The sequence below is a fragment of the Lysinibacillus sp. DFXJR4 genome (assembly GCF_057196045.1).
Map to the genome: position 1 here is coordinate 1 of NZ_JBXUNW010000011.1, position 57,671 is coordinate 57,671.

The 57,671-nt window shown below is 35.0% G+C and carries 49 protein-coding genes and 1 other RNA gene (1 of these 50 running past the window's edge); 21 read left to right on the forward strand and 29 right to left on the reverse strand.

Features of this window, described 5'->3' with window-relative positions; all coding sequences use genetic code 11:
- Window positions 1-730 precede the first annotated feature (730 nt).
- Genes AC2CGN_RS18135 through AC2CGN_RS18145 form a run of 3 tightly spaced genes read left to right on the forward strand, consistent with a single transcriptional unit; the run spans window position 731 to window position 3,340 of the window.
- Window positions 731-913 (forward strand): DNA modification system-associated small protein, encoded by a 183-nt coding sequence (locus AC2CGN_RS18135; protein WP_484515380.1) that lies wholly within the window; start codon window positions 731-733, stop codon window positions 911-913.
- A gap of 11 nt (window positions 914-924) precedes the next feature.
- Entirely contained in the window at window positions 925-2,964 is a 2,040-nt protein-coding gene (gene dndD / locus AC2CGN_RS18140; protein WP_484515382.1) for a DNA sulfur modification protein DndD, read from the forward strand.
- Between the two features lies 1 nt (window position 2,965).
- Window positions 2,966-3,340 (forward strand): hypothetical protein, encoded by a 375-nt coding sequence (locus AC2CGN_RS18145; protein WP_484515384.1) that lies wholly within the window; start codon window positions 2,966-2,968, stop codon window positions 3,338-3,340.
- Between the two features lie 48 nt (window positions 3,341-3,388).
- On the opposite strand, the gene dptH is transcribed toward AC2CGN_RS18145, so the two are convergent.
- Genes dptH through dptF form a run of 3 tightly spaced genes read right to left on the reverse strand, consistent with a single transcriptional unit; the run spans window position 3,389 to window position 12,326 of the window.
- Window positions 3,389-8,662 (reverse strand): DNA phosphorothioation-dependent restriction protein DptH, encoded by a 5,274-nt coding sequence (gene dptH / locus AC2CGN_RS18150; protein ID WP_484515386.1) that lies wholly within the window; start codon window positions 8,660-8,662, stop codon window positions 3,389-3,391.
- A complete protein-coding gene (gene dptG / locus AC2CGN_RS18155) occupies window positions 8,643-10,046 on the reverse strand; it encodes a DNA phosphorothioation-dependent restriction protein DptG (protein ID WP_484515388.1) in 1,404 nt (467 codons plus the stop codon). Before dptG ends, dptH begins: the two co-directional genes overlap by 20 nt.
- 3 nt (window positions 10,047-10,049) lie before the next feature.
- Window positions 10,050-12,326, reverse strand: coding sequence for a DNA phosphorothioation-dependent restriction protein DptF (gene dptF / locus AC2CGN_RS18160; protein ID WP_484515389.1), 2,277 nt, complete (start codon window positions 12,324-12,326; stop codon window positions 10,050-10,052).
- A gap of 155 nt (window positions 12,327-12,481) precedes the next feature.
- Between dptF and dndB the strand changes: the two genes are divergently transcribed.
- The 5 genes from dndB to AC2CGN_RS18185 are packed head-to-tail and all read left to right on the forward strand — an operon-like array spanning window position 12,482 to window position 18,654.
- On the forward strand, window positions 12,482-13,528 hold the full coding sequence (dndB, locus tag AC2CGN_RS18165) for a DNA sulfur modification protein DndB (RefSeq protein ID WP_484515391.1): 1,047 nt from the start codon (window positions 12,482-12,484) through the stop codon (window positions 13,526-13,528).
- A gap of 30 nt (window positions 13,529-13,558) precedes the next feature.
- The gene (gene dndC, locus AC2CGN_RS18170; protein WP_484515393.1) at window positions 13,559-15,160 is read left to right on the forward strand and encodes a DNA phosphorothioation system sulfurtransferase DndC; all 1,602 of its coding nucleotides are present in this window, start codon (window positions 13,559-13,561) and stop codon (window positions 15,158-15,160) included.
- A gap of 13 nt (window positions 15,161-15,173) precedes the next feature.
- The gene (dndD, locus tag AC2CGN_RS18175; protein WP_484515395.1) at window positions 15,174-17,141 is read left to right on the forward strand and encodes a DNA sulfur modification protein DndD; all 1,968 of its coding nucleotides are present in this window, start codon (window positions 15,174-15,176) and stop codon (window positions 17,139-17,141) included.
- 14 nt (window positions 17,142-17,155) lie between these two features.
- The gene (locus tag AC2CGN_RS18180; protein WP_484515397.1) at window positions 17,156-17,530 is read left to right on the forward strand and encodes a DndE family protein; all 375 of its coding nucleotides are present in this window, start codon (window positions 17,156-17,158) and stop codon (window positions 17,528-17,530) included.
- A complete protein-coding gene (locus tag AC2CGN_RS18185; RefSeq protein ID WP_484515399.1) occupies window positions 17,527-18,654 on the forward strand; it encodes a cysteine desulfurase family protein in 1,128 nt (375 codons plus the stop codon). The genes AC2CGN_RS18180 and AC2CGN_RS18185 overlap by 4 nt, the downstream gene beginning before the upstream one ends.
- 547 nt (window positions 18,655-19,201) lie before the next feature.
- On the opposite strand, the gene AC2CGN_RS18190 is transcribed toward AC2CGN_RS18185, so the two are convergent.
- The 4 genes from AC2CGN_RS18190 to AC2CGN_RS18205 all read right to left on the reverse strand — a co-directional run bounded on the left by AC2CGN_RS18190 (window position 19,202) and on the right by AC2CGN_RS18205 (window position 20,498).
- A complete protein-coding gene (locus AC2CGN_RS18190; protein ID WP_484515401.1) occupies window positions 19,202-19,666 on the reverse strand; it encodes a hypothetical protein in 465 nt (154 codons plus the stop codon).
- A complete protein-coding gene (locus AC2CGN_RS18195; RefSeq protein WP_484515402.1) occupies window positions 19,659-19,793 on the reverse strand; it encodes a hypothetical protein in 135 nt (44 codons plus the stop codon). The genes AC2CGN_RS18190 and AC2CGN_RS18195 overlap by 8 nt, the downstream gene beginning before the upstream one ends.
- A 110-nt stretch (window positions 19,794-19,903) precedes the next feature.
- Window positions 19,904-20,203 carry a hypothetical protein gene (locus tag AC2CGN_RS18200; protein WP_484515404.1) on the reverse strand — a complete coding sequence of 100 codons (300 nt, stop codon included), beginning with the start codon at window positions 20,201-20,203 and terminating at the stop codon, window positions 19,904-19,906.
- Window positions 20,187-20,498, reverse strand: coding sequence for a hypothetical protein (locus AC2CGN_RS18205; protein ID WP_484515406.1), 312 nt, complete (start codon window positions 20,496-20,498; stop codon window positions 20,187-20,189). The genes AC2CGN_RS18200 and AC2CGN_RS18205 overlap by 17 nt, the downstream gene beginning before the upstream one ends.
- A 128-nt stretch (window positions 20,499-20,626) precedes the next feature.
- Between AC2CGN_RS18205 and AC2CGN_RS18210 the strand changes: the two genes are divergently transcribed.
- Complete coding sequence (locus AC2CGN_RS18210; protein ID WP_484515408.1) at window positions 20,627-20,971, forward strand: helix-turn-helix domain-containing protein; 345 nt, start codon at window positions 20,627-20,629, stop codon at window positions 20,969-20,971.
- 96 nt (window positions 20,972-21,067) lie between these two features.
- Here AC2CGN_RS18210 and AC2CGN_RS18215 read toward each other — a convergent pair whose 3' ends face one another.
- Both AC2CGN_RS18215 and AC2CGN_RS18220 read right to left on the reverse strand, forming a co-directional pair.
- Window positions 21,068-21,406 (reverse strand): nucleotide pyrophosphohydrolase, encoded by a 339-nt coding sequence (locus AC2CGN_RS18215; RefSeq protein ID WP_484515410.1) that lies wholly within the window; start codon window positions 21,404-21,406, stop codon window positions 21,068-21,070.
- Between the two features lies 1 nt (window position 21,407).
- The gene (locus AC2CGN_RS18220) at window positions 21,408-23,045 is read right to left on the reverse strand and encodes a DNA/RNA helicase domain-containing protein (protein WP_484515412.1); all 1,638 of its coding nucleotides are present in this window, start codon (window positions 23,043-23,045) and stop codon (window positions 21,408-21,410) included.
- 385 nt (window positions 23,046-23,430) lie between these two features.
- On the opposite strand from AC2CGN_RS18220, the gene AC2CGN_RS18225 reads away from it, so the two are divergent.
- From AC2CGN_RS18225 to AC2CGN_RS18235, 3 genes are all read left to right on the forward strand, one after another.
- Entirely contained in the window at window positions 23,431-23,571 is a 141-nt protein-coding gene (locus tag AC2CGN_RS18225) for a hypothetical protein (RefSeq protein WP_484515414.1), read from the forward strand.
- Window positions 23,572-23,839: 268 nt separating this feature from the next.
- The gene (locus tag AC2CGN_RS18230) at window positions 23,840-24,418 is read left to right on the forward strand and encodes a hypothetical protein (protein WP_484515416.1); all 579 of its coding nucleotides are present in this window, start codon (window positions 23,840-23,842) and stop codon (window positions 24,416-24,418) included.
- The gene (locus AC2CGN_RS18235) at window positions 24,415-24,567 is read left to right on the forward strand and encodes a hypothetical protein (protein ID WP_484515418.1); all 153 of its coding nucleotides are present in this window, start codon (window positions 24,415-24,417) and stop codon (window positions 24,565-24,567) included. Before AC2CGN_RS18230 ends, AC2CGN_RS18235 begins: the two co-directional genes overlap by 4 nt.
- A gap of 558 nt (window positions 24,568-25,125) precedes the next feature.
- Here the strand turns inward: AC2CGN_RS18235 and AC2CGN_RS18240 are convergent.
- From AC2CGN_RS18240 to secG, 7 genes are all read right to left on the reverse strand, one after another.
- Window positions 25,126-25,851 (reverse strand): Fic/DOC family protein, encoded by a 726-nt coding sequence (locus AC2CGN_RS18240; protein WP_484515420.1) that lies wholly within the window; start codon window positions 25,849-25,851, stop codon window positions 25,126-25,128.
- 8 nt (window positions 25,852-25,859) lie between these two features.
- Window positions 25,860-26,054, reverse strand: a complete 195-nt coding sequence (locus AC2CGN_RS18245) for an antitoxin VbhA family protein (RefSeq protein ID WP_484515422.1) — start codon at window positions 26,052-26,054, stop codon at window positions 25,860-25,862.
- Window positions 26,055-26,421: 367 nt separating this feature from the next.
- Window positions 26,422-26,777: a transfer-messenger RNA gene (gene ssrA, locus AC2CGN_RS18250) on the reverse strand.
- Between the two features lie 338 nt (window positions 26,778-27,115).
- Window positions 27,116-27,583, reverse strand: coding sequence for an SsrA-binding protein SmpB (gene smpB / locus AC2CGN_RS18255; protein ID WP_053995075.1), 468 nt, complete (start codon window positions 27,581-27,583; stop codon window positions 27,116-27,118).
- A 66-nt stretch (window positions 27,584-27,649) separates the two neighbouring features.
- The gene (rnr, locus tag AC2CGN_RS18260; protein ID WP_484515424.1) at window positions 27,650-30,151 is read right to left on the reverse strand and encodes a ribonuclease R; all 2,502 of its coding nucleotides are present in this window, start codon (window positions 30,149-30,151) and stop codon (window positions 27,650-27,652) included.
- 33 nt (window positions 30,152-30,184) lie between these two features.
- Complete coding sequence (locus AC2CGN_RS18265; protein ID WP_484515426.1) at window positions 30,185-30,931, reverse strand: alpha/beta hydrolase; 747 nt, start codon at window positions 30,929-30,931, stop codon at window positions 30,185-30,187.
- A 191-nt stretch (window positions 30,932-31,122) separates the two neighbouring features.
- The gene (gene secG / locus AC2CGN_RS18270) at window positions 31,123-31,350 is read right to left on the reverse strand and encodes a preprotein translocase subunit SecG (protein WP_054770456.1); all 228 of its coding nucleotides are present in this window, start codon (window positions 31,348-31,350) and stop codon (window positions 31,123-31,125) included.
- A 675-nt stretch (window positions 31,351-32,025) separates the two neighbouring features.
- Between secG and AC2CGN_RS18275 the strand changes: the two genes are divergently transcribed.
- The 6 genes from AC2CGN_RS18275 (at window position 32,026) to dltD (ending at window position 38,228) form a co-directional block, all read left to right on the forward strand.
- Entirely contained in the window at window positions 32,026-33,672 is a 1,647-nt protein-coding gene (locus AC2CGN_RS18275) for an alkaline phosphatase (protein WP_484515429.1), read from the forward strand.
- A gap of 316 nt (window positions 33,673-33,988) precedes the next feature.
- Window positions 33,989-34,126, forward strand: coding sequence for a teichoic acid D-Ala incorporation-associated protein DltX (locus AC2CGN_RS18280; protein ID WP_054770455.1), 138 nt, complete (start codon window positions 33,989-33,991; stop codon window positions 34,124-34,126).
- 17 nt (window positions 34,127-34,143) lie between these two features.
- The gene (gene dltA / locus AC2CGN_RS18285) at window positions 34,144-35,616 is read left to right on the forward strand and encodes a D-alanine--poly(phosphoribitol) ligase subunit DltA (protein ID WP_484515431.1); all 1,473 of its coding nucleotides are present in this window, start codon (window positions 34,144-34,146) and stop codon (window positions 35,614-35,616) included.
- Window positions 35,613-36,776 carry a D-alanyl-lipoteichoic acid biosynthesis protein DltB gene (gene dltB, locus AC2CGN_RS18290; RefSeq protein WP_429986046.1) on the forward strand — a complete coding sequence of 388 codons (1,164 nt, stop codon included), beginning with the start codon at window positions 35,613-35,615 and terminating at the stop codon, window positions 36,774-36,776. Before dltA ends, dltB begins: the two co-directional genes overlap by 4 nt.
- A gap of 46 nt (window positions 36,777-36,822) precedes the next feature.
- The gene (dltC, locus tag AC2CGN_RS18295) at window positions 36,823-37,056 is read left to right on the forward strand and encodes a D-alanine--poly(phosphoribitol) ligase subunit 2 (protein WP_054770454.1); all 234 of its coding nucleotides are present in this window, start codon (window positions 36,823-36,825) and stop codon (window positions 37,054-37,056) included.
- On the forward strand, window positions 37,053-38,228 hold the full coding sequence (gene dltD / locus AC2CGN_RS18300) for a D-alanyl-lipoteichoic acid biosynthesis protein DltD (RefSeq protein ID WP_286925426.1): 1,176 nt from the start codon (window positions 37,053-37,055) through the stop codon (window positions 38,226-38,228). Before dltC ends, dltD begins: the two co-directional genes overlap by 4 nt.
- Window positions 38,229-38,623: 395 nt before the next feature.
- Here dltD and AC2CGN_RS18305 read toward each other — a convergent pair whose 3' ends face one another.
- The 12 genes from AC2CGN_RS18305 to AC2CGN_RS18360 form a co-directional block, all read right to left on the reverse strand.
- Window positions 38,624-40,003: an MFS transporter gene (locus AC2CGN_RS18305; RefSeq protein WP_484515434.1), complete on the reverse strand. Its 1,380-nt coding sequence runs from the start codon at window positions 40,001-40,003 to the stop codon at window positions 38,624-38,626.
- Window positions 40,004-40,248: 245 nt separating this feature from the next.
- Window positions 40,249-40,674 (reverse strand): MarR family winged helix-turn-helix transcriptional regulator, encoded by a 426-nt coding sequence (locus AC2CGN_RS18310; protein ID WP_429986048.1) that lies wholly within the window; start codon window positions 40,672-40,674, stop codon window positions 40,249-40,251.
- A gap of 795 nt (window positions 40,675-41,469) precedes the next feature.
- Entirely contained in the window at window positions 41,470-42,222 is a 753-nt protein-coding gene (locus AC2CGN_RS18315) for an SDR family NAD(P)-dependent oxidoreductase (RefSeq protein ID WP_484515436.1), read from the reverse strand.
- 170 nt (window positions 42,223-42,392) lie between these two features.
- Complete coding sequence (gene eno, locus AC2CGN_RS18320) at window positions 42,393-43,685, reverse strand: phosphopyruvate hydratase (protein ID WP_286925428.1); 1,293 nt, start codon at window positions 43,683-43,685, stop codon at window positions 42,393-42,395.
- A 2-nt stretch (window positions 43,686-43,687) separates the two neighbouring features.
- The gene (gpmI, locus tag AC2CGN_RS18325; RefSeq protein ID WP_484515438.1) at window positions 43,688-45,229 is read right to left on the reverse strand and encodes a 2,3-bisphosphoglycerate-independent phosphoglycerate mutase; all 1,542 of its coding nucleotides are present in this window, start codon (window positions 45,227-45,229) and stop codon (window positions 43,688-43,690) included.
- Window positions 45,222-45,983: a triose-phosphate isomerase gene (tpiA, locus tag AC2CGN_RS18330; protein ID WP_286925430.1), complete on the reverse strand. Its 762-nt coding sequence runs from the start codon at window positions 45,981-45,983 to the stop codon at window positions 45,222-45,224. Before tpiA ends, gpmI begins: the two co-directional genes overlap by 8 nt.
- Before the next feature lie 18 nt (window positions 45,984-46,001).
- On the reverse strand, window positions 46,002-47,186 hold the full coding sequence (locus tag AC2CGN_RS18335; protein ID WP_429982944.1) for a phosphoglycerate kinase: 1,185 nt from the start codon (window positions 47,184-47,186) through the stop codon (window positions 46,002-46,004).
- Window positions 47,187-47,842: 656 nt separating this feature from the next.
- On the reverse strand, window positions 47,843-48,859 hold the full coding sequence (gene gap / locus AC2CGN_RS18340; protein WP_429988031.1) for a type I glyceraldehyde-3-phosphate dehydrogenase: 1,017 nt from the start codon (window positions 48,857-48,859) through the stop codon (window positions 47,843-47,845).
- A gap of 113 nt (window positions 48,860-48,972) precedes the next feature.
- Complete coding sequence (locus AC2CGN_RS18345; RefSeq protein WP_484515441.1) at window positions 48,973-50,004, reverse strand: sugar-binding transcriptional regulator; 1,032 nt, start codon at window positions 50,002-50,004, stop codon at window positions 48,973-48,975.
- Window positions 50,005-50,205: 201 nt separating this feature from the next.
- Window positions 50,206-50,328, reverse strand: coding sequence for a hypothetical protein (locus AC2CGN_RS18350; protein WP_286925433.1), 123 nt, complete (start codon window positions 50,326-50,328; stop codon window positions 50,206-50,208).
- 375 nt (window positions 50,329-50,703) lie between these two features.
- On the reverse strand, window positions 50,704-50,940 hold the full coding sequence (locus AC2CGN_RS18355) for a glutaredoxin family protein (RefSeq protein ID WP_429982947.1): 237 nt from the start codon (window positions 50,938-50,940) through the stop codon (window positions 50,704-50,706).
- Between the two features lie 61 nt (window positions 50,941-51,001).
- A complete protein-coding gene (locus AC2CGN_RS18360) occupies window positions 51,002-51,868 on the reverse strand; it encodes a DMT family transporter (RefSeq protein WP_429984015.1) in 867 nt (288 codons plus the stop codon).
- 161 nt (window positions 51,869-52,029) lie between these two features.
- Between AC2CGN_RS18360 and AC2CGN_RS18365 the strand changes: the two genes are divergently transcribed.
- A complete protein-coding gene (locus AC2CGN_RS18365; protein ID WP_484515444.1) occupies window positions 52,030-53,406 on the forward strand; it encodes an aminotransferase-like domain-containing protein in 1,377 nt (458 codons plus the stop codon).
- 53 nt (window positions 53,407-53,459) lie between these two features.
- Here the strand turns inward: AC2CGN_RS18365 and AC2CGN_RS18370 are convergent, their stop codons facing one another.
- Window positions 53,460-55,736 carry a S9 family peptidase gene (locus AC2CGN_RS18370; protein ID WP_286925436.1) on the reverse strand — a complete coding sequence of 759 codons (2,277 nt, stop codon included), beginning with the start codon at window positions 55,734-55,736 and terminating at the stop codon, window positions 53,460-53,462.
- Between the two features lie 537 nt (window positions 55,737-56,273).
- Here AC2CGN_RS18370 and AC2CGN_RS18375 point away from each other — a divergent pair.
- A complete protein-coding gene (locus AC2CGN_RS18375; RefSeq protein WP_429988038.1) occupies window positions 56,274-57,146 on the forward strand; it encodes a DMT family transporter in 873 nt (290 codons plus the stop codon).
- A gap of 36 nt (window positions 57,147-57,182) precedes the next feature.
- Window positions 57,183-57,671, forward strand: partial view of a histidine--tRNA ligase gene (locus AC2CGN_RS18380; RefSeq protein WP_484515446.1) — the beginning only. 840 nt of this gene lie beyond the right edge of the window; the window shows 489 of its 1,329 coding nt (coding positions 1-489); it begins with the start codon at window positions 57,183-57,185; the stop codon falls past the right edge of the window.

Below are 57,671 nucleotides of genomic sequence, written 5' to 3' on the forward strand. Positions count from 1 at the left end.
GCGAGCAAGCGATAGCGCGCTTAGATTTAAAGCAAAATCTCAATTTTCCCTGTCCATTTTCTTGACATAGTATCATAGTTTAACTAATTTGCGCCGTTAGCACAAGAAGTGACTGCTCTTATTGAATAATCGCCTCCGTTAGTTCAGTAACTGTTGGATTGAAAGGAAAATCAATAGTATTGCCATTACTATCATCACACAAAAAAAATGGAATTTTCGTCTTTACTTAAATTTCGTACCTCATTCACAAGCAAACTTATAGAGATTAATATGATTGCGGTTTTCGTTAAGTTATCGTAAACAAATCCAAGTATTGCTAGTAGTAAAGTGACGCTAACAATAACAACTTGAATCTTCTCTAACTTGTTAAAAGTTTTTTTCTTCGTTTCTCCTTTTCACCTTCATTTGTAACAAAATTTACCACAAGGGACAGTTACTTCTTACACTAACCTGCCCCGTTCGTATAATTAACAAATTTTATAATTATGCATCAACTATATTATTAATAAGTCATTCTAGAAAGAATGTTAAAAAAGTCTGCTTTATTATTTTTTAGCACACTTTATCCGTTAATTTCACGTTTGATAAAATTGAATTATAAAAAGTTTTGTTTCCATATAGGTAAATATATATATATACTGTAATATTAAATATGATAAACAGTTTCATACCTTACTTACCGATAGGAGCATCTATTTATTTTCTAGATATTAACGAAGGAGATTTTTATATGGAAACGTTCGAAAAAAATTTAATTGAATCTTTGGCTGAAGAACATAACATTTCTTCAAAAACAATTACAGATATTTTAAAATCCTCAAATCGTTTTTCTTATGAAAAAACAATGTCTGGAAAAAGAATGGACGAGTATTATGGATTAATAAAATTTGCTGTAAATCATTTATCTAAATAGGAGTTTTTAAAATGATTTTCAAAAAACTAATTTTCAAAAATTATAAAACTTATTATGGTACTCAAGAGATTGACTTAACAATCCATAATTCGCACGATGAAAATAAAAATATTATTTTAATTGGCGGCTTAAATGGAGCTGGTAAAACCACTTTTTTAAAAGCAATCCTATACATTTTATATGGGAAGCGCGGTATTTCAACCAGCACAAATCCAAGTGAAATCGAAAAAGAATATGTAAAAATATTTTCTAATGTAATTAACAATACCTTTTTTGATGAAGGAGGAAATGAATGCTCTATCTCACTTACCTTAGAAACAGATTCTGGTGCTGAATGGATTCTTTCTGTGAAATGGTATGTAAATGCTTATAAAAAAATTGGGCATGAAGTTCGAGAATTAACAATTAAAGAGCGACCTGACTCATATCCCAAAAAAGTAAATATCGAAAACATTGATACATTCAATCAATTTATTGATCGTATCATACCATTCTATGCTGCGCCATTCTTTATTTTTGATGGAGAAGAAATTCGAGTTTTAATTGAAAAGCAAAACACCGAAGAGATGAAAAATGCAATTCAAAAAATTACTGGTATGAAATCCAACACACAGTTAATCGATGATCTAAATTCATTGAAAAATCGTCTTTTAAAAGAAATTCATAAGTCGAGTAACTCCGCCAAAATTGATGAAATGCAAAAACAATTTACAGAAGTTTGTAACCAACTTGAAGATATTACAGCTAAAGTTAATAACAGCAAAGACAAATTATTAAAATTAAAATATGATCAACACCATTTAACAAAAGTTCGCCAAGAAAAATTATTAAATAACTCAAAATCTCGCGAAACAATTTCTAAAAAAATTGGCCAAATTGAAGCACAAATTAAAGAAAAGCAAGAACAACTAACTAAACATTTCCAAGATAATATGATTTCAATAATATTATCTAAAAAGATTATCGCTTTAAAAAAACGCATTACAGATGAAAAAAAATATCGTGAACACAAGACATTGCGGTCAACTTTACTTCAACCATATGAAGACTTTATAAATCAGCTAATCCAAACACAAACTACACCTTCATTAACAAATGAGCAAATTAAACAATTAAAAGAAGCAGGTGAAAAGATTTGGTTTGCAAAACAGGCACAACAGGCAGAACCATTACAATATTTAGAGGAACTACATGATTTAAATAATAGTGATATAAACTATTTAATGAATTTAACCCCAAAATCTGTAACACCTTTAATTAGCCATATTAATGAGATTGATAAATTAAACACTGAACATGAACAGATTATGATACAGTTGCAAAATGCGCCAGAAGCAACAGATACAAGGGAAGAAGAAAAACAAATTGAAAGACTAACTCAATCAATTGGCCAAGAGCAGCTTCTTCAAAATTCGCGTTTAAAAAAGCAACAACGTTTAAGCGATGAAAAACGTACTTTAGAATCGCAATTATCTAAAAATAAGGTGACAGGTGGAAATGCTGATCAATTTTTTGCAGAAATGCAATATTTAGATCGTACAATCAAAGCCCTGATTAGATATGAAGAAGAATATACATTGCATAAAGCAAACGTTATAAAAATAGAATTCGAAACAATGCTGAAAAAGCTATTCCGAAAACAAGATGAATTTGGAAAAATCGAGTTTGATATTGAAACTTTTAGTGTCCGCTTATACAACGACAAAATGCAAGAGATTAGTATTCAGGATCGCTCTGCTGGTGAAATGCAAATGATTTCTTCGTCACTTATTTGGGCATTAACACGAGCATCAAACTTAAAATTACCGGTAGTCATCGATACACCTCTTGGGCGCCTTGATAGCCAACATAGAACGCATTTAATAGAATATTATTATAGACATTTGAGCGATCAAGTCGTCATTTTATCGACCGATACAGAAATCACACGTGAATACATCGATTTAATGACCGAATGCTCTGCTCGACAATATGTACTAGATTATGATGAGAAGAAAAAGTATACTATCATTCGCGACGGATATTTTAATTTCATTAAGGATGTGAAATAATTTGGGCAATAGTAAATTTAATATTTCTAAAGAAGCTAAAGAACTAATCGACTCACTAAAATTAATTTTAGATATTAACGAAACCCCTACAATTATTAAACTGGCCTTAGCTAAAGGTATTGCCTTCAGCAATGCAAGTGAAGGAAATGAAAAATTCAACAGTAAAGATCAATGGTTAGTTCCTGAAAATATTATTCGCGATAAAGAGTATCTACTCTTTAAACACCTCATCATTAACGAACATACTAAAGTAATATCAGATATAGAAATTAACAGTTACTTTGCTTTTTATATTGAAAAAGGCATACGTATTATTCAAATGCAAATCGATAATAAAACATCATTTGAAGATATCCGTGTTGCAATTCTTATTTAAGAAAATGGCTGCACCAAAAGAGAAAAAATCTTTTGGTGCAGCCGCTTTTTAAATACGTTCCTCTAAAGATGTAATATTCACAACTACTGTACGTGGTTTCGAAAGTCCACTATTATTTTCTAATTGAGGTCCTTGTATGATACATTGCCCTTTTCTTAAGTTCAACAATTTGCTTTCCCAATATTTACGATCGCCTTCTTCATTTACTAATGTATTAGCAATATAACTAACATCTTCATCTGACTGAGCAAAGTAAATTTTTTGCGTTGCATTTTGTAAGCGCGCTAATTCTCCTGGCTCCATTTGGGCCTTTAAAAATTGTGTTGCAAACCAAGCTGACCAACCAAATTTACGTCCTTCTGTTAATACACGTGCAGATGGAGACTCCTCTTTATGGTCCAAATTTTGCGCTTCATCCATAATAACAGGCATTGGACTATATTTAGTCCCTTGACGAATAGAGAAATTCCATAAATCCCATAAAATAAATTCTGTAATAATTAATTGAACATCTCGAGGGAAGCCTGTCAACTGAATAACAAACACATCTCCATCCGATTCAATATGTTTCTTCCAGTCAATTGACTCTTCATTTGTAAAAGGTTCACGGTCAATTAAAGGTCTTAACTGTGATAAGGTTTTTAGCGCTGTATTTGATCCTTCTTCTTCTAGTAACTCTTTCAAATGACGCAAGGTCATATTTTGATCATAGCGAGATAATCCAACTAGAATCCGATCATATAGCATGTTTTGTTGTTGAATACCTAATGTGGGATACACCGCAGCAAATACACTCTTCACTCGTTCAGCAATATCTGTATCCGTTTCTGGAAGCTCAATTCCACCAATGTTACGTATATTGCGAGTAAAAGGATTAATTGGGAGCTTTTGCGTATAAACGATGCGTTGTTTTAATTTATCGCTTAAAGCTGTAACAAATGACGTCTCTAGCTGGTTCGGTAAAAAACCTTCTGTATAATCAATAATGACACTTGAGATGCCTTGCTTTGATTTCTCTAGCAATAAACATTGCATAAAGTACGTTTTGCCCTGACCCGATTTACCTGAAATTAGTAAGTGACGATTTGCTAACTCATTATGACCATATTCCCAATAAATATCTTTATTCGAATTTTCAGGTTTACCTAATAAAATTCGAACTTCTTCGAGTTTTGTTTGAACCATCTCCCTAGGCTCCTCCTTTACTACTACTGTTAAAACATTCGTTTTTTCTGATACCATTTCTGTATTTTCTACAAGTTGGACTGGTTGTGTTTCAATCGTTGAGGCTACTTCAAGCTTTTCAATATTGGTTATTTCTGATTGTATCTGCTTGACGATTTCTAATTGTGGTTGCTCATGTTCAAACCTTAAGACAGGTTTCTGCATTTTCTGCACCAAATCTACCATCGTGCCTTCACTATACAACTTTTTCAAAAATCTTGTTTTAAGAAAATCCGTCTCTTCAACGTGTAACCATTGATTTATTTCATCCATTTGCTTGACAATACCATTAAACCCATCTTCCATTGAGAATTCAATCATTTGAATTTCGTCTTCTACGTAAGATGAACGAGCAGATATACCATCTTTAAATGAAACAACAGCTCCTTTACCAATCATCGTAGTAAGGTGATCTGTAATTTTAAAATCAAGCTTGACTAGTTTCTCGACAATAACATCTGATAATTGATAATCCTTACTTGGCCAAATATCACCTTGCACCATTTTATTAGCGTTTGACAGTAGAAGCTGTACAAAGAAATTTTTATAAAACTTCTCTTTAAATGTACCTACATAATCATTAACTATTACATTCATTAACAAGTCTTTCGTTTTATTTACTTGTTCTTTTGCTTTATTAATAACGTCATTTCCATTTATGCCGATTTTAACTTCAATCGGATAGAAATGCATAATTAATTCTTCTTGATAATTCTCTAAACCAATTAATAATAAATCATCGCTTGTTGGACCTTTAGAACCTAAGTTTTTCGCAGAGAAGATTCCTCCTGCTTTCGATAAATTAAATACACCTGCAACACGTAAAATTTCTTCTAGTGAAATAGGTACCCACTTAATATTTGGATGATCTAGAATTGCCAGTGCATATTTAATAGCTGAAATGATACTTAGTTTCTCACGATCTGCATATCCCTTTGAACCAATAATTCTAAGCAACCATTCTCCATTAAATGTATTAAAAGCTTGAATTGTATTTAAAATATTATTTTTAGAACCTTCGATATCCTTTTTCGTTAAAAACTCTTTAATGACTTCATAATACTGTTCAGATTTATTTGTTACAGTAATTGCGTCAAATTTATTTGACGATGTATACTGATCGCTATAATGAATCACTACTAAATTGTTATTAAATTCTTTGAAAAAAGCTAAATCTACAGTCGGATCAATGAATGTTACCCAATGTGAGTTCTCGAAAATTTCTAATAAAGTCGTCTCATCCTCAGTATCTACACGCGATAATACTGTATTTGCTTTAATGTAAGAATCATTACCCTTATTACGAGAGTTCCCTACTAACTCATTCACGTAATAGGCTGTCTCTACTAAATAATCGTTTTCTCCAATTGAATAACCTTTTACACCGAAACCAGACTTATAAGTTTCTGCATCGCGCATAGCAGGCACACTTGCATAAAGACCGTTTAAGGCGATATCTGAACGCATTTCTTTCATAGATTGTATTGCTGAACTTTCTTGTGCATACATTTTATAAAATGTAATATGTGCATAATGTAAATTCCAGCCATGATCACTACTTGTACTTCTATAAAACAATAAATTCTCACGAATAATTCGCACTGCGGCTTCTCTATCAATATCCTTTGAAACATTAAATTTTAAATTTGTATAGGCTTCAACTTGTTCAATTGTTTTAAGTTGTGCAAACTTTTCAAATGCACTTGTAATAAGTGAATCCGTATAAAGTGTTACTTCAATTGGCTTCACATAAGTTAAACCTTTAGACGCCATTTCTTTAAGCATGAAGCTTAAAATACCTTTTAACACTTCTTTATCATCAGGCAGATTCATTACATTTATTAAGATAGGCGCTTTAGAAGTAGGTGTAAATAAATATCCAAAGTGCTCTTTAAACTGCTTCATTTTATCTGAAATAACATTTGCTAGATATTGAACAGAATCTGCTGCTGTAACTTTATTTACAGACTTTAAAACTAACCATTCTGGAGCATCCTCTTGATGTTGAGGGCGAAATAATTCGTTTCGTTCAACAAATGGTAATAATGCTTCTGGTGAAAGTCGACTCAAAATAAGATTATTAATTTCCTCTGAACCTAATTCTTCATAGATTTTTAGTTTATAAGCCGCCATTAAAGGATGGAATGGAGTGATATAAAGCGTATCCTTCGCTTCAATAACGCCTAATTGAAATAAATTTACGCCTTTTTTACCAGCAGGTTTCCCTTCTGCGAAACTATCAATCTCTTTAATGTAAGCTTGAATATATTCTTTTGCACGCTGCGCGTATTCGTCTGAAACATGCGTTAAACTTGGAATCTTCGTCGCTGTTTTAAAACATGCAATAAAACGGCTATAAGCTTCTCTCAACTCTTCACTTAACTCAACAGTAATCGGCTGTAAAATACCCGACTCCAACTTACCAAAACGGAATGCTTTGTCGATCCATTTATATTCCCATTCAAAGTAATTTAAATAGCTAGATTGAATATAATACTCTCGATGATTATGCATTAAACGATTTAACTCTTTCACCCAAACCATATCAGATTTCGTTTCTCGTATAATCTTCCAAATCCGTTGTCCTGTTATAGGTATAGAATCTACTGAATCACTATTCACTAAAATAGGCACCACTGTGTCATTTGCGCTCAAACTAAACGTAATATCAGCTTCATTTTCAAATAATATCGGGTTAATCGAAACATTGTACGTTCCCAATTCTTCAACATCAAAATTCACATCATTATCTTCAAGCACTAAATCATTTATAGGATAACCTGTTCCGAAATTTAATTTATTACTTCCTAAAGGAATTGAAATTTTCCCTTTTTTGGCCTCGATGTTGTAATGAGCTTCTACACCTTTTAGCAAATGACTTGCTATTGGTAAAATACAAATAATGAACTCTGCGCCTAAAGCTACGCGATCATCATGTTTATATGAAAATTGAGCGAATACTGGCTTTTTATTTTCCGTAGGAATTTTTATATGGATATTCGAAGTTTTCACATCTACTTCTACTTCCTTCACACTTTTGGCTTGCTTAACAAATTTTGCATTTAACGATTTAATTTGGCCTTCCAAATTGAATTTAGCTACTAATAAAACTTCTTTATTATGCTCTGGATTAAAGACGATAATATGTCGCTTTCTTCGCCCAGAAGAAGTAGCTGCGTGTTCACGATTCCATACCTCAAGCTTGTCCTCTGCTTGCACATCAATAAGTGATACTTTTGCCAATTTATTTTCAGTTAAAAATTTCTGACGATTTTTTGAAACCTCCGTAAAAGGTGTATCTTCCCAACCTTCACCCTGCATTTCTCTAGCTCCGTCTACAGTGAAACATTTTTGCAATTCTTCTTCTGTATTGCCGTATTCATTTGCTCCTCGTACCAAGTCGTATAGTTCTCTATTTTCAGCTATCCTATTCTTCAAACTTTTACCTGAAAAGGTTTCTAGATCCGGATCATTGAACATCCCTAAGCTTCGATAATCTGCCGCTTCAATTTCACCTTTATATAAAGTCGTTAAAATTTCTTCTAGTTCGAAAATAGATAATCGAATTAATTTATGGTCGTTAATCATTTTTTCTAGGTAATCATTTAATATAAGCTTTTCTGCTTTTTTTAGAGAACTTTTTGAAATTTTACCGCTTAAGCTTTCTGATAATGAAACAACATGTAATGGCATTCCTTCACTTTGTACATCTAAGCTTCCTCCAGGAATCGTATCTAATTGTTCAGATACAATACTGATTAAAGCTGTGTTTTTCCAATCATCTTTTTGTTCACTGACAAGATTTCGAATCAACGCTAAATAATCTGTTAAAACATATTCATTTGTATGAGCTACAACTAACTTTACATCTTCAAATTGCAACGCAAATGTTTCATATAAATTCCCGAACTCATGCTCATATTGAAAACTTTGTACAATGTTCGGTTCGACCGTTTTCAAAGCTTCTGTCATGGCTTTTACTTCATCTGCCTGGTCAAAGCGTAAGAAAAAGCGATTCCCTGGCTGAATATTATTATTAGGATTTTTCCAATACTGAATGAGTTCTTCAGCTATATAGTTATAAAATTGGTTTGACATATTGAACATCACCACTATCACTTTTTTTGTCTAAAATATTATGATTCTCAAATAATGCAAGAATCTCTTCGATTGAATATCGATCGAATGTAATTCCTCGCTTTTCGAATTCTTCTAGTAGCGTTTTAAAAGACATACGCTTATCCTTAACGATGACACTTGTCATTAAAATTAAAAAGTCATGAGACATATTTAATATATTGCCTAAGTTACCACGCGACTTTAAAAAAGTCCCTTGTCCTAAATAATCAATTGATTGGCCGAATCTCAACTTTGCATTAACATGCATTCTTTCACTTACTAAATTAAAGAGTAATTGTAATAAATCTTTTATATCGTTAGGCATTCCTAATGCTTGTTCATTTTTTTCCGACCATTCTACATATGTCACTATTAATATTTTTAGGTCTTCTTTAAAACGTTCAATATAAGACTCACCATGGGCTTCTATTTTTGCTAGCAGTGCATTGTAACTCATAACATCATATCCTGACTCATCTTTATTGAAAATGTTATGACTTAAAAGTTGCAACACATATTCATGCACGAATAAATTAGATGCCATTTCTTTTACTCTTTTATAACTGCTTGAACATATACGTTTTTTTGTTACTGATTCCCATTCAAGTGCAAAATATAATGGTTTAATTTGTGTCGAGCTTCCTCTCATAAAACGCTCAAATTGTAATAAACATTGAATACTGTACATAAATGTATAGTAATTTAAGAAAATCTCAAAATTACTTATGAAGTAATCTCTATGCTGCATTAAAAACTTTAAATCTTCTTTAAATAATAGTGTGAACTCAGGTAATATATCTACGTATGTTTGTTTCTTATTTGATTCTTCCTTTTCCACAATTAAATGTTCAATTTCTCCAATAATTAACTTCATCAACACGTGATCAGTTTGTTTATTTTTGAAGATTTCTTCAAGTTGATCATCATTTCCAATGATATTATTCTTTAAAAATTCCGCAATGTTTCGTAATATACTTTGATTCTTTTCACTCTCGTCAATAAAATTATAAAGATACGTATGAACGATATTAATACGATCCCCTTTAAATAAATACGTATCGATTAAACGAATAAAGTCTACCTTCGCTGCATCATTTGGAAAATCCACTTTATCGGTATTGGCTATAAATTCACTGAGTTTATATGAACCTTCAATATGATGGAATTGTAATTCATCCAATTTTCGGGTATTTAATTTATAGTTTGTAACTGCTCTAGCTAAATCACTTACAACAACATTAAAGTTCCCTTTAATTTGCGCTGTGTTTTTTGTTAAAAAAGGAAATACCTTTTTTGGTTTTGCTAGAATATGTTTTGGCGCTGCTGGGAATTGAATCTCATTTACTAAGAGTACATGTTCCATTTATTAATCCACCTTCTCGAATACAAAAGCTTGATTTTGAAACTCATCGATTGTTAATCGATATTTTTTATTTTCCGCAATTAAATCAAAGATCAACTCTTCATTTTTATTTCCAAACTCCATTAGTTTGTCTAAAAACTCAATAAATGTTGTTGCATCTTCTTCATTTTTTTTATTCGGACGATAACCATTTGCTACCTTATGTAACAGTTGGAATAAAGAATAATCTATATCTAAAACTGCAAAATCAGATTTATTTTGATTTACATACTTAACAGTTATAAATGTTTTAAATGTTGGAAGCTTAACTTCATTCGGGCTTTTTATTTCCTCCAAATATGGATTCAGCCTTAAATGTTGGACAAGCGCAAAGTCATTTTCTAATCGAGTTAAATAGATATGGTCTGTAAGTGGCGTACCTCTCCAATTAAAAATCGCCGCTTTTAAAAGACGGTAAAACTCTCTAATTTTCGGTACTTGATGTTTATTGAAACTATATAAATAATCCAAATACTTTTCATATACTTCGTTCGTACACTCTTTTACAAAACTTTCATCCGTTAAATAAATTGTTGATACGAGATGCATAATAAGTTGCTCAAAGACTTCATTTATAGCATCTACTTCATTAGCAAGTGGTTTAACCCATGATTTTGCTATTTCATTTAGCAGTCGACTTTCAATCAATCCATTCCAATCAGATAAAGTGTTCAGTGTCACTAATAGTTCATCGGCAGCTCTTGTTCGAAAATGCAACGGATTTAATAAATATAAATAGTCGAGTAACTGCGAACGGCCTTTACTGTTGAATAGTAAATTTGGTAATGTTTTCGCTAACTTATCATAATGATTGTAATTAGTACGTTCTTTGTAATCATAAGGAATTAAAATATCTGCTATAAAATTTAAAAAGTGTCTAGATGATACACTATGTTTATAACGAATCATTACTTCAATCACTTGTTGTACAACTTGCTTTTGAGCATACTCATCAAATAAAAACTTATAATTTTCATGAACAATTGTTGACTTACCTTCTTCCAAATCTTTTTTATAAGCTAGATAAAAAGGATTGTCGTCACTTACTACACAGATCTTTTGGATTAAGCTTAAAAAATAATTCGACTCAACACCAGACGGCGTTAGTTCGAACATTTGATAATCAGCAAAGGAAATTAAATCAAATGGTCCTTCTTCTGCATGTGTTAAAATTTTCGATGTAAATAAATCACTTTGTTCAATAAATTGTTTTAACTTATTATAGCTGAAATGCTTATGCTCCCGATTGACAAAGTTATTTAAAACACCTAAGTTTATTGCTATAACTACTTTTTCCTTTTTCTCCTCAAAGTGTTGATCTGAGAAGTTTTTCAAAATCTCTTCTAATGTTTCAAGTGCCGTTTTAGAAGGAGAGAAACTCTCTGTTGCATCATTAAAAATCAAATAGTCTTCCATTAAATCTTTTCGATTACGATTTAAATAAGCCAGCAAATGTGATTTCCCATCCCCAACACTGCCACAAAGTAAAATTAAATTACTTTTTTGTTCTTTTGCTCGTTTTTCAAGTACTTCTTCTATTTTCGATTGAATAGGGCGCTTTACATGCAAATATTCTTTAAATGCACTAAATGTATTTGCATTTTCCACTGCTTCAGCAGAGGAAATCCTCAAACGACTTAATTCTCTGATCAAATAACTATCGGCAGGTTCTTCAAATAAATAAGCCAGTTGGTTTTGAGCTTCTTCTCGAGCATAATCTTTTTCTTCAGACGTTATTTGCTCTATTGGCTTATTTTTGGTTAATGCCATATTCTTTAAAATCGCCAATACTTTTGTTTCTATTAATTCCTCAGATGTTTTTGGTACTTGTGGTAACTCATAAAGAGGAAGCATTCTTTCATCATGCGTATAAACTTCAAAGTACCATTTAGCGAGATTATACATTTCCTTATGTGCACTGTATGCTGCACTCATGTCATTATGATCCGGATTATGAACCGCACTGTTACCCGAACGACGAATGACATCTAACGATTGATAAATAGATTTTTCAATATAACCGTGCTCATATAGATAGTGAATCTTTTCTGCTAAGTTTTGATTCGTATACTTCGGTAACCTTTCCATTTCCCATACTGAATTAACTATTACTTCAATAAATAATCGGGCTTTCGACAGTGCACTATTCAAATCAGTAAAAAATAATTGCTCCATTTGCTTCGCACATTTTGCAGCATTCGGAAGCACTGTTTCTATAAAGCTCAGAAAATATTTTTCCATAAAATTCGCTCCTAAATAAATATTACTCTTTCCTTTATTTTTACATATAAATAATAATTTATCAGCCTTCTTTAACATTTATTCAAATAATATTGAAGAATTAATTCTCGATGATATAATAAATCATTATTACGTACGTAAAAGGAGTTTAAGTAATGGACTTATCTTTCACTTATAATTTTCCGGCACTTCGTGGCCGCCAAGCCAATAAATCATATTACGTTGTAATGTGCCCTCTACGATTAATTCCTAAAATATTTCTATTTGATGAGGAAGAGATCCCAGTAGAATATCGCTCGCAGCGTATCCTAAATCGTTCAAGAATTCCTTTGTTAACGAGCTATATTGTAGAGAACACCGAAGATTACGTATTTTCATCTATTACAGCTTCTATTGATGGTGAAATCTCATTTGAACCTTTGGGTACAAATAACTCAACACAGGATCTTGGTTTGTTAAAAATCGCCATGGATGCTCGTTTTTTAATTAACGATGGACAACATCGTAGAGCAGCAATTGAAGAAGCCTTAAAGATTGCACCTGAGCTTGGGAATGAAACAATCTCAGTAGTTTTTTTCCATGACACAGGTTTAAATCGTTCCCAGCAAATTTTTAGCGACTTAAATTTACATGCAATCAATACAACTTCATCCATCGGTATTTTATATGACCACCGTGATCCACTTTCCACAATAACAAAATCTTTAGTAAATGAAATTCCTTTTCTTAAGCGTTATACTGATAAGGAAAAAGTTACGCTCTCCAAAAACTCACCTAAAGTCTTATGCTTAAACTTCGTGCACAACACGAATAAGCGTTTACTAAAGAAGACAAAAGGCGATGATATTACTGAAATAGAGCAACTATTATTATTTGAATTTTGGGAGTCTCTCTGTGAAAACATTGCTGAGTGGCAAGCTATTATTAATAAAGAACTCTCACCAAAAAACCTTAGAATCAACTATATTGTAGGACACAGTGTCTTCCTTGAGTCTGTCGGTGAAGTAGGTCGACAATTAATGGACGAATATCCGGATACTTGGAAAGAAAAGTTGAAATTATTACGCTCCATCGATTGGAGTCGAGCAAATACAGAAGATTGGCTCGGTCGCACATTTAATGCAAATGGTCGTATCCAGAAAACTAGTCATTCTATTAAAGCAACAGCTAAACGTATAAAGGAACTTATAGAGCAGTTATAAAACACTGTTTATTTTGAAGGAGTGAAAAAAATGAGCGGTGGCGGCATTATTAGTAGTTTGTTTTCGAACAAAAAATCGATTGTCGAACAAGCAAAAGAACAAATTAAATTAGCTTATAAAGAAGATGACCGACCGTGGGTTGTCGGTTACAGTGGAGGAAAAGATTCTACAGTAGTTGTACAGCTAGTATTTGAAGCATTGTCAGAAATGGAACAAATCGAATTAACCAAAAAAGTTTACGTAATCTCTTCAGATACTTTAATTGAAACACCACTAATTATTAATTCGATAAATAAAACATTATCATTAATTCAAGAAGCTGCATTTGAAAAAGGCCTACCTATTGAGACTCATAAAGTGAAACCTGAACCTAAAAATTCATTTTGGGTCAATTTAATTGGTCGCGGATATCCCTCTCCAAACCAAACGTTTCGTTGGTGTACAGACCGCTTAAAGATCGAACCTGCTAACTATTTTGTCATGAATAAAGTATCATCTTTCGGTGAAGTTATTATGGTATTAGGTGTACGTGAGGATGAAAGTATATCTCGTGGAAATAGTATTCGTGAACACTCTATTGAAGGTCAACGCTTTATGCGTCATTCTACGTTATCTAATGCATTTGTATATGCACCCATTCGAAGCTTTACTGTAGATGACGTTTGGGATTATTTATTAAATAGTCATTCCCCTTGGGGCGATGACAACTATGAGTTACACCGTTTATATCAAGATTCTAATAGCGGCGAATGTCCTTTAGTTATTGATAAAAGTATTAAAGAAAGTGCTGGTTCATGCGGAAATAGCCGATTTGGTTGTTGGGTATGTACCGTCGTCACTGAAGATAAAGCATTAACTGGCTTTATTCAAAGTGGACATGATTGGATGAAACCTCTACTTGATTTTCGAAATTGGTTAACGACAATTCGTGATGATCGTGATAAACGTATGAAATATCGTATGAATGGTCAAATTTATTTCCGAGATATACGGGTAGCTGAAGATAACGGTGAACTTTACGTAATGATTCCTAAAAAATCTGGACGTAAAGCCATGAAAGTTCCCTTTAAAGATTACGATATTGTAGAAAAATATGAAATTCAAGATTACATCCAAAAACACAATATTGACTTAAGTGCTGCTGAGGATCAAAAACTTTTAATCCGCTATGAAGAAGAATCATTAAATGGCATCATTGTTGAGAAATACGCTCAACTTGGTCTTGGTCCATATACAATGGAAACACGACGTGAAATTTTAACAAGATTATTAGCGTTACAATGTACAATTCAACATCCCGAAGACCCGCATTACGAAGTAATTTCCGAAGATGAGTTAAAAGAAATTCGTCGTACTTGGCTTAAACAAGGCGATTGGGAAGATTGGGTGCCTATGCTTTATAAAAAGGTCTATGGGCAACAGCAGAATATTATTTGGGAGCAAGATGACCGTCCTCTTTTAGATGCTGAACAAACTTCTCAATTGGAACTTTTATGTAAAGAATTTAATGTAGACATTAAGGTCATGCGTAAATTAATAAATGTTGAAAAAAATTACGCTGGATACAAATTCCGCCGTGGTTTAAATGACGAAATCGGTAAAATCTTAAAACAAGATTATTTACATCTATAGAAGAGGTAGAACTATGTATTTGAAAAATATCGCACTTGTCAATATCGGTGCCTATAAAGGCTACAATAGCTTTAATTTTGAAACTACACTAACCAAAAATGTATTACTAATCGGTGGTGAAAATGGCGCTGGTAAAACGACCCTTTTGAATGCGATTAAATTAGGTTTATTCGGATCTTATGGTTTTGGATATAAAACCGAAAATGCCGATTATTTCAATCATGTTAAGAGCATTTTAAATAACAATGCGAAGAGAGTTCAAAATAACGATTTTAGTATTACAATTCAATTTTCTATTGTTGATAACCTAAAGAAATTTGAATACGAACTAAAACGTGAATGGACTTTAATAAATGAGCAAGTTAAAGAACACGTTTTTTTAACAGAAAACAATACATTTTTAGATGCTCAGAATATCGAACTATTCAATGCGAAATTAAAGGATATTATGCCCCCACAACTTTTAGACTTTTGCTTATTTGATGGTGAAGAAATTGCCCAAATTGTAACACAAAATACACTATCTAGTTATATTAAACAATTATCTAAAGTCGTATTCAACTTAGATTTATTCGAAACGTTAGAATCAGATTTAGATAACTATTCAAAACAACAGATACATGGTAAGAAAATGGATGCTATTGAACAAGAACTTTACGAAGCAAATCAGAAAGAAAAACAGCTTCGTACAGATATTTCTACAACACTTCGTGCAATCGAATATAAATCTACTGAATTGAATAGTATTAAAGATGAATATTTAGAAATGAAATCGACTTTTGAAAAATTTGGTGGCCTAGTACAGCAAGAACGCGAAGATTTATTAAAACAAATCGCTCAAATCGAAACAGAACGTAAACATCGCGCTGAAACAATCAAACAATTTGCTTCCACCTTCTTACCATTCTTCATAATGAAAGAAGTAGTAAATCAAACTCGCGAACAAATTAAAAATGAAGAATCGATGCAATTGTCTCAACAGCTAGAAAAGAAGTTATCTTCGGACATTATTCTTGAGCTATTTAATAAAGTAGAGCTTCAAGGTGATTTTGCAAAAGCAGAAGAAATTAAAAACCATTTAGTGTCACTTTTTAAACCTAAAAAAGGCGACACGATGATTCATGGCGCTTCATTCTCAGAATCAATGAAGGTTGAACAGATTTATAATGTCACCCAAAAAGATTTGCCTACTGAACATCTAAATCTTTTAAATCAAAATCAATCAGATTTAAAAACGATTCATCAACTTAGAGAAAAAATTAATGTACATGATTCAACAGATGAATTCGGGGAACTCATTCAACATATGGACGAATACAGTATCCAAGTCTTAAAGCTAGAACAACAATTAGAGCTTGAAGAACAAAATCTCTCTACCCTTAAAAATGAATTAGTTGCATTGCTTGAAAAAATTAATAAAATTAAATCGCAAATACACAGCTTTAATAAAACTTCTGGTTCTTTACTCGAAGCACAAAAAATCATTGCTTTAAGTCGCCGCTACAGAGATATTCAAATTCACCAAAAGCTTAAGGACGTACAAATTGAAGCTACGAAAAACTTAAAGAAAATGTTACGTAAGCATGACTATATTTCTTTAATACAAATCAACCCTGAAAATTATGATGTAACACTATTAGATGCACATCAAAACATTTTAGAAAAACGTATGTTATCAGCTGGTGAAAAGCAGATTTTACTGATTTCAATCATCTGGGCTATCTTTAAATGTTCAGGCCTTCAAGTACCATTTATTTTCGATACACTTTTAGGTCGTCTTGATAAAACACATAAGGTAGCTATTTTAAATACATTTATTCCGAACTTCGGTAAACAAGCAATTATTTTAGCGACTGACAGTGAAATTGATGAAGAACATTATAATATTTTGTCACAGCATGTGGCACGTGAATACACATTAAACTTTGATCCAATTAAACAACAAACAAAAATTCAAAAAGAATATTTTACTTTTAATTAAACGGAGAAAAACATATGAATTTTCGATTAAAAACGTCAAAAGAGACTGGTGAAATATTAAAGTCTCTACAACATTCAACTGGATTAACATGGAATGTTCTATCGAGAATTGCAGTTGCTTTTTCGTTAAAAATCCCTGTAGAGCCACCATGTGTTCCGGATACTGGCGGTGTTGAAATTCATCGTAATACGATGACAGGTGAATTTGATTACGCTTATAAAGCTTTAATTAGACAACATGCATGTAAACATATCCCAGAAGAAGAATACTTCCCTGACTTATTCAATCGTCACATCGAACGTGGCATTCGAATCTTGGAAAGTGAATATAAACTTTATGGAAACTATGAGAAATTATTAACCAACTTATTAAAAAATGAAACTAGGTGATTTCTTTGTTATATCTTGATAATTCAGCAACAACCCCTATTCATCCTGAGGTTAAAGATTCGATGCTACCCTATTTATTAGAAGAATTCGGAAATCCTTCCAGTAAGTATTACGAGATTGCTAATAATGCAAAAGAGGCTGTTAAATTCGCACGTCAATCTGTAGCTAAATTATTAAGTTGTCGCTCTGACGAAATTATTTTCACAAGTGGCTCAACAGAAAGTAATAACTTTATTATTAAAGGAATTGTAGACAAGCGTAAGAACTTTGGAAAACATATTATAACGACAAACGTTGAACATCCATCTATATTAGAAGTTTGCAAATATTTAAGTCAAAATGGTTTTGATTTAACAATTTTAGAAGTGAATGAAAATAGTCGTATAACAGTTGAACAATTCCAACAGGCACTACGCCCTGATACTATATTGGCCTCAATCCAATGGGCTAATAATGAAATTGGTGCTTTGAATCCTATTCAAGAAATTGCAAAGATATGTTTAAATCACCCTGTCTTTCTCCATTCAGATGCGACTCAATTAATCGGAAAATACAAAGTGATTTTAGAAGAAATTGAAGGTTTAGATGCTATTTCTATTTCCGCACATAAATTTTATGGCCCAAAAGGTGTTGGCGCGGTTTACTTGAAAAAAGACCAATATAACGTCTTTCCAGACATTACGCCACTTTTACATGGTGGTGGTCAAGAAGAAGGATTAAGAAGTGGTACATTAGCAGTTCATAATATTGTTGGTCTAGGAAAGGCTAGTGACATTGCTTTTAAATCATTAAAGCAAAATATCAATCAATTAGTTGAGTTAGAAAACTATTTAATTACGCTACTCAAAAATAAGTTCCAAGAAAACATTACTTTTAACCATCCTAAAGAACATAAAGTTCCTGGTATCATTAGTGTTCAATTCAAAGGTATTAACAATGAAATTTTAGTGAAAAAGTTAGCACCAATTGTTGCTGTTTCAACAGGTTCTGCATGTAGCTCTGCAAAACCTTCTCATGTATTGGCTTCTATTGGCTTGGGATTAAATGAAATCCGACAAACAATTAGAATCTCTCTTTCTCCTTATATTAAACTCGAAGAACTAAATATATTTAATCAATTATAAAACACAAAAGCAATGTAAAGAAACTAAACTTACATTGCTTTTGTGTTTCTTCTATTTCGGCTATCAGTCATCTAAAAAGCCATTTTGAATTGCATAATCGTACATCTTAACTAATTAAGATTGTAAGCCCGAAATATACAAAAACAGCAAATCTTCTCGGTACACACGACGAATGGCCTGGATGTTGAGAATCCGATACTATCAAATATCTTATCTAATAAATAACTCCATTATCGACTTATATGCACATGAAAAGTGCCATTATTAAAAAATTGAAGGCATTATAAAAGGATATTGCTCAATAGTTAACCCCTGAGCAATATCCCTTTCCTTTGTGAAATCAATTATAAATATATGAGTTTTAAAATACTGAACCGGAAATCCTTATACTGAAGAATCAAACAATAGAAAAGCAAGGATTGCAGAAGAAGAACTCGGCATAACAGTCATCATTATTCGTTGCAAACCTGATAAATTTTAATCCATAGACAAAGTAAAAACCTCTTTTTAATCTCTGTGTCAAAAAGCTTTCCTAAAGTGAATTCTTCTAATATAAACTTTGAAGATTATTTAAAAATGATTCACATGATTCGACAAGCGAATTATTTACTTGCACATACTGATTTAGTAGATAATAATCCATCGTTGTCAAACCTTCCTTAAGAGTATATGCAGACTGTTCTAAATTTTGGTAAAGTGACAATAACTCTTGTTGCACATTCTGAGTTTCATCTATTCCTGAATGCGACTGTACTTCCGCTGCCTGTCTCTTAATCTCTTGTAAAGTAGTTTCTAGCGTTTCTAATGCGGATGTAGCATTCCCCGAAATTCCAGCATTATATACCTGCAACAATTTATAAATACTTATATAGTCAAACTTATAATTTCGCCCCATTCCTGGATCATCAAGATATTTAAATTTACACAGCTTTGCAATGTAATAGAGTAAACTACTATCATTTATTTTAAGAATTTCAGAGACTTCTACTAATGTATATCGTTGTTTAAACACTTAAAATTTTTAAAAACTCAGGAAAAAGCACTACTTCTTGATCACTATACTTTATTAATGCATTATAAATTTTATCTTCGGAAAACAATATTTTCAATTTTTCGATTTCTATATTATCTTTATTCAACTGCGTCACCTCTTACATTACAAGGATTTCAAAATTGAATTTACAAGTTATAGAAAAAGCAGTTTTTTAGAAGATTTTGCTTACCAAAAAACTGCATAATTAAATGCTATTTAAAAAGATATATGTGTTATAGTTCCTTTTCCACGAATATATATTTCACGATTCTTAGCTTCATTAATTGCTTTGTTTACTATTGATTCATATTGTTTAGTGGGTACACTCTCATATTCTAAATTTATCCCCACGTGAGGTACACGGTAGCCTTTTGCCTCAACTAATACCCTTAGTTCTTTAAATAATTCAGATGTAATATCTTCATGTGCTAAATTCCGTGTTGCTTCTTCATCCTCTAAACTCTCTACAATTTTGTATACATCCATCGTGAGTTGACCTTTAAAAAGTACTTTCATCGTTTATCGATCTCCCTGGTATTTTTTCTCTGAGTACAATCCCATCTAAAAAGCCTTGCTTATATATATCTTGAAATAATAGATGCTGATAATTAAGAATTGATTTCTGTATCAACTCAGAAATTTCTCTAACCTCTTTTTCACTTATACCAGAAAGAGTTTTAAATAATTTCTGTTCAACATCCTTAACCATTTCATTTTGGTGATTCCTAAACACTTTATTATGATAAATCACATCAATCCTTTCATCTATTAATAGAATAAGTGCTGATTCGAAGTTTCCGATAACGTTCAACCCCTTCTATTACCTATTATGTATATTTACGTATTAAGTATAATTTATTTTCTATTGATTGTAAAATGCAATAATTGTACGATTAATTAAATGATTAATGTGGAGTTGAAATCATATATATGAATAACTTGCAAATAGGACAGTTAATACGTTCGTTACGCAAAGACAATAATTTAAGTATGAGCGATCTTGCTCAAAAGTTAGATATCTCTCAAGCATCTATTTCACGAATAGAAAGCGGTATTCAGGAAGCGAATTATACACTGTTAGGTGAAATTTGCGAGCAATTTGGCCTAACGCTTAGCTCATTCTTTTTATTACTGGAAAACAAAGTTGATACAACTATTAAGATTCCACAAAATAAATCTCTACAAAGTGAAAATATAGATGACGAATTATTTAATATCATTAAAAATTTATCAGAGGAACAAAAAAAGGGATTATATGTACTGTTACTTCCCTATATCAGATAAATTTCCATAAGAAAAACCTTAGTTTCTCGTATTTAAACGAAAACTAAGGTTTTTTAAACTGCTATTTAGATGAATATTATATATTTGTATTAATAATTATATCTCATTGTATTTAGTATTTTTACCAGCAAACTTTTCAATAGGATACTTTTCATTATTTTTTTGAAGTTTATTATTTATTATATTTACTAAGTCCATATCCGTATCATTCGCAAACAATATTGCATAAATTAAAATATCCGCCAGCTCATCCTTCATCTTATCTAAATTCTTTTCAACTGCTTCATCACTCTTTTTCCATTGAAATAGCTCTAATAATTCACTTGCTTCAAGTGATAATGAGAGTGCTAGATCTTTGGGATTATGGAATTGCTGCCAGTTTCGTTGGTCTCGGAAGTGCAAAATGTTTTCACGTAGTTGTTCTAACTCGCTCATGCTATTCACCTTCTTTTTGATATTTTAAAAGTTTATTACGTAATGCTTCATCACTTGAATAAATGTACAGCCCCTTAATTCCTCGCTTCATCAAGATATTGATTGAGTTTAGGACGATTTTTTCCTTTGCTTCATTTACATTTTCAATTCCGTCCATACCTGTATACGCACCTTTGTCCATATACTTACTCGTATCAATAATGATTTCATCTTTAGTATGGTCATATTGAACAGAAGGTCCAAGCACGACCCCAACATAATTTAAATCAAAGCCTTGTATTGTATAAATTGAACCAGCTTCATGAACCGTTTCTGCTTTTTCAGCCCATGTATATTTCGTACTTGTTGTATTCCATGGTAGCTGGTATTCACCATTTGAATCTTTCACATAGTAGGTCTCACCATCTTTTTTATGTAAGTAATCAAAAGTTGATACAATACGACTTAAACCATGCTGTGTATTTTTGGATTTAATTTCATCATGCATGTCCCTCAAAGATTCAAACACTTTAAATTCATAGTTTTTATCTTTAGGAAGCGGCAATAATTTTTTCCGCTTGAACTCGTTTATCCAATTGATTACGTCATCATTTGCTTGCATGCGGAATTGGTTTGTTAACTGGTATTCTTCGTGAAAAGTACTTAATTTCTTAAGCCCTTCTAATGTTGCTGCTCCCCATAGGCTCTTCAGTTTTAATACTTGATCTTGATCATAAATGATGACAACTACCTTTGCTAGCCTCAACAGCTCCTCTAAATGATTGTTGCCATGGAAGCTGTTATAAGTATCTGGCTTTGTTAAAAGTAAATGTGCTTCATCAACAAAAATGATATCAGCCTTTTTTCCCTCTTTTTGCAACATATTAATCAGAGATGTAGGTTTTGCAAAGTTTTTCCCTTTTAAATGTTTCACCTGTTTTGCTATATTTTTATATGTTTTGAACATTTCCTCATGGTTCACAGCTAAATAATTTTCTGTACGATATAAGTTTGAGGATGCTTCTTCAGCTCTTTCTTGAATGGTGTTGAAAATAGAACTTAAGACAACACTTTTACCAACGCCCGCTTCACCTTCAATGACTAATAGACTTCCATATTTACTTGAGCTTTGAGTTACTCGTTTCTCACAAAATTCGAGTACTTTATCTTTTAATTCAAGTTGTTCTAAAGATAATTCTTTGAAAGGAGATAATTTAAAAATATCTTTGTTTTCAATCACATGTAGCTCATTGTCGACAAGCTTTTGTTCATATAGTTTTTGCCAAAGTTCTTCAAATAGTTGCTGATCGTAATAAGGCTTATTGTAGTAGTTATGAGTAAAATCGCTAGCCGTCTTACTTTTATTTTGAAGCATATATTTTTCATCACCAAGGAAGTAGTTAATCAGCTTTGTCTCTAGATGAAAGGTTGCTGAACGATTAAAGTGTTCGTGCTTAATCAAATTTACTTGTTTAATATTTTTACGTGCTTTTAAATGAACTTTCATCCGATTTTTAAAATAAACAGTTTCACCAATATAAGCTTCTTTATTGCCATTTAAAACATAAATGACTGGATAATTTAAATACTGCTCTTTGTTGTTGATTTGATTGATACTTTCTTGTATAAAAGGCCATGATAGTATTTCGATAGCTGTCATTTCTTTACTCCTTATCACAATACTCTGGTTAAAAGATATATATAATTTAACTAAACATAATTTATATTACTATTTTATCATAATTATCCCTTTTTACTTGTAATAGACTGCTGCTCAAATGGAAGCTCCATTATTCGCAAATTATATATACAATCTGCAACTTTAATTCATTTAAGAGGAAATTGTTAAGTTGTGGTCTGGGTTTATCAACATTCACAAAAAAGATAATTTTTCAATTGTAATTTAAGTACTGATAGGCTTGTATTTACGGACAAGCAATATAATATTCTATTCCCTTCAAAGGCATGGGACTGATGCTATAATATCCAAAAAAATATAAACTAAAAAAGATTTCATCTCATGGTTTTAAAGGACGAATGCTACAATGTACTATACAACACATTACGAAATAAAGAAGCAGTTGGGTCATAGCTTTAAGGACATTACATCAGATATTTATATTGTTGAAACAGAGGAAATCAAAGCTAATGCATTTGAAAATTTTATTCAGTATATGAATTATTAGAACAAGCTTCGTTTTGGCTTGTTCTTTTTATTTGTCTTCAAACTCTAATTGTCTTCAAACGCTTTACATAATATGATAAGTATGGAAGGTACTACTCTATCTTACACTCTATCTCTGTAAACAACGCATTATAGAATTGTCAATTGCACTTGAAGACAACTTTAAAGTGCCAACGATTACGACGGAGGTTTATGGTTAGTTATGAATATGGTGGAGGAGAAACAAATCTTGGTTATATTTCAGGACAAAATTTGGAGGTTATTGAACAATGAAAAAGAATAATGTTTACAAAGTAATAATTGCAATTTTAACATCTATTATAGTGATGGGTATCATAGCTATATGGTATCTCGTATCTCCCGACAGTTATCTTACAAAGAACAAGCAAGAAAGTTTGAGCCCTGAAGGTGAAAATGCTGAGGTGGTAGAAACAAAAGAAGTAGAACCGGTTGAGATGATCCATAAGCCTGCTACTGATAAATCTTGTCTGTCACCTGAAAACGCAATCGCTTTAGACGAAATGTATGCAAATTACCTAGTGTTTAAACGAGTGGCACTTAATGAAGATGGATCACTAAATTTCGATAACGCAATCAGCGCTTATAACGGCATCACTCAGAACTTAGCTACATCGACCCTTATGACCAACACAACGACTTATGACAAAGAAGTATACAAAGTGGTGAACAAATGGGCTGAAGACGCTTCTAATGTCTCAGATGACATGCTAGGATTCATTCAAGGTACGCTAGAGCTGAATGACTCTAATTTAAATATCTTCAGAGCTTCGTTTGATGATCTTGATAACTTCTACGGAAATAAACAGAAATGGGAGAATTGCCAATGATTATGTATGTCATGAAGGGAGAATTTTTAATCATTATATACCAGGGATGGGAGGTCGGAGAATTATTCTCCGTCTCCGGTGAAGCGGTAGGGTATCGCAGCACAGTGAAGGATGAAAATAAATATAGCGGTGATGGTTTATATTGTTGATACAGAGGATATCAAAGCTAATATTTGAAAATTATATTTAATATATGAACTATTAGAGCAAGCTCATTTTTAGACTTGTTCTTTTTATTTTTCTACAAACTCTAATTAGTCTTTAAACGCTATAAATAATATGATAAGTATGCAAGCTACTAATACCTTACACTCTGTTCCGTAAGCAGTTCAGAGTAGGATTTACACTTTTTTATGTGCCACTGTATACCTTGAACTGCTACTGATTCATAGCATCTTGAGTCTCTTTACGTGATTTAAATGCATCTACTTTATCTTCCTGATAATCCATATTTACAACAGCAAAGCCCATTAATTATGCAACTTTTACAATATCATGAATAGGGTAGCCTATACTAATACAAGCCCAGTCATTGAAAATCAATGGGCTACATTAGAAAATCACTGGTCTAAAGCTTTAAAATGGCTCACAGGATTAACATTGAAGATAATGCCAAACCTATTATATATATCTAAATATTCTAACAAAATTATATTAAGCTCTTGTATATAAAAAAGAACCAATACGATTTTCATATTGGTTCTTTTTCACTTTTTATTTAAGTTTGTTCCGATTGTAAAAGGCTTTTCTTCATAATTTGAAACACGATATTGTTCAATTATTTTATATTTCTCATCATTTGTTTTCTGCTTAGGTACAAAACCTGTTTTAGCTAAACCTAGTGCATCTGTAATTATTTTTAATAAATATTCTGGTTCATGAGATTCTTCAACAGCGGCTAATACTAAGGCATTCCTTACATACCCTGCATTTTTGGAAAGCAATTGTTCATTGAATTGTAAACCTTGTGCATCTGCAAAAAGCTTCATAAATATCGAGACAGTGCGAGTATTTCCTTCACGGTAAGGATGAACACGCCATATATCTGTCATGAGTCTGGAGAAATTCTGAGCTAATTGGTTGTTAGAAACACTCCAACTAATTGAAGCAGTCCAATCAAAAATGAGTTTTAGATCTGTCTCAATACATGTAGTATCGCTATATGCAACAGATACACCACCTAAAATTTTTTCGCTCTTATAAATATTGACTGTACGAAATTCTCCTGCCCACTCATAAATTGATTGAAATAGAAAATAATGAACCTTTTGTAGACTAGATAAATGAAAAAAATCAATGTCTGATAAAATTTCATCAATATCTAAAATACCAACAATTAAAAATTGGGCTTCAATATTAATTAATTCTTGTTCATCTCGAATGTTTAACTTATTTTTTAAAACATTAGAGTTTTCATATACATACGGATCCATAATAGTTATTAATGTGCCGCCCTTGCATACTTTTCAATAATAGCTTGTTTTAGATAACTTGTTGTTACTTCACCTTTTTCATATTGGTCCAGTAAGTTTTGTGTGAAAGCAGTAGGTTTTCCACCATCAATAGCTGCCATGCCAACTGCAAACCGAATACGTTTACGACGCTCTTCTTGTGAAATCAGATTCAATGATTTCATAAATAACACCCCTCGTATTATTATCTTAGCGAATAGAATATTGTGAACAATAGTAAAACAGTTTTAGTCATTATTTATTTTTTATTCATCGTTTAGCTTTTTAATAGCAAAAAAATAATAATTCAAAAAAACTTTCAGATGGTACTATTATATTCATTGTTTCCATATAGTTGATTATGATGCGAATAAAAATTTTATTTCTTAATTTTAAAATTATTCATAATGAAATTATTAGGAATTAAACAAATACTCAAATAGATCATTTTGTGTCAGAGTGAAAATAGGGATATTCAACAAGAGTTCAACTCCCATTCAATATCCCTAACCTCGAAAATCGTTGATATACCGCCGTTTATAGGCTGGTAATTTATGGAGACGGCGGGAGTCGAACCCGCGTCCAAAGACTCCAATACTTCAGCTTCTACGCGTGTAGTTTGCCTATTTACGATTCACGTAACATTATGCCGACAAACAGGCGTCCTGTACGCTAACCTGGAAATCTCTTGCCGATGACTCAGGTGGCACCATCGACCGTATCCCACTAAAGTTGGGCCCCACGTTCTCTACATGGGCGATAGAGAGGCAGAGCGCTTAAGAGCTTACGCTGCGAAAGCTAAGTTTTGTTGTTTGCCAGTTATTATATAACTGTCGTTGATGACGGAGCCGAGCCCTCCGACGCGCGACCAAAGCTTGAACCATCCCTGTCGAATCCGTAACGTCCCCTTGAATATGAAGCGAAGCGGCTTGGCCTCGTTCAAGTAAGGGAGCTAGAATTTCTTCTAGTACGGTGGGAGCTAAAGTACGCTTCCATGAAATCTGGCAATCAGTAATACATATTATAAAACAAAACTAACGATAGTTCAAGTATCCTGCTAACTTAGAAGAAATTGGCTCGAACAGTAGAACCTATCCATCGGCTTCGCTATTCTATCCATCACTCTCGCAGTTCTATCCTTCACTTCCGCCATTCTATCCGCCTCGCCTCGCCTCGCCCTCGCTCCCATCCGCTCCAAACCCAAAGCAAAAAGCTCACCAACATTAGTGAGCTTTCTCCCAATCTATTAAAATTGATTTTTTGCTTTAAAGGCACGTTCCATTTCGCGTTTGGCTTCTTTTTTACGCATGTCGTCGCGTTTGTCGTAGTCTTTTTTCCCTTTACCTACGCCGATTAGGAGCTTGGCGTAGCCGTCCTTGATGTACATTTTTAATGGGACGATTGTGTAGCCGTCACGTTTAACGGCACCGACTAGCTCGCCGATTTGCTTTTTATGGAGCAGCAGCTTGCGGGCGCGTAGTGGGTCGTGGTTGAAGCGGTTGCCTTGATCGAATGGGCTGACATGCATATTGCTGATCCATGCTTCGCCATTGCGGATGCGGACAAAGGAGTCTTTGAGCTGGACTTTGCCTGCACGGATGGATTTTATTTCTGTGCCTGTTAGCACCATGCCTGCTTCAATTGTCTCTTCTATGAAGTAGTCATGTCCTGCTTTTTTGTTTTGTGCTAATACTTTCCCAGTACCTTTTGCCATATTCTTCACCCTCTAATTTAAAGGTTGAGCAGGGGTTAACCTGCTCGCATTGGATTGTTAATGAATTTATTTACGTTTTGATTTTTTCTTTTTGTTCTTCTTAGCAATGCCCTCATAGAACTTTTGCTTTTGCTTTACGCGTTTTTTTGGACCTGGGCTTGAGCCATCTTTGCGGCTGCCTCGTGGATCACGGTCGCTTTCACGGCGCTCTCCGCGTTTGCCTCTTTCCTCATCGTTGCCACCACCTCTGCGACTGCCACGACTGCTTCGTTCTTCCTCGCTGCGACCGCCTCTACGACCTCCACGACCACCTCGATCGTCCTCGTTGCGACTGCCTCTACGGCTACTGCTTCCGCCTTTGTTGTCGCTGTAATTTTTACGAGCGTGAATAACAGTAGGGGCTGCTTTGCGTGTTCGTCCATATGAAGTTACCATTCCAACGATTTCAAAGTCAATGGATGACTCCTCAATAATAACATTTGCTACACGAACCATGACCTCATCACCAATGCGGAATTGACGATTCGTTCGTTCGCCAATCATAATCATTTGACGATCGTCAAAATGGTAGTAGTCATCTGTCATATTGCTAATATGGACAAGTCCTTCAATCGTATTTGGTAGCTCCACAAAAATTCCAAAGTTTGTGATGGATGAGACGATTCCTTCGAATTCCTCGCCAATTTTATCGGACATATATTGAGCCTTTTTCAGTGAATCGGTATCACGCTCTGCATCGACAGCTCGGCGTTCACGCTCTGATGTATGGTCAGCAATTTCATCCATTGCCATACTCCACTGTGCAATCGTTTCTCTCGATGTATCTTTATTAATTAAATACGTTCGAATTAAACGATGCACGATTAGGTCTGGGTAACGACGAATTGGAGATGTAAAGTGTGTATAGAAATCTGTTGATAAGCCAAAGTGACCAAGGCTTTCTGGATAATATTTTGCCTGCTGCATCGAGCGTAAAAGCATCGTTGAAATCACAGGCTCCTCTGGCATTCCTTCAATCGCCTTTAAAACATCCTGTAAAGCTTTTGGATGAACGGTGTTGCCAGTACCTTTAATTAAAATACCGAAATTCGTGACAAATTCAAAGAAGCGTTGGAGCTTTTCTGGCTTTGGATCTTCGTGAATACGGTATAGGAATGGTACATTCATCCAGTGGAAGTGCTCTGCTACGGTTTCATTGGCAGCTAGCATAAAATCTTCAATTAATTTCTCTGCTACTGTACGTTCGCGTAATTCAATATCTACTGGCCAGCCATCCTCGTTGACAATAACTTTGGATTCTTTAAAGTCAAAATCAATTGCTCCACGCATTTCACGTTTATGACGTAAAATCGATGATAGCTCTGCCATGTTTTTAAACATTGGTACAAGAGGCTCGTATCGGGCAATTAGCTCCTCGTCCTGCTCAACTAATATTTTGTAAACGTCCTTATACGTCATGCGCTCTGTTGTTTTAATAACACTTTGGAAAATTTCATGTGAAATCACATTCCCATTAGCATCGATAATCATTTCACAGGACAATGTTAATCGATCAACCTGAGGATTTAAGGAACAGATACCATTCGATAAACGATGTGGAATCATTGGGATTACACGGTCTGTTAAATATACACTTGTCGCACGATCATAGGCTTCAATGTCAATGACTGAGCCTTGCGTTACATAATAACTAACGTCTGCAATATGTACGCCAAGCTTATAAGTACCGTCACCATTTTTTGTTACAGTCACTGCATCATCCAAATCCTTTGCGTCTGCTCCATCGATTGTGACAATCGTTTCATGACGTAAATCACGGCGGCCCTCTATATCAGCCTCAGTAATTTCATCTGGCACTCGCTGTGCAGCAGCAATCACTTCATCAGGGAACTCTGGTGGAATATCGTGCTTATATAATATAGAAAGAATATCCACACCTGGATCATTTTTATGGCCTAAAATCTTTGTAATATAGCCTGTAGCTGATTTTAAATCCTCTGGCCAAGTAGCGACCTCAACGACAACCTTGTGTCCGTCAACGGCACCTAAAGTATCACCTTTTGCAATAAAAATATCCATTGGTAGCTTTTTATCGTCTAAGACAACAAAGCCAAAGCCACGATTTGCCTGGAAAGTGCCGACAAAGCTTGTTTGTCCACGTTCAACTACCTTTGTTACCGTTCCTTCTCGACGATCACCGAATGATTCCTTTAACACGCGGATCAGGACGATATCACCGTTAATAGCACCATTTACTTCATGTGGTGGAATGAAGACATCATCCATTCCCTCGATATCAGGCGTCACAAAGCCGAAGCCCTTTGCATGACCGATAAATTTACCTCTTAGTAAATTCATGCGCTCTGGCAAGCCATAACGATTAGAGCGTGAACGGACAACTAAGCCCTCTCCCTCCATGCGCACTAAAGTTTTTACTAGCTCTTTAAACTCGTCCGCATCCTCAAAGCCAAAGACGTCCTCAATTTCGCCAACGGTTAAAGGTTTATAATCTTCTTCACCGAAAAATTCGAGTAAACGATTTTGTAGTGAATCCTTTTGCTCTTTCATAATTTCCCTCCTTCATGAGAAAATCCTATTAGTTTATTGTGCCCAATTTAGGCCTTCTAAAAAGCGATAAATATCTTCATGTAATTGATCTTTTTCTTGATCTAATGTAATAACATGCTTTGAGTTTTCATACCACTTGATGTGCTTTTCAAGTGACTCAGTTTGATTATATATAATGTTGGCAGATTCTGTCTCAATTACCTCGTCATTTGTTGCTTGAACGACAAAAATTGGGGCATAAATCATGTCAATTTCTTGACGGGTACGTGCAATAAATTCTCGTAGCTCCTGTAAAGATGGCATACCTTTTTCAGCAATGTTTGTAACCTCTGCTTCGATTTGCTCATCTTGTTTGCCTTGGAATTTCTTATAGTCTCTTGCATATTTCAAAACTCCCTCAAACATGACATCGGTTGTACGCATTGTCATCGGGGCACACATTGTTACGATTCCTTTTACTGGGTTATTTAATGCCACATTAAGTGCCATCACACCGCCTAATGAAAGACCTGCAACTGCAATCTCCTGATAACCAGCATCCTGTAACTGCTTATAGGCAGCTACGACATCCTGCCACCAATCAGCAGGTCCTGTTGTGATAAGTTCTTCTGGTTCCACACCGTGACCTTTATAGTGAGGTGCTAATGTAGTATACCCTTTTTTCTCTAAAAATCTACCAAGCATTCGAACATCTGCTGAGCTTCCTGTAAAACCATGCAATAATAATACTGCTCGTGGTCCTGCTTGAAAGAAAAATGGTTGAGATAAAGTTTTATTCATCGCAAGCTCTCCTTCATACCAATACATACTATCACCATTATAGCCATTTACTTGAGATTCTACATCAGTGATGATGCACTATCCGTCTATTTAATGGTACTATCCATCACTTTCGGTTTTCTATCCGTCTTTTACATCTTGAATAAAAGAAAACGCCCAACCAATTCGGTTAGGCGATATATCTTCAACTATTAGATTTTTGTAATAGCGATTGCTAAAATAAAGAATAAAATTGCTAACACAATTGTTGCACGGTGAAGGATAAGATCCATACCACGTGCTTTTTGTTTTCCAAATAGTTGTTCAGCTCCACCCGAGATGGCACCTGACAAGCCTGCACTTTTACTAGATTGAAGTAATACGACAACAATCAATGCTAATGATACGATAATTAATGAAACTAATACTACTGTATGCATCCACTGCACCTCCCGAACTTCGAAACATCACAACACACCACATTATAACAAAAAAAGGTTGCCATGACAAACTTAGATTAAAAATATCTGTAAATTACCCAATTTCTCTACCTGGCCTTACCCATCCTCCTCGCTTACATTATTCATGAATAGCTTGCTGGTTATTTCTTAACTTTTGAATGGACCTTATTTAAAAAATTGATACCTTTGTCAATAAATGATGTTTATTCAAATGAACCTTATGCAATTTCCTACGAATATTTTTTGTGAATGATGAAAAACTAAGTCAAGATCATTTATTGGCAAAGGCAACTATTTAGTAGCCACGAGTAAGGACTAGTTTATGTAGATATGTGGTATGCCGTACGGATAAAAGATATTAATTATTCAAAGCATTCGTGACAACTTGGTATAGCTTTGATTTAGCAACACAGCAAAATAAGAAAACAGCTTGCTACTACTTGGCTGCTAATGAGGATGGGCTTTATTGCCGTGATTATGATAATGCTCTGAGGAAGTGTTACTGGTAATGGCATTTTATATTATCAACAGTAGTCGGTGAGGAGTATATACATGAATTTGCACTATAATTTAACGCTACAACATAGCTGGTGAGATTGTCTGAATAACCGTTCGTTACACTACTTTTAAAATTAACCTAAAGGAGACTACATCATGAAATACTTACTAAAATGGCGTTCATGGGTTATAGCTAGTGCAATGATTTTTTCGGCGACAAATATCGCTCTACCACAAGTACAAGCTGCTAAAGTTACTCAGCCGGCAAATGTTATTATGATGGTGATGGATGGGAGTAGTAATAACGCTGTCACACTCTCCCGATGGTATAAGGGTAGCAATCTGGCATTAGATGCGATTTTAACTGGCGCAGTTCGTACGTACTCTGCAGAATCTGCCCTTACCGATTCTGCACCCGCCGCTACTGCATTAGCCACTGGACATAAATCAAATCGTAAATTTGTTGGTGTGCTGCCAGCCATTGTCAATTCTCCAGGGTTAGCGCAATTAGCCAAAGATGATGCTACTCGTCCTGTAGCCAATGTTTTAGAAGGAGCGAAACAGCAGGGCATGGCAACTGGGCTAATCTCTACTTCTGAAATTCAACATGCAACACCAGCAGGCTTTTCTGCACACGTTAAAAATAGAAGCCAATATGATGACATCGCTGAGCAGCAGGTCTATCAAGATATTGATGTTGTGTTAGGTGGTGGCTTCGCATCTCTCATTCCAGGTACTACTAAAAATGCTCGTAAAGATGGCGAGAACTTAGTGAATGTCCTAAAAGAAAAAAATTATGACATCGTAAAAACTCGTGATGAGCTTTTAAAAAGTACCTCATTAAAAATTTGGGGAAGCTTTGCTCCAAACGCACTTGCCTACAATATAGATCGCCCTATCACCAGCGCATCCGAGCCAACGCTTGCTGAAATGACAAGTAAAGCTATTCAAACGCTTAAGCAGCATGACAAAGGCTTCTTCTTATTTGTAGAGGGCAGTAAGGTAGATTGGGCAGCACACGCCAACGATACAATCGGCATTATCAGTGAAATTTTAGCGTTTGATGAGGCTGTCCAAAAAGCACTTGATTTTGCCAAAGTGGATGGGCATACAATGGTCATTGCCGTAACAGATCATGGTAATAGCGGTATTACTATGGGTAATGCAAATACAACAAAGACTTATGCCAGCATGCCTGTTTCTGCCTTTATTGATCCGTTAAAGAAAGCTAAAATGACTCTTGAGGGTGCTTTAAGCCGATTGAAGCAAAACCAATCCAATATGATAGAGGTAGCAGCACTTTATGGTTTAACAGACTTATCTAAAGAAGAACGCACAACTTTAAAAGCTTCTAGGAATGTGAGCAAAGAAATGGGACAGATGCTAGCCAAACGAGCGAATATTGGTTTTACCACAGGCGGCCATACTGGTGAGGATGTATTTCTTTATTCATTTGGACCTTCCACAATAACTGGTCTTGTTGAAAACACAGAAATAGCATATGCAATGGCGCAATTTATGAGCTTTGATTTAAATAAGCTGACGAAGGATTTATATATCCCTGCCACAAAAGCTTTTACTGAAAAGGGCTATACGACAAAGATAGATCTATCAGATAAGGAAAACCCGAAATTTATTGCACAAAAAAAGGATATTACATTAACAATCCCTGTAAATAAAAACATTATGATTTATGAGCAAGCCTCAGGCAATATGACCAAAACATATACATTTGATACCATTAATGTCTACAATGGAACGGATTTTTATGTTTCCAAAAAAGTGTTAGATGCTGTTAATTAAATGATGTTCCGTACATTTTAGCGGGATAAAAATATAGGTGCCATCATAAGTTGATTTGATTAACTGATGATGGTCCTTTTTTTGATTTAAGGGCATGATGATCTATCAATTTTTCCCAAACCTTAATTTAATCTTAATTTAATCTTATGATTTAATGAATATTACAAAATACAGCAACATTTTTCTCCACATTCCGTCAAAACAGTGTTAAAAATTTTAATACAAAGGTTATAAAAAATAACTTGAAAAAATATCTATTTATTTAGTATATTTACAAGGTTATAATCCTTTTTCATTATTAATTGGAGGTGACCTGATGCAATCCATTAAAAATAATGAGCTATTACGTTTTATAGGCTTTACATTATTTTATTTTATCATATTGGTGCTTTTGTTTATTATTCATGGGTTCCATGATATGAACGCTGGACCATTTATATATACGGAATTTTAAAAAAAGGAGAATTATTGATGTTAAGTATATTAGCAGCTATTCAAAATGTGGCGCTACAGCAGCCACAAAAAACTGCGTATCAAACCAATCGTGAGTCCTTAACGTATAGTGAGCTTTGGTATCTCTCTGATTGTGTAGCACAGTACTTACTAGCTCAGAACTTAAAAAGAAAACAGCCCATTGTCGTCTACGGTCATATGTCACCATTGCAAATTGTTGCCTTTTTAGGCGCTGTAAAGGCTGGGCACCCATATGTACCAGTTGACTCGTCCACGCCTTCTGAAAGACTACAGCTTATAATTGAAGCCTCTGAAGCCTGCATGCTACTAAAAACAGAATCATTAAGTGCTCCATTGTCTATTCCTGAAGTGGAGGTAAGTGATATAATCACACAGCCTTCTACGATTTCGGTAGAGCCTTCCTTATGGGTTCAGGAGCAGGATGTTTATTATATTATTTACACATCTGGTTCAACTGGTAAACCTAAGGGTGTTCAAATTACAGCCAATAACCTAGCTCATTTTGTTGCTTGGATGAATAAGCACTTCCCATTACAGGAATCTGGTGTGTTTTTAAATCAGGCTCCCTATTCCTTTGATTTATCAGTAATGGATTTATACCCTGCATTGGTAAATGGGCAAACGCTTTACGCTATTACACAAGAGCAAATTGCTTATCCAAAATCGTTATTTGATGCACTAGCAACAGCTGAAATCCGTGTTTGGACCTCCACACCGTCCTTTGCGAAAATGTGCTTAATGAACAAAGAATGGCATCAGGAGTTAATGCCCGCTTTAGATACATTTTTATTCTGTGGAGAGGTTTTACCAGTATCCGTTGCACAAGAATTAATGCAACGCTTCCCACAGGCGACTATTTTTAATTTATACGGGCCAACTGAAACAACCGTTGCTGTATCTTTTGTAGAGGTCTCATCAGCACTGTTGGAGCAATTTGATCAACTGCCAATTGCACCGCTATCAGAACCAAATCTTTCTCTATTAGAGGATGGCGAGATTATTATTTCAGGACCAACAGTTAGTGCTGGCTATCTTGGTGCACCTGATTTAACGCAAAAGGCCTTTCCTACTATAAATAGTCAGCGCATTTATAAAACTGGGGATATTGGCTATGAAAAAGATGGCTATCTGTTCTTTTCAGGTCGTAAGGATTTTCAAGTAAAACTACATGGCTATCGTTTAGAAATCGAGGAAATTGAAAAGCAAATTGGCACTCTACCACCCGTTTCTAGCTGTGTTGTTGTACCTGTATTAAAAGATGGCGAGATTGTTTCGCTGAATGCGTTCGTTGTTCTACGTGAGCCATTACTGGAATCTGCCTTTAAAATGACGAAGCAACTTAAATCGTTGTTATCTGAGTATTTACCATCCTATATGATTCCAAAAACCTTCAAATACATGGACACTTTACCTCTAAATACAAATGGTAAAGTTGATCGTAAAGGATTGGCGGTTATGGAAACAGTATGACGCCTTACGGAAATATCGTTTTTTTCATTATTATTGGGATTTTATTGCTGCCCACAATTATATTAGGATTACGAGAAAAATCTGCAAAAGGCTATAATATCTTTGTTTCGATTATTGTTTTAGCTCTTATTTTTGGTAATTCTTTAAATGGCACAATCTCTCTCATACTTTTTACAGTATTTCAGTTACTATTAATCATTGCTTATCAAAAATACCGACTACAAAAGAATAGTGGGACAGTATTTATTGTGGCTGTACTGCTGTCTATCTTGCCACTTGTGCTTGTAAAGGTTCTACCGATTCTTGGACTACATCATTTATTTGGATTCCTAGGAGTGTCCTACATTACTTTTAAATCTGTTCAAATGATTTTAGAAACACGTGACGGTCTAATAAAGGATAAAATTTCAGCAGTTGAGCTGGCCTATTTTTTACTATTCTTCCCAACCGTTTCATCAGGTCCTATCGATCGTTGGCGACGTTTTTATAAAGATATGCATACAGTTCCGTCAAATCAGGACTACCAGAAGCTACTTTTAAGTGGGATTAATTATATATTTGTAGGCTTTTTATATAAATTCATTTTGGCTTATTTAATTTATAATTACACACTTATTTATTTACCAAATCATACCTATAATTATTTGACACCTTTTCAAGGGCAAATCGCGTATATGTATATGTATAGCTTCTATTTATTTTTCGACTTTGCTGGCTATAGTGCCTTTGCCGTTGGGGTCAGTCGCATTATGGGCATTCAAACGCCAATTAACTTTAATCGTCCATTTTCAAGTCGCAATATAAAAGATTTTTGGAATCGCTGGCATATGAGCCTTTCATTCTGGTTTAGGGATTATGTTTATATGCGCTTTGTGCTTTGGATGACTAAGAAAAAATGGATTAAAAATAAATTTACAATCTCATATATTGGCTTCTTTTTACTGTTCTTTTTAATGGGGATTTGGCATGGACTAGAATGGCACTTTGTGGTCTATGGACTCTACCATGCCCTGCTAATCATTAGCTTCGATAAATTTGAACGGTGGAACAAAAAACGTAAGCTTTGGCCGAAAAATAAATGGACACATGCAATTGGTGTGTTTATCACTTTTAATGCTGTTTGTTTTGGCTTTTATATTTTTTCAGGAAAATTATTTTAAACAAGGCTTTGTTAAACACAGCCTAAATTAAAGGAGAATTTGAACTATGGAGAAACAACAAGTTTTAGAAATGCTAGTAGAATTATGCGAAGATGATATCATTGTAGAAAACCCAGATATCGATTTATTTGAAGAGGGACTACTTGATTCATTCGGTACCATTAATCTATTAGTCGAAATTGAAAACCGCTTTAATATCTCAGTACCAATTACTGATTTCAATCGTGAGGAATGGAACACGCCAAATCGTATTGTAGCGAAATTAGCTGAAAGACAATGATTAAGAAAGGCTTTTTATCGCTATTCATTGCCTTTGTTCTATTTGCTGTCTTCGTATTTTTCCCAAATTCATGGATTAAAGCATGGATTTCAGATGAAGATGTAGAACAGGCAAAAACGAACATGTCTCCATTAGTGTTCCAGGGCATGTACTTACAGGAGAGAATGCTACAGGAGCCGAATTCAATGCCTTTATACGGCTCATCCGAATTAAATCGTTTTGACCCCTTCCATCCCTATAATTATGCACGTGCAACAAATGCACCGTATTCGACATTTATGATAGGGCGAGGGGGAATGCAGTCTATTACACACTTTTTAAATTTTGCTGCACAGGAGAAAAATTTAAAGGATAAAAAAATTGTTTTCATCGTTTCTCCTCAATGGTTTACGAAGAAAGGAATGGGTGAATTACACTTTTCTCCTAACTATTCTATGCTACATGCCTATGATTTAGCTTACAATAAGGACATTGATGTAAAGCTTCGAAATCGAGCAATGGAGCGTCTGCTAGAATTTGAAACAGTGAATCGAGACCAATTATTAAGAACAATCTATCAATATCAATTATCGAATGGCAAAGAACGACCTATTGTTGGACGACTTGCAATGTTAGCAGGTCATTTCCAAAAGGCATTGCTAGAGAAAAAAGATTTATATTACTCGCTTTTCCCTAGAGAGTCACATAAATTAAAAAGTAATGACAAGCTGGTGGCAAACCAAACATTTGAGCAGCAATTAAAAAATGCTGAGAAATATGGCAAGAAACGTGTAACCAATGATTTAATGATTGAAAATAAATTTTATAAACGTCTTGTCAATGCTGATTTAACAAAGTTTAAAGGCTCTCGTAAGAACGAAGATTATACAGTATCACCCGAATATGAGGATTTTCAGCTCGTCATAGATATTTTAAAGGATGCCGGTGCAAAGCCATTATTTATTTCAATTCCTGTAAATGGCTATTGGTATGACTACAACGAATATCCACAGGAGCGTCGTCAAAAATACTATGAGAAAATGGAGCAAGTATTAACAAATGCAAATGTTCCATATGTTAATTTCTCAGATCATGAATATGACCCTTATTTTATTATGGATACGATTCATATTGCATGGAAGGGCTGGGTATATGTAGATCAAGAGCTAGATAACTATTGGACACAATCATAATTGTCGTTTACAAATGAAAAGACAGTCTAAAGTGTTAATCACTTAAGGCTGTCTTTTTTACTGCTCAATACTAACGATTCTTAGACAAATAAACCCATTAACTTTAAGCAACAGGGTTCTATTTAATTATTGAACTAAGGTTGAGCCATGAAATTCGAATTTCTTATGATTATGAAGTCATAATCTCCAATAAGCTCGTTAGTCTCAGCTAAGGCAATATAATTAAATTATTTATTCACATAAGATTCTGCTTTTGGCAATTGATATTTAGCAATTTTAGAACAAGCTCGATATTCATAAAAGACTTCTATATCATCTTGTGAAGTTTTTCATAAAAGTCACCTTTAAAACTCATTTTTTATCCCTATGAATGATAAGACTTATCTTGCTCAATTCTATTCACAAGAGATATTTTTGGGTTTTATACGAAAAGAAATAACAAAACTTAGTAGAAGCAAAACAAGCTGAAGTGATAAAGCTAATAGGATGCCATTTATTATACCCCATTGTAAAGTCTCACTAATAGCTAAAAAAGCTCCCCCAAGACCAATACTTAAGCCAGGACTAAATGCATCTGTAAACTGTATACTCGCAGATACTTCACCTTCTTCCCCAACATTTGCATGCTGTAGTGCAATCGCCGCTGTTGTTGGTTGTGCTAAGCCAATACCAAATCCAGTAAGTATTTGAGATATAATCGCCAATACTATTCCACCTATAGGTAAACTTACAGCCAAAATAACAGCTGTAACACCAATTATCATAAAGCAAACACCAATTGTTATCCGTATCTTTCTTCCACTTCCTCGATCCTTAGTATCTAATCGCGATTGGAGCCATGCAGCTATCGACCAGCTTAAAGCTCCAGCAGCAACAACTAATCCTGCAAGATCAGCAGGTAATTTCTTGACTTCCGTCAATGCTAAAACAACATAGCTTTCAGTAGCGAAATAACAAGCAACAAATAATCCTCTAGTGGCAAGAGTCGCAGGTAGTCCTCTTGTTGCCACAAACGTTCCCCTTGGTAATAGCTTTCGTAATGGCTGAATCATTGCCACGATACCTATAAATGAAAGTACTATTCCCTTCCACTCTGTGATAGTGCCTAATCCAGTTAGCAGGATGCCCGTTCCAATAGCAAGCAACACGGCATACAGTTCTTTACTACCACTAGTTGACCCTTCCTTCTCTATTACTGAAAATTTACGAAATACAGGGAGAGTTAGCATTACAGCCAATCCAATTAATGGAATTACTAGCAAAAAAACAAATCTCCAAGAAATTAATTCTGATATAAGTCCAGCTATATAAGGTCCAATTAACGCAGGTAAGATATAAGCACTTGAAAACATTGCAAGTATTTTTGTTCGCAGATGATCAGGATATCCTAGAGTAATACTATAATAGACACAGGTAATAATTGCGCCGGCACCAAATCCCTGAAGCACTCTCCCAATAATCAGCATATACATATTTACCGATGTAGCAGCAAGAACAATCCCCGCTACAAATAAAAGATTAGAAACTATAAATACTGCAAACACACCATTTTTGCTTATACGCTGCCCAATTACCATCGTTCCAATGATTTGCGCCAAAAGAAAGGCAGTGAATATCCAGCCATATAAATGGAACCCGTTTAATTTCTGCGCCAAATTTGGTGCGATGGTAGTGATAGCAAGCCCTTCAAAGGCCACTGTAGTAACAGCAAGAATAACCCCAATTGTTAAAGCTCTATACTTGCTGTCAAATATTCCTTCATTTTTTTCAGGCATTATTTACTCCCCCTACATTATTGTCATGACATTAGTTGTCTTAGCAAATATTATATTAAAAATTATGTAGCAAGCTTTAAACTTACTACAATTTTAATAGACTCGAATATAGTTGCTACGACAATTATATTTATAAAAAAATTAACTGTCAACTTTAAATTCATAGGGAAAAGTCATTGGGATAAAAGAAAAGCCGCCAATATTGGCAGCTTCATTTTATCGCTAATAAAAATTAGTTACTTCAGTTATAAATCCTTCACATTATTATACATTACAGTAAGAATTCTTCTAAATGTTTCAACCTCTTCTTCAGATAATCCCTTGATTGTTTTCTTGTATGCTTCCAAGGATGGCTCAAGTATTTCGTCTTTAATTTCACTGCCTTTTGGAGTTAAATACACACGTAACGATCTTCTATCTGTTTCATGGACAACACGATAAATAAATCCCTTTTTCTCTAATTTAAATAACATGCGTGCAATGTTTGTTTGATCCTTATGAAGTCTTTCAGCAATTTCCTTTTGGGTAATGCCTTCTTTTTCCCAAAGAATAACAAGTATTTCCCATTGTTCCACTGTAATATCAAACGGATTAACCACTTTTTGATAATAATTATTTAATTTTAGTGCTGCTCGTTGCACATTCACACCAATATATTTTTCTAATTCCAATATAATTCTCCTATATACTAGTTATGATTATAGTTGTTACGACTATTATAGTCATGTTATTTTCTAGCGTCAACGCCTGTAATACAAAAGTCGGACTATTAAAACCCTCCAAACAAAATTTACAACCAATATTCTTTGGGTACACTACGCTTTAGGGAATTTTTCCCTCTGTAGGATGTTAAGTAGGTTAATAATATTGGATATTTAATTTTATGAATATTGTATCTCTGACATAACATTTGCAAATCTAAAGTTCGAGTCGAGATGTTCTTAACTCTTCCTGAGCGGCTTTCTCCTTACCCCGAGCAATTTCTGACCCTACTTGAGCGACTTTCTCCTTACCCCGAGCGACTTCTGACCCTTCCTGAGCGATTTTCTCCTTACCCTGAGCGACTTCTGACCCTTCCTGAGCGGTTTTCTTCTTACCCCGAGCGACTTCTGACTCTTCCTGAGCGGCTTTCTCCTTACCCTGAGCGATTTTTGACTCTTCCTGAGCGGTTTTCTTCTTACCCCGAGCAACTTCTGACCCTTCCTGAGCGGTTTTCTCCTTATCCCGAGCGACTTCTGACCCTTCCTGAGCAGTATTCTTCTTACCCCGAGCGACTTCTGACCCTTCCTGAGCGGTTTTCTCCTTACCCTGAGCGACTTCTGACTCTTACTGAGCGGTTTTCTTCTTATCCCGAGCGGTTACTGACCCTTCGATAAAGTATTTAGTTTTCATATAAAAATATTAGAGCCTTACCAATCCAGCTACATTACGACTAAGAATTTTCCGACAAAATATATCATTTCCAATTATCGCCCTCCGCTAACATTTATAATTTCTCCTAGGATATAATTTGAGGCATCGGAGGAAAGGAAGGCGATTACCTCTGCTATTTCCATAGGTGTTGCAGCCCTTTTAATAGGTACAGATGAAGCCATTCGCTCAAGTCGATTATCGTCAGGAGCAAATTTAACATGAAAAGGTGTCTCTACCATTCCAGGTGCTACCCCATTCACGATTATTCCATAGTCAATTAGCTCTCTGGACATTCCTATTGTCATTGTATTGATCGCCCCTTTAGCAGATGCGTAATGAATACTTTCTCCTGCCCCTCCAATTCGTGCAGCCGCTGAAGAGACATTAATAATTTTTCCACCTTTTTTCGGAATCATATGTCTTAATACAGCTTGAGAGCAGAAGAGAACACTGTTAACATTTAATTTGAACGTTTCTTCCCACAGCTCTTCGCTCATATCCATAAATGTACTTTGACGGACACCACCCCCAGCATTATTAACTAAAACGTGAATTGTGCCAAATGAAGAAATAGCTTGTTCAACCATTGAATTCACTTCTTCTTTATTCCTCACATCAGCTTGAATTGCAATGGCCTCTCCCCCTTTTTCTTGAATACGTTGAACGGCTTCCCTGGCACCTTTCACATTTGAATGATAATTAATAATTACTTTAGCTCCTTTTGATGCCATCAACTCAGCCGTGGCAAGCCCAATACCTGAGCTTGCACCTGTGACAAGAATAACTTTTCCTGATAAGTTATGCATAGCGTCCCTCCTAGTTTTAATAGTAATTCTACATTTTACATATTTAAACCTTTTAAAGAAGATTTATTTACTCTGGAAAATCTGATTTTTTCCCCGCATCATTACAACTTTGTAGGCACAAAAAAATCGCCTACAAGGTCATTGGATACCTTGAGGCGATTTTTATGAGCTTATTTTAAATTATAAAATGAATGTAAGCCTAAATATTCAGCTGTTGCACCAAGCTGGTCTTCAATGCGAAGAAGTTGGTTGTATTTAGCTACGCGGTCTGTACGTGATGGAGCACCTGTTTTAATTTGACCCGCGTTTGTGGCAACTGCAATATCAGCGATTGTTGCGTCTTCTGATTCTCCAGAACGGTGTGAGATTACTGCTGTATAACCAGCACGTTTTGCCATTTCGATTGCTTCAAATGTCTCTGTTAGCGTACCGATTTGGTTTACTTTGATAAGAATTGAGTTTCCTACACCTTGCTCAATACCAGCTGATAATTTTTTTGTATTTGTTACAAATAGGTCATCACCTACTAATTGTACGCGACCACCAATACGATCTGTTAATAGCTTGTGTCCAGCCCAGTCATTTTCGTCTAAGCCGTCTTCAATTGAAATAATTGGGTATTTATTTGTTAACTCTTCGTACCAATCAACCATTTCTTCAGAAGTTTTCACAACACCTTCACCATCTAAGTGATATTTGCCATCTTCTTTATTGAATAATTCAGATGAAGCTACGTCCATTGCAAGTTTTACTTCCTCACCTGGCTTGTAGCCTGCTTTTTCGATTGCTTCTAAAATTACAGTAATGGCTTCCTCGTTAGAGCCAAGGTTTGGGGCGAAACCACCTTCATCACCTACTGCTGTGTTATAGCCTTTTGCTTTTAATACAGCCTTTAGGCTATGGAAGATTTCAGCGCCCATACGTAAAGCGTGACGGAATGATTCTGCGCCAACAGGCATCACCATAAATTCCTGAATGTCTACATTATTGTCAGCGTGCGCGCCACCATTTAAGATATTCATCATTGGTACTGGTAGTTGTTTTGAGTTAAAGCCACCAAGATATTGATAAAGAGGTACATCTAAATAATCTGCCGCAGCATGTGCAACTGCCATGGATACACCTAGAATTGCGTTAGCACCTAACTTCCCTTTATTTTCTGTGCCATCTAGCTCGATTAAAGTTTTGTCGATTACGACTTGATCAAGAACTGAATAGTTTCCTTCTAATTCTTGCGCAATAATTGTGTTAACATTTTCGACTGCTTTTAATACACCTTTGCCTAGGTAACGAGATTGGTCACCATCGCGTAACTCTACTGCTTCGTATTCACCTGTAGATGCTCCTGATGGTACGATTGCACGTCCAAAAGCTCCTGATTCTGTAAATACTTCAACCTCTACTGTTGGGTTCCCACGTGAGTCTAAAACTTCGCGCGCATAAACTTGTGTAATAAATGGCATAATTAATTCTCCTCTTTTTCAATTAATGATTGTCCTGTCATTTCAGTAGGCTGTGATACCTCTAATAATTCTAACATGGTTGGCGCCAAATCGGCTAAAATGCCACCATTTCGTAAAACTAAATTCGGTTTCGTCACAATTACTGGAACAGGATTTGTTGTATGAGCTGTCATTGGCTCCCCTGCTAAAGTCAGCACTTCATCAGAATTACCATGGTCAGCTGTAATAATAGCTGCACCGCCTTTTGCAAGCAGTGCATCTACTACTTTCCCTAGACATTCATCGACTGCTTCTATCGCTTTAATTGTTGGCTCTAGCATTCCACTATGCCCCACCATATCTGGGTTCGCAAAATTAAGGATGATTCCATCGAATTTTTCAGCAGCTATTTCTGCAAGTAAGGCTTCTGTCACCTCATAGGCAGACATTTCAGGTTTTAAGTCGTAGGTTGCAACCTTTGGGGATGCAATTAAAATTCGCTCTTCCCCTTCAAATTTATCCTCACGTCCACCACTCATAAAGAAGGTCACATGTGGATATTTTTCTGTCTCTGCAATACGTAGCTGTGCTTTACTATTTGTGGCTAACACTTCACCTATCGTATTTTTTAGGTTGTCATTTTCATAGGCCACCTGTGCATGAACTTCATCACTATAGTGTGTGAAGGAGACAAATTTTAAATTTTTTGGATGCTTAGCTGATAAAACAAAGCCATCAAATTCATTATTTGTAAATACTTTTGACAATTGAATGGCACGATCAGGGCGGAAATTAAAGAAAATTACTGCGTCATTATCATTAATTGTAGCCACTGGCTCTCCATGCTCTTGGATACTAAATGGAATCACAAATTCATCTGTTACCTCACGCTCATAGGATGCTGCTACACCACTTGCTGCACTTTCTGCCGTTTGACCAACGCCATCAACAAGCACATTATAGGTTAGAGCTACACGATCCCATCGTTTATCACGGTCCATTGCATAGTAACGTCCATGAATAGAAGCGAATTTACCTATACCAATTTCAGCCATCTGTCTTTCCGTTTCTTCAATATAATCTAATGCTGTTGTTGGTCCAACATCTCGCCCATCTAAAAAGCCATGTACGAAAACTTCTTCTAGCCCCTGTTGCTTAGCAAGCTTTAATAGGGCAAACATATGCTCATAATGACTATGAACACCCCCATCCGACAGTAGGCCCATAACATGCAGCTTCGACTGATGAGCCTTTACATGTGCCACTGCCTCTAAAAATGCAGGATTTGTAAAGAAGTCACCTTCACGAATCGATTTATTTAAACGTGTTAGGCTTTGATAAACAATACGTCCAGCACCGATGTTTAAGTGTCCAACTTCAGAATTGCCCATTTGACCTTCTGGTAACCCTACTGCTTCACCTGCTGCCGTTAATGTAGCATGGGGATACTGGTTCCAATAACGATCAAAATTAGGCTTATTTGCTTGTGCTACAGCATTCCCGTATGTTTCATCTCGAAATGCGAAGCCATCTAAAATAATTAATGCTACTGGCTTTTTAGGCATTTGCCGCCGCCTCCAATAATGTTAAATATGATTTTGGTTGTAAGCTAGCACCACCAACTAAAGCACCATCAATATGCTCTTTTGATAATAATTCTGCGATATTTTCAGGCTTCACACTGCCACCATACTGAATACGTACAGCGGCAGCTGTTTCAGCATTATATAGATCTTCCACAACCCCACGAATTGCTCCACATACTTGGTTTGCATCTTCTGCTGTTGCTGTTTTCCCTGTACCAATTGCCCAAATTGGCTCATAGGCAATGACCATATGCTCCACCTGTTGCGCTTCAAACCCAGCAAGTGCCGCTTTAATTTGACTAGCTACCTTTTGCTCAGTCGTTCCTGCTTCACGTTCTGTAAGCGTTTCACCACAGCAAATAATTGGTACGATGTTATGAGCTAATGCTGCTGCTACCTTTTTATTAATGGCTTCATCTGTTTCATTGTAATACTCACGACGTTCTGAGTGCCCTAAAATGACATAATCCACTTGTACACTTGCAAGCTGATTCGGGCTGATTTCTCCTGTAAATGCACCTTCATTTTCATAATGCATTGTTTGTGCACCAATCGCTAGCTCCGAATCACTAGCAACCTGCACAAGTGTAGGTAAATAAAGTGCTGGTGCGCAAACAACAGCATCTACTTTGTCATTTGAAGGAAGTTTGTCCTGAATCGCATCGACAAACTCGATGGCCTCCTCAAATGTTTTATACATTTTCCAGTTACCTGCAATAATTGGTTTACGCATCATTTTGCCTCCAATAGTTTATTTATCGTTTAGTGCCACAATACCAGGAAGCTCTTTACCTTCCATTAATTCTAATGAAGCACCGCCACCTGTAGATATGTGATCCATCTTATCTGCTACATCAAATTTTTCAACAGCTGCTGCAGAATCGCCTCCACCAATTACTGTATAACCTGCTGTATTGGCCATTGCCTCAGCTACAGTTTTAGTGCCACTTGCAAACTTATCCATTTCAAAAACGCCCATAGGACCATTCCAAATAATTAATTTAGAATTCTGAATGACCTCTGCATAATTTGCCGCTGTTTTTGGACCAATATCTAAGCCCATCCAATCTGCTGGAATCGCGTCAACATCTACAATTTTCGTTTCTGCATCTTTTGAAAATTCATTTGCAACAACTGCATCAATCGGCATATGTAATTGCACGCCTTTTGCCTTAGCCTTGTCAATAAAAGATTTAGCTAGCTCAATTTTGTCCTCTTCCAATAAAGACTTACCGATATCGTACCCCTGTGCTTTTATAAATGTAAATGATAAACCACCGCCGATAATTAAATGATCTACTTTTTCCAGTAAGCTTTCAATAACACCGATCTTATCCTTCACTTTAGCACCACCGATAATGGCCGTAAATGGACGCTCAGGGTTAGATAATGCTTTACCTAATACATCTAGTTCCTTTTGCATAAGGAAACCAGAAACAGCTGGAACATGCTTAGCAATACCTTCTGTTGACGCGTGTGCACGGTGAGCAGCACCAAACGCATCATTAACATAGACATCTGCTAATTTTGAAAATGCTTCTGCTAGTGCTGGGTCATTTTTCTCTTCACCAGCGTGGAAACGTACATTCTCTAGTAAAAGAATGTCACCATCTTGCATGTTTGTAACAGCCTTCTCTACCTCTTTACCAATTGACTCATCCAATTTAGTAACTGGCTTGCCGATTAATTCAGCTAATCGAACTCCTACAGCCGTTAGACGCATCTCTTCTTTTACTTCACCCTTTGGTCGTCCCAAGTGAGAGGCTAGAATTACTTTAGCTCCTTGCTCCACTAAATATTCAATTGTAGGGATTGCTGCACGAATACGTGTATCATCCGTAATCACACCATCTGCCATCGGTACATTAAAATCGACACGTACAAATACGCGCTGCCCTTTTACCTCAATATCTTTCATCGTCTTCTTATTTAACATGAAGAAACCCCCTTCAAAGTTTTTAATTTGCGAATTCCCTGGATCACCCATCTTGGCTCCTCAATTCTTCACAATCACTCTATTCAATCAATTATGTCCCCAGCGGAATTGTTTCCGGATTTTTTAGAGCTCGCTCTTCAAAACCCTCACATCGGTCTGGGGGCTTATCTTGATTAGCGGCGTTTTATGTCTGCTAAATCAAGATAAAAATAGCATATCCCTTAGAATTCACTAAAGGAACCAGCTTTTGATAAAGTATCCTTTTACTTGCTTTTATAGTAACAAAAGTCACGTTCTATGTCTTGCGATTGTATATATTTGTTTGAAAGACCCTTTGTTAAACTTTGCACCCATTTTCATTCAACGCTATATTCCTGTATCAATGACGCTCCAGCACAATTGGTTCTGGTTTTTTTGGAGCTCGCTCGAAAAAGCTCCAATCCAAATCCGTGATATCAGCCCGGCGCAAGATCTTGATTAAGCAGGTGTTTAATTATGCTTGCTGAATCAAGATAAAAAAAGAGTAAGGGGTAAACATCCCTTACTCTCTTTACCCTTGTATATTATATCTTTTAGATATTTTAAAGGCTATACTTTTTATGCCTAAAAAGCGGTATTATGTCACACTTTTTACTTTTATTTTTGAAATATGTCGCTTATTTATGATTGAATCCTTTTTCTGCAATATATAGAGCTAAGTCCATTAAACGAGTTGAATAGCCAATTTCGTTATCATACCATGCTAAAACCTTCACCATACTATTTTCTAACACCATCGTAGAAAGACCATCCACTGTTGAAGAATTGTGATTGCCATTGTAGTCAATGGAAACTAAAGGTAGTTCATTGTATCCTAAAATACCTTTAAGTTCGTTTTCTGAGGCTTCTTTTAGTGCTGCATTAATGGATTCTTTCGTTACATCTGCTTTTAGTTCTACTACTAAATCAACACAAGAAACGTTTGGTGTTGGTACACGCATAGAGAAGCCATCTAATTTACCTTTTAATTGAGGTAAAACTTTAGAAACTGCTACAGCTGCCCCTGTTGTTGTTGGAATCATTGACACAGCACCTGCACGTGCACGACGTGGGTCAGAGTGAGGGAAGTCAAGAATTCTTTGATCGTTCGTATAAGAGTGAATTGTTGTCATCATACCGCGGACAATACCGAATTTCTCATCCAATATTTTCGCTACAGGTGCTAAACAGTTTGTTGTACAAGAAGCATTTGAAATAACATCGTCTGTTTCAGGATTGTAATCTTCATGATTAACACCCATGACAAATGTAGGCATTGCACCCTTTGCTGGTGCTGAAAGGATCGCTTTTTTAGCACCTGCTTCAATATGCTTACTTACTTCTTCCATAGAGCGGAATTTACCTGTACATTCAAGCACAACATCTACACTAAGCTCACCCCATGGTAATTGAGTAGGATCTTTTTCAGCATAAACTTTTACATTTTTTCCGTTCACTACGAAAGAATCGCCTTCTGCATAAACCTCAGCATCGTAGATACCGTGTACTGAATCATATTTTAATAAATGTGCAAGCTGACCAGCATCTGTTAAATCATTTACTGCAACTACTTCAAATTCATCGTGCTTCATTGCTTCACGAAATACTAAACGTCCAATACGCCCAAATCCATTAATCGCCAATTTTAATGCCATTGTCAATTCCTCCAATAATGTTTAAATATTCTTTTGCCAAAATGGCTTTATTCTCAACCAGAAAGTGTTGATCACTCACTGAAATAGAGTACTTTTTCAAACGTAAAACTATTCTATAAAGAAGGTAAACTCTCAGCGATTGCTTTTGCTGCCGCCTCATCAGTAATAAATATGGTTTGCTTTGGCGCAACCTTAAAATACGATAGCATTGCCTTCACTTTTTGTTTACCTGCAGCAACTGCAATTACTTGCTTACTCCCTTGAACTTGCTCTAGCTGAATACCGATTGTACGTATTCGATGAACTATCTCACCTGCAGCATTAAAATAATAGCCAAATGCTTCACTCACAGCGCCCTTTTCTTCAAGAATTCGTAAATCCTCAGGTGATGAGTTCCGCCTTAAAGCCATTTCCTCCGCAGAGCCTATCCCATGGATAACACAATCTGCACGCTCATAATAATTCATCATTTCCGTTACCATTGGCTCTGTGAGCATAGCTTGATATGCCTGCTCGCTTAAATGCTCAGGTAAAAACAAGGTGCGATATTGGGCATCCATCTGCATGGCAAATGTTGCAACGAGTGTATTGGCTTGCATTTGCATTTCATGTCCAATTCCACCACGTGCAGCTACAAATGTAATGTCTTGTGCATGTGCAGGATGTAGAAATGGTGTCAGTGACGCAACAGATTTGCCACCTGTAACAGCCACGACCTGCCCATTGAAACTGGAAGATATAAATACTTGCGCTGCCTCCTTACCAAGTAAGGTAAGTACCGTATCGTCCTCATTATAATCACCTGGTACAACAATTACATGCTGTAAACCAAAATGCTTTTCCAGTAATTTTGCTAACTGGGTAAGTCCCGACCATTCATAGACGAGCGTTCTTAATTTTTCTATTACTACTTCACCGTCATCTGTACATACCATACCCGACTTTTGAGAATCTAATAACCCTTGCTCACGTAAAATATCTGTTTCTTTTCGTATTTCACGTTCAGTCATTTTTAATGATTCTGCAAGTGTTCGACGCCCAATAGGCTGCATTAGCTGGATTGTCTGCAAAATACGGTATCTTGTTTGAAGAAGCGGATACATTTCTGGAAGTAGCCTTTGCTGTGCATCAGGTACAGATAACATATTTATCTACTCCCTTTTCAATAGTAATGGGTCTTATTTTGTCCCACTATATAATTTTGTGTCCCACTTATAGTTTTATTATAATATGCTTTGAATTAAAGAGCAAGTGTATGATGCGGTAATTGGAAAAAAATTAATATTAATTAGTTTCCAATTAAAAAAGGCCTCATAACTAGTATTAGTTATGAGACCTCAGTCGTCTTATTTTGTAAAAGATAAAATGGCGTTTTTCTTAAATCCTTCTAAAGCTTTTGTTGCTTCAATTTTATTTGCATACTCAAAAATACGAACATCTTTTTTCTCAAATACTGTAATAACCCACATTGTAAAATCTCCCTTCGAATTTGTTTTTTTGTAATATAACAACCACTAGAAATCGTGATACTTTTTTAAACTGTTTTATAACAATTTCTTTCTTGACTCTTATTCTACTCCGATTTATTTAAAAAGAAAGCGTAATGTGAAGGTCTTCACAAACTGTTCAAATTCAAAACGCTTTCATTGAACAATTTGTGAATTGTGAGATTGTTACCAATCGAAACAAGCTACAACATTGAGATTGTTCTTTTATTCAACCTAATAAACTAAAAAAATTTCGCTTTTTCTTCGCTACTATTTTATCTAGCAGGAGAAATGCGAAATTTAAATAAAGGGTTTGCTTTTTTAAAAACCAATCATTTTGCTACTCATTGGTTTATTCTATTCGCAAGATAAATGCTCCATCAATGTTGCGTAATCTAAATTACCATATTGTATTACTTGCCCGTCCTTTTCTACTACTGGAATCATTAGCATATATTTCTCATGCACTGCCTCATTTTCTTCAATGTCAATGATATCGACATGAAAACCTAAGTCCTCTTGTACAAGTTTTAATGTATGCAAACCCTCCACGCACAGCCCACAATTAGCACGAGTAAAAAATTTCACATTCACTTTACAGCACCTCCTCAGGCTATTATGCCATATAAAAAAGGTTCTATCGTTTTTTTACTTATTATATAGAAGCTTTTTTAGTTATTGAAGCGTTTTTGCCAATCATCACTGACAACACAACAGCAATTGCTATGACAATTGTAAATACTGAAATCGATTCATGAAGAAATAAAGCTGCAAAAATAATCATTAAAAATGGCTGTAAGTATTGTATTTGGCTAATCCTAGAGATACCGCCCATCGCCATACCGCCATACCATGCTACATAGGCTAAAAATTGACTTACAATCGCTAAATATAAAAAACTAATCCAAGCTTTTAGAGGTGCATGTAACATCTCCCCTGAAACGTTTAGAAATACTGGAATAATCAGAACAGGAACTGCAATAATAATGGCCCACGCAATTACTTGCCAGCTACCTATTTCCTGTGCAAGCAATCCACCCTCCGCATAGCTGAGCCCTAGTATTACGACAGCAGCCAATAATGCGAAATCTGCAATATGTAGCTGACCCAGTCCAAGATAAATAGCATAAATGATTACCGCTAAAGCACCTGCAATACTAGATAGCCAAAATTGAAGTGACGGCATTTCCCCTGCTCTCATCATTGCGAAGCCTGCTGTAGCTAAAGGTAGCAGGGCTAGCTCTACCGCTCCATGAGATACTGGCAAACTAGTCATTGCCCATGAAGTTAGGAGAGGAAATCCTAACACGGCACCTAAAGAGACAATTACTAAGCTTTTAAACTGACGAGCACTAGGTAATTTTTCTTTTCTTCCAATCAAGATAATAGCAACTAAAATTGAAGCAATTACTGCTCTTCCCAAACCAACGAATGTAGTACCAAAATATTCAACAGCTACACTAGTTGCAGGTAAGGTTAAACTAAAACAAATAACACCCAATAAACCTAATAATATCCCCATTTTTTCTTTTCTACTTTCTTGCACAATCAATCAGCTCCCCTTATTGTTAAGTACAAAACTGTCTCATCTGTACTGGTATAATACATAATAAGAGAACCCATCGTTAAAAGAAATAGAGTTTTCTAGCATCTGTCCTGGTACAGAGTAAGGAGAGGATTTTTATGGATACAAAATATGATGGAATAGTTAAAGACATTAAAAATCAGCTTGCGAATGGTGATCTGCTGGCAGGCAGTAAGCTTCCCTCAGTCCGACAAATGTCTGAGATATTTTCCTGCAGTAAAAACACTGTTATTAAAGCATACGATGAATTAGAAAAGGAACATTTAATATTTTCTATCCCCAAAAGTGGCTATTATGTTGTCAATGAATTTCAGCGCATTGACTCTAGAAGGACGACCATCGATTTTTTATCTGCTGGTCCTGATAAAAACATCATGCCATACATTGATTTTCAGCACTGTATCAATCAGGCAATTGATACATATAAGGAAGAATTATTTACTTATTCCGATCAACAAGGCTTCTCCTCTTTGCGCGTACAATTGGTGAAATACTTACAAAGCTTACAGGTTTTTACCGAACCAGAAAGATTATTTATTGTTTCTGGCTCACAGCAAGCATTAAATTTATTAGTATCCATGCCATTTCCAAATGGCAAAAAAAATATCTTAATTGAACAGCCTACTTATTTTGGCTTTATCGAATCAGCCAATTTACATTCGATAACTACCTTTGGAATTGATTTATCGATGGACGGTATAGATTTTGATCGTCTAGAGTATATTTTTCGGAATAATGATATAAAGTTTTTCTATATTGTACCAAGGTTTCAAAACCCACTTGGTCATAGCTACACAAATAAAGAGAAAAAGAGAATCGTTGAATTGGCTGAAAAGTACGATGTGTATATCGTTGAGGATGATTTTTTAGGGGAGCTCGATCCAAACACTAAATCTGATCCATTATTTTCATACAACCCTTCTGGAAGAGTCATTTATATAAAAAGTTTTTCTAAGATTTTTCTCCCTGGTTTAAGGATTGCTACCATCGTTCTTCCCCCAAAAATGAGCAGCCATTTTTCACGCTATAAGTTTACTGCTGATTTTAATAGTTCCGTGCTTTCGCAGGGTGCATTAGAGATTTATTTAAAAAATGGCATGTTTCAAAGCCATATAAAAAAAATTAAGGAGCTCTATTTTGGAAAGATGAAGCATCTACAGGAAGCTTGTGAATTATTTCTACCCAATAACACGCTTTACACAAAGCCAGCATCCGGATTTTACCTTACAATCTACTTACCAGAACATGTTGCAGCAAAGCAAATTGTTCAATTGTTAAAGGAACAACATATTTTTGTTGATGATGCCTCTAGAATGTTTCTGCCAGAATATAAAAAGGAAAACCTAATTCGCCTAAGCATTTCCCAGGTAGAAGACTATCAAATTCATACTGGTGTAGAAAAGCTGGCTCATTGTATCACGTTGATTGACAACAAGAGATCTGCTACGTCCCAATATAAAATTCAGCTCCTATAAACTATGTTTTTCACATAAAAAGACTGCGCCGCTCGGCACAGTCTTTTTTTCTATTATTTTTTTAGATGACTATCTAGGAATTTTAACATCGCATTATAGAATTCAATTTTATTTTCTTCATTTTGGAAGCCATGACCTTCATTCTCTTTCAGCATGTACTCCACGTCAACGCCTCTAGCACGTAATGCTTCTACAATTTGATCGGATTCAGCTTTGTTTACACGTGGATCATTTGCACCTTGAGCCACGAATAGTGGTGTTTTAATTTTATCCGCATGGAACACTGGAGAAGCAGCTGTTAATAGCTCTTTATCTTTCTCTGGATGCCCTACTCGCTCATAGAACATTTCACGCATTGTTTCCCAATATGGAGGGATTGTATTTAATAACGTAAAGATATTCGAAACACCTACATAGTCAACTGCTGCTGCATATAAATCTGGTGTAAACGTAATACCAGCTAAAGTAGCATAACCGCCAAATGATGCCCCGTAAATACCAATTCGTTTAGGGTCCGCAATACCTTGGTCAATTGCCCATTGTACACCATCTGTAATATCATCTTGAATTTTTAGACCCCACTGTTTATTCCCAGCCTGCAGGAATTCCTTACCGTAACCAGTAGAAGAACGGAAATTAACCTGTAAGACTGCATAACCGCGGTTCGCTAATAGCTGTACTTCTGGATTGAAGCCCCACATATCACGTGCCCATGGACCACCATGTGGATTCACGATAAGTGGTAGATTTTTAGCTTCTTTGTTTTTTGGCAATGTTAGATAGCCATTAATTATTAAGCCATCTCTACTCTTATAGGAAATTGGATGCATTTCAGATAGTTCCTCAGATTTTAACCAAGGGCTTAATGTAGCCAATTCTGTTAATTTATCTGTTAAAGAATCATAGTAATAATATTTTCCGTAAACCGTATCACTAGAAACGCTAACAATAAACTTAGTCATTTCCTTATTGTAATCGTTAATACCTAATTCACTTTCATGAACACCTAATTTATCTTGTATTTTACGGAATAGCTTTTCAAAGTTCTCATCAAAGAATTGGTAATGTGGTTTATCTGTTATATACGCACCATATAATAGTTTATCCTGCTCGGCACTATATAGTACACCTGTAACGTCTACTTCTTTATTAGACATAACGACTTCTTCTTTGCCTTCTAAATCATATTTAACAACTTCTACTTTGTCTCTTCCTTTATTAGAGGTTGCGTAAATATGTTTATTATCCTTGGAGAATGCAAGTGGTGTTACTTCATCCCCTGCTGCTAATTCAATAAATGGCTTGAATTCATCTTTTTCGGAGTCACGATAAAGAACAGTTCCAACTACCCCATCTGATGCAACCGCAACACGCACTTCTCCATTACGGTCTGCTAACCAGTTTGAGATATTACCAGGGTTTTTAGCAACATGTGTTGTTTCACCAGTCTTCACATTAAGCTTGTACACATCGAACACTGTTGCATCTTCTTTGTTCATCATAATTAGAATCTCATCTTTTACACCCTGCAAACTACTTAATAAACCTACTGTCACATTTGGATACGGCGTTAAATCCTTTTCCTCTGTCCCGTTAAATGTTGTAGAGTAGATATGGAAATTCTCATCTCCACCTTTATCCTTAACATATAATAATGTATCATCCTTCCAGAAGGAACCAGCTATATCTCGATCCTTTGAACTTGATACACGGACAGGCTCACTATCATCACCCATTTTTTTTACAAAAATATTAGAACGGTTTTCCCATGCTGATGAAAACGTTATATAGTTACCATCTGGCGAAAGCTGATAGCCAAAGTTTCCTGGACTTTTCATGAAGTCTTCTACAGAAATTTCCTTTACGCCCTCATTATTAGTACCGTTTTTCACTTGTTTAGCATTATTTAACATTTTGACTGCATCTTGCTTAGAAAGCGTATTATCACTAATTAAAAGCCCAGTAAATAATCCAAGCTTAGCTGCTTTTTCTTTGTACTCATCAAGCGTTGATTCTTTTTCCTCTTTATTTAAAGCTCTTACTAAAATACGTGCTGCTTCATCGCGTTTAATAGCAAGGGTTAAATCCTTTAATTCCTCACCTTTTACCCACGTTGCAATGATTTGCTGACGCATAGATTCTGATCCATGCTGGAAGGTTAAAGCTGTTACAGCTAAATTAAGAAATTCCTGTGCTGTGACACTTTCCTCTTGGGCTACTACTTGTTGACTAGTTTCATTGGCAGCTCGTACCTCTTGCATTGTGACTGGATAAACAGCAGAAGTCGTTAAAATGACCGCTAATGATGCCGATAAAAATCGTTTTTTCAAAATGATTCCTCCTTATATCATTGTGCGTTATATCGTTTGTCGATATATTAAAATTATAACAACTTTAGCGCTTTTGTCAATAAATGATAATAATTAAATATAATTACCTTTTAAACCAATAAAAAAATTGAACCATAGTACATGGGGTTTTGAGCTGAACTAATCCACACAATTTAGTTCAGCTTTTATTTAGGAATAAAATAAAATTTAGGATATTTAATTGTTAGATTCTATTGCAGTCTATGAAAATTAATATCTCTTTTATTTAAGTGAGCAACTCGACCAACTGAAAGCTGGGGCTATTATTACGTGCACAGTGTCCATGCAACTGATTACACATCATGGATAAACGTCGAAAAACTCTCTCCAATTGGTTAAAAATGGTTTAAGGACACAAAAATGTCAAAGATCACTATTGAAATGTAATTATTTGTAATGATAGGATTAAATTAACTCGAGCGAGCGTCAATTGCTGTAGCAACTTATATTTTTAGATACAATTCTATTATTTTTTTAAATTTGTGAAGGAAGGTTAGTGTGAGAGATTTAAAAAAAGGCACTATTTATGCAATAATTTCAGCTATTTGTTTTGGTATTATGCCCATTTTCGCTATAAAAGCTTATAGCTATGGGATTTCTGTTTATACATTACTGGTTTTAAGATTTTCAATAAGTTCTTTACTATTTTTTTTGTTTCTTATATGGAAAAAAATACCTATTAAAATTAGTAAAATGGATTTAAAGTTATTTTTTCTATTGGGTGGTGTTTTATTTACACTGTTATCTGTCCTACATTTTGAATCATTAAAATATCTATCTTCTGCTATGGCTGTTTTATTATTATTTTCATTTCCTATATTTGTTTCAATCTTTTCCTTTTTAATCTACAAAGAAAAGCTAAAGGTAAAATCAATCATAGCTTTATTTTTCACCTTTATTAGTATGATTTTTTTATTAGGCGTTTCTTTTCAAGGTATAAATATGAAAGGCGTAATGTTAGCGATATTAGCTGCTATTGTATATGCACTATATATGATTCTTGGAAAAAAAGTCACCGACAATAATTCTCCCGTTGTAACAAGTACTTATGTTACCTCCTTTGCTGCATTGGGTGTAATTTTCATAGGACTAATAACTAGTGAACTACATTTGAATTTTGGTTCAAATGCATGGATATATATATTCGGCATTGTTGTTATTTCAACGATTATAGGTGAAATAACTTTATTTAAATCACTACAGATTCTTACTTCAACAAATGTTTCTATGATAAGTATGGTAGAGCCCATATTCACCTCTATCTTTGGCTTACTGTTTTTGCAGGAAGTAATGGAACCTCTTCAACTATTGGGAGGTATTTTCATCTTAATAGGCTTAACTTTCTTGATTTATTTTCAAAATAAAAATTAATATGATTCAAATACTCATCGAAAGGAAGATTCAAAGATGATTTTTAACCTAAATGAAAAGACTCTATCAATTCCTGAGGGAACTGAAGATGTTTTAGGAATTGATATGAGATATCGAGAACATATCATCAATATAATTAAAGGCGTTTATGAAAACTATGGTTTCAATCCACATAAAACACCTATTTTAGAATACTTAGAAACTTTTAACGGACATCATGGGGAAGGAGAGAAGTTATTTTTTCATATAAATGATAAAAATGAAAAAATTCTTATTCCTCGCTATGATCTAACTGTACCGCTGGCTAGAGTAGTAAGTATGTATCCAAATATACCGAGACCTTATAAAAGATATCAAATTGGTCCATCTTTTAGAGATGATCAGCCTGGAAAAAGTCATTTTAGAGAATTTACACAATGCGACGCTGATATCATTGGCTCAGACAGTTTATTAGCTGAAATCGATATTACAATAATGGCCCATGAATTGATTAATAAGTTAGGAATAAAAAACTTTGTTTTGAAA

Excerpts from the sequence above, each read along its gene's own strand:
- AC2CGN_RS18180 (WP_484515397.1), top strand. The coding sequence starts at position 17,156 with ATGAATTTTCGATTAAAAACGTCAAAAGAGACTGGTGAAATATTAAAG.
- secG (WP_054770456.1), bottom strand. The coding sequence starts at position 31,350 with ATGCATACAGTAGTATTAGTTTCATTAATTATCGTATCATTAGCATTG.
- AC2CGN_RS18365 (WP_484515444.1), top strand. The coding sequence starts at position 52,030 with ATGGATACAAAATATGATGGAATAGTTAAAGACATTAAAAATCAGCTT.
- dltD (WP_286925426.1), top strand. The coding sequence starts at position 37,053 with ATGATTAAGAAAGGCTTTTTATCGCTATTCATTGCCTTTGTTCTATTT.
- dndD (WP_484515395.1), top strand. The coding sequence starts at position 15,174 with ATGTATTTGAAAAATATCGCACTTGTCAATATCGGTGCCTATAAAGGC.
- AC2CGN_RS18245 (WP_484515422.1), bottom strand. The coding sequence starts at position 26,054 with ATGAAATCATTGAATCTGATTTCACAAGAAGAGCGTCGTAAACGTATT.
- AC2CGN_RS18240 (WP_484515420.1), bottom strand. The coding sequence starts at position 25,851 with ATGGATCCGTATGTATATGAAAACTCTAATGTTTTAAAAAATAAGTTA.
- AC2CGN_RS18345 (WP_484515441.1), bottom strand. The coding sequence starts at position 50,004 with ATGTTATCTGTACCTGATGCACAGCAAAGGCTACTTCCAGAAATGTAT.
- dltC (WP_054770454.1), top strand. The coding sequence starts at position 36,823 with ATGGAGAAACAACAAGTTTTAGAAATGCTAGTAGAATTATGCGAAGAT.
- AC2CGN_RS18220 (WP_484515412.1), bottom strand. The coding sequence starts at position 23,045 with ATGACAGCTATCGAAATACTATCATGGCCTTTTATACAAGAAAGTATC.
- dndD (WP_484515382.1), top strand. The coding sequence starts at position 925 with ATGATTTTCAAAAAACTAATTTTCAAAAATTATAAAACTTATTATGGT.
- gap (WP_429988031.1), bottom strand. The coding sequence starts at position 48,859 with ATGGCATTAAAATTGGCGATTAATGGATTTGGGCGTATTGGACGTTTA.
- AC2CGN_RS18225 (WP_484515414.1), top strand. The coding sequence starts at position 23,431 with ATGTACTATACAACACATTACGAAATAAAGAAGCAGTTGGGTCATAGC.
- smpB (WP_053995075.1), bottom strand. The coding sequence starts at position 27,583 with ATGGCAAAAGGTACTGGGAAAGTATTAGCACAAAACAAAAAAGCAGGA.
- dptF (WP_484515389.1), bottom strand. The coding sequence starts at position 12,326 with ATGGAAAAATATTTTCTGAGCTTTATAGAAACAGTGCTTCCGAATGCT.
- rnr (WP_484515424.1), bottom strand. The coding sequence starts at position 30,151 with ATGAAAGAGCAAAAGGATTCACTACAAAATCGTTTACTCGAATTTTTC.
- AC2CGN_RS18200 (WP_484515404.1), bottom strand. The coding sequence starts at position 20,203 with ATGAAAGTACTTTTTAAAGGTCAACTCACGATGGATGTATACAAAATT.
- AC2CGN_RS18280 (WP_054770455.1), top strand. The coding sequence starts at position 33,989 with ATGCAATCCATTAAAAATAATGAGCTATTACGTTTTATAGGCTTTACA.
- AC2CGN_RS18335 (WP_429982944.1), bottom strand. The coding sequence starts at position 47,186 with ATGTTAAATAAGAAGACGATGAAAGATATTGAGGTAAAAGGGCAGCGC.
- gpmI (WP_484515438.1), bottom strand. The coding sequence starts at position 45,229 with ATGCCTAAAAAGCCAGTAGCATTAATTATTTTAGATGGCTTCGCATTT.
- AC2CGN_RS18135 (WP_484515380.1), top strand. The coding sequence starts at position 731 with ATGGAAACGTTCGAAAAAAATTTAATTGAATCTTTGGCTGAAGAACAT.
- AC2CGN_RS18360 (WP_429984015.1), bottom strand. The coding sequence starts at position 51,868 with ATGGGGATATTATTAGGTTTATTGGGTGTTATTTGTTTTAGTTTAACC.
- tpiA (WP_286925430.1), bottom strand. The coding sequence starts at position 45,983 with ATGCGTAAACCAATTATTGCAGGTAACTGGAAAATGTATAAAACATTT.
- dltA (WP_484515431.1), top strand. The coding sequence starts at position 34,144 with ATGTTAAGTATATTAGCAGCTATTCAAAATGTGGCGCTACAGCAGCCA.
- AC2CGN_RS18275 (WP_484515429.1), top strand. The coding sequence starts at position 32,026 with ATGAAATACTTACTAAAATGGCGTTCATGGGTTATAGCTAGTGCAATG.
- eno (WP_286925428.1), bottom strand. The coding sequence starts at position 43,685 with ATGCCATTTATTACACAAGTTTATGCGCGCGAAGTTTTAGACTCACGT.
- AC2CGN_RS18350 (WP_286925433.1), bottom strand. The coding sequence starts at position 50,328 with ATGTGGGTTATTACAGTATTTGAGAAAAAAGATGTTCGTATTTTTGAG.
- AC2CGN_RS18215 (WP_484515410.1), bottom strand. The coding sequence starts at position 21,406 with ATGAGCGAGTTAGAACAACTACGTGAAAACATTTTGCACTTCCGAGAC.
- AC2CGN_RS18305 (WP_484515434.1), bottom strand. The coding sequence starts at position 40,003 with ATGCCTGAAAAAAATGAAGGAATATTTGACAGCAAGTATAGAGCTTTA.
- AC2CGN_RS18235 (WP_484515418.1), top strand. The coding sequence starts at position 24,415 with ATGATTATGTATGTCATGAAGGGAGAATTTTTAATCATTATATACCAG.
- dltB (WP_429986046.1), top strand. The coding sequence starts at position 35,613 with ATGACGCCTTACGGAAATATCGTTTTTTTCATTATTATTGGGATTTTA.
- AC2CGN_RS18265 (WP_484515426.1), bottom strand. The coding sequence starts at position 30,931 with ATGAATAAAACTTTATCTCAACCATTTTTCTTTCAAGCAGGACCACGA.
- AC2CGN_RS18230 (WP_484515416.1), top strand. The coding sequence starts at position 23,840 with ATGAAAAAGAATAATGTTTACAAAGTAATAATTGCAATTTTAACATCT.
- dptH (WP_484515386.1), bottom strand. The coding sequence starts at position 8,662 with ATGTCAAACCAATTTTATAACTATATAGCTGAAGAACTCATTCAGTAT.
- dndB (WP_484515391.1), top strand. The coding sequence starts at position 12,482 with ATGGACTTATCTTTCACTTATAATTTTCCGGCACTTCGTGGCCGCCAA.
- dptG (WP_484515388.1), bottom strand. The coding sequence starts at position 10,046 with ATGGAACATGTACTCTTAGTAAATGAGATTCAATTCCCAGCAGCGCCA.
- AC2CGN_RS18315 (WP_484515436.1), bottom strand. The coding sequence starts at position 42,222 with ATGCATAACTTATCAGGAAAAGTTATTCTTGTCACAGGTGCAAGCTCA.
- dndC (WP_484515393.1), top strand. The coding sequence starts at position 13,559 with ATGAGCGGTGGCGGCATTATTAGTAGTTTGTTTTCGAACAAAAAATCG.